The organism is Thiomonas sp. UBA7699, from assembly GCF_002482605.1.
GTDB classification, from domain to species: domain Bacteria; phylum Pseudomonadota; class Gammaproteobacteria; order Burkholderiales; family Burkholderiaceae_C; genus Thiomonas; species Thiomonas arsenitoxydans.
Genome location: NZ_DLGH01000027.1, coordinates 1 through 55,570, shown reverse-complemented (window position 1 = coordinate 55,570; position 55,570 = coordinate 1). Strand labels below are relative to the sequence as shown.

The window sequence follows — 55,570 nt, the reverse complement described above, 5'->3', positions numbered from 1 at the left end:
CCCGACACCCCAGAGGCCGACAGCCGCTTGCTCGCGCAGGACGTGGACGGAACCACAGCAGGCAAGAAGAAAGGTCTGAGCATCAAGGGCACCCCGCGCGAGGGCGGTGCGCGCCTGAGCAAGAACTTCAAGAAAGTGGCTTTCGTCGCAGGAGGCGTCATTGCTGGCGGCATGATTCTCGGCATCATGACCGCCGGGAACAAGTCGTCCGCCCCCTCTGACGGCAGCGACTCCGGGGCACAGCAGGTCGGCCAGACCAGCCCGGACATCGCAGCCATGCAGCGCGCCGCAACCCAGGCGGCGGCTGCGACGCCAGAGCACGGCGCATCGAACCCGGCCCAACCCCATGCTTCAGCCAGTGCACCAGCCAACCCCTTGCAAACCCCAGGCGCAACCCTGGCTACAACCGGCAACCCACAACAACTCACACCTGCCCAGAAATACCACCAGTGGCTGGAAGAGCAGCATTACAAAGAGCTGGAGGGGGCCGTGCTGGCAGCCCAGAGCGCACACCTCGCCAAGGTCGAGCTGGCAGCGCCTGGAGCATCAAGATTGGCCGTAAGCGACACTGCCGACGCCCTGCGCCGCCTCGCCCTCGGCGCAGTGCCCAAGCCCGGCGATCAGGAGCAAACTCTGCAGAAAGCTCTCGCCGCACTCCAAGGCGCAGCAGGGCAGGGTGGCGCAGCCCAGCCATCCCCCCAGCAGCAGAACAAGGGCTTCCTCGATGCCGCCCAGGCGAAGGGTGACAACGGTTATCTCCCTGCCGCTGTGCAACCGCCCCTCGCCCAGCACGAACTCTTCGCGGGCAGCGTGATCCCCGCCGTGATGCTGACTGGGATCGACAGCGACCTGCCGGGCGCCATCAGCGCCCAGGTGCGGCAGACCGTGTACGACAGCTTGAATCCCAGTGTCGTGCTCATCCCCCAGGGCACCCGCCTGATCGGCGAATACAGCAGCCAGATCGCCTATGGCCAAAGCCGCGTGCTGGTGGCCTGGAGCAGGCTGATTTACCCGAATGGCGCCACCATCGACCTGCGCGGCATGGAAGGCACCGATGGCAAGGGCCAGGCCGGCTTCCACGACCAGGTGGACAACCACTACTTCCGCGTCTTCGGCAGCGCCATCCTGATGAGCCTGCTTGGCGTCGGCGCGCAGCTCAGCCAGCCGCAGAACGCCGGGGCACTGAACACCCCTTCCGCGAGCCAACAGGCCGCAGCAGCCGCGGCGCAGCAGCTCAACAACGTCGGCACCAATCTGCTCAACCGTAACCTGAACATCCAGCCCACGCTCGTCATCCGACCCGGCTATGCGTTCAACGTGCTGGTGAATCGGACGATGATCCTGCCGCCGTATCCGGGCCAGTAAGGCGGAAGCCAAGGCTTGCCGCAGGGGGATATAGACGCTTCACGGCTGAAGCAAATCTACGGAAATCCCGTACAATGCGTACCATGCGCACGGTCATCGAAACTCCGACCTTCCAGAAGCAGGCGCATCGCATCTGGGCCGAAGAGGATCGGCTGCAGTTCATCACATGGATCGCCGAGCATGCTGACGCGGGCGACGTGATTCCGGAAGCGGATGGGGCTCGGAAGGTGCGCTGGAAGCGCGCAGGCGGCGGCAAGTCAGGCGGGGTGCGCATGCTCTACTTTAACCTGACCGACTAGGAGGCCGTGCTGCTGGTGGCGGTCTACGCCAAAGCTGAGCAGGACAACATGCTTCCCAAGGACATCCGAAAGGTGGTGTGAAATGGACGTGAACGAAATCGTCAGGGCTATCGAGGCCGACTCGGGCGAGCCGCTACCGGATCTGCGTCAGGCCCTGGAGGAGGCTCGGGCGCGGATGGGGCGCGTGACGACTCCCGAGCAGATTCTTGTGCGCAAGGCCCGAGAGGCGTCGGGATTGACGCAGGCAGCGTTCGCGGAACGCATCTCGACACCAGTCGCAACCTTGCGTGATTGGGAGCAGGGGCGTTTCGCCCCGCCCGGCGGCGTGCTGTGCTTGCTGCGGCTCATTGCACGTCACCCGGACTTGACGCAAGAGCTTGCCGCATGAAGGTGCAAGGGGGAGCTTGAGGAATGCCATCAGAATCTTCATTTAATGGTTCTGAACATGGTATCAACGCACTAAGTAATTGATTTTCAATTAAAATATAATCTCCCTCTTTCCGCCAAGACATAAGCCTAAGTAATTGATTCACTTAGGCTTTTTTCTTTTCTGCCTTCGTCTGTCATCAAAACCGTCATCAAAGCCGGTGTGATCCAAACGCATCAGCACGTCGCGTGCTGACCCGATGCGCGCAGACCGGGCAGCCCACGCGCCTGCACGCTACCCCAGTCCCCCTCCTGATCTGCCCCGCATGGTTCCTGGGGGCTAAGCCGCGATCTTCCCTGTGGAGTGATTGAGCGAGTGGATGCAGATGATGAATTCAATAGAAAAGAATCATGGTCGCATTCACGGCGCGATTGAGTCGGTTTACGCCGGATTTGCCTTGACTCCGAGATAAAAACTACCTCGATCAATTAAATCTGTCAACAAAACAGGCGTTTGCATGTAAACGCGAGTCATTGGACACTTCCTCAACCCTGAGGAACCCGACATGACCCACACGCCCACGCAAACCCCGCCCACGCAGACCCTTCTGACCGTCAAGACCGTCCAACAGTGGACCCAACTGTCGCGGACAACCATTTATCGCCTCACCGTCGGCGGCCACCTCCATCCGGTGCGAATCGGGCGCGCCCTGCGATTTCGACGCGACGAGGTTGCCGAGCTGATGCAAAACGGCGTGACAACAATCGCCGACAACCTGGCGCCCTGAGCCATGTCGCGCCCCCATCACGCGCACAACGCGAGCAGGGCAGGGATGAGACGCCCGGCAGCCCGTCCGTCCAAGGCAGGCCAACCCCGACCCGCTTGGACTGCCGGTGCCGTCAGACCCAGAACCCGCACCGCAGCCCAGACCCTCCCCCGGCACGCGGTGCGTGCCGACCCCTCTGGGGTTAAAACCGCCCGCGGGGGACCCCCCTCTTCAGGCCAATCCCCTTCCCCGCCTGCCGGGGTTCACCACGCCCGCAGGGCGTGGTCGGGCGCGAGCGAAGCGAACGCCGGGGTCTTTGTCCGGCTGCCCGAGGGGTCGCAACAGTCGGCAGAGGGGCGATCCAGTCCGGCCATCGTCTCTCGTTGGCGTGCTCATCGGACGGCATGCAGTCTGTCCGCGCCTTCCGTGGCACTCCACACCCCGAAAACCCGTGTAGCAAGGGCTAACCCGCGCTTCGCTTGGGTTGCCCTTGCCCCCGGCGCCGCTGCGCTTTGCCGGGGGGAACTGCACACGCTTTGTTGCGCTCACCATGCAAAACCCTAGCTCCCTCATCGCCCGGCGCCGCCGCCACGGCCCCGAACCGCTCCCACCTGGCGAGCGCCGCACGCACACCATCAGTGTGCGTCTGAACCCCACGGAACTCGCCCTGCTCGACGCCAAACGCGGCCGTCTGGCGCGTGGCGAATGGATGCGCGCGGCCCTCCTAAACCGCTGGCCACCGGCCGCTCCCAACCGCATCGCCGTGGCGCAATGGCGTGCGCTGGCGCGCGTCGGCAGCAACCTCAATCAAATCGCTGCGGCCATCAATTCGGCGCGGTTCTCGGGGGCGTCCCTGCCCAGTGTGGCCGACATCCACGAGGTACTCCTTGCGCTGCGCAGCACCCTTCTTGCTGCGAGAACGGACGAGGAGATCGACCAGGAGGCAGGCCCATGAAAGGGATGAACCGCATCAAGCGCGGCAGCGGATTCCAGGGCGTGCTGCGCTACGTCTTCGGCCGCGACCGTGACCACCAGGACAGCCCCGGGGTGCTCATCGGCGGCAACCTGTCTGGCATCGATGTGCGCCAACTCAGCCGCGAATTCGCTGCCGTGCGCGCCCTGCGACCCGACATCGGTAAGCCCGTCTGGCACAACTCGCTACGCCTGCCCGCGGGCGAAACGCTGCCCCCAGAACGCTGGAAAACCCTGTGTGACGACTATATGGCGCGGATGGGATTCACCCCCGATCATCCGCGCTGCTACGTGATGCATGACGACGCGCAAGGCCAGCATATCCACATCGTTGCCTCGCGCGTCAGTGCAACCGGTGCGGTGTATCTGGGCCGCCATGAAAACCTCATCAGCACCCGAATTATTCAACGCCTAGAGCGCGTGTACCGCCTCACCCTCACCCAAGGCGCAACGTACACAGTCGACCGCAAGATCGTCCCGCCCGAGCGCAAGCAAGCCCAGCAAGGCGAGATCGAAGCGGCCCTGCGCACGGGCATCCTGCCGCCCCGCTTGCAGTTGCAACAGATCCTGGATGCCACCCTGAAACGCGGCCCACAGACCGCAACCGAGTTCGCTCATGCCCTGCAAGCGCAGGGCGTCACCGTGGTGCCGAATATCGCCTCGACCGGCACGCTGAACGGGTTCTCGTTCGAGATTGACAGCATGGCTTTCAAGGGCAGCGCCCTCGGCGCTGCCTACAAATGGGCCTCACTCAAGAAGATTGTGAACTATGACCAAGACCGAGACCATGCAGCACTTGCCGACCTCCGAGCAAGTGCAAGCCGCAGCACAGGACTTGAAGCAACTCCCGCAGGCGATCGTCGAACACTTGACGCCGATTCTGCCCAACATCGAGCTGGCGATGGAGGCCCAACGGCGCACGATCGAACTGTTGACGGCGCAGGCGATGCAGCAGATCGTGCAGACGCAGGCCCAGGCCCTGCAAGCGATCCAGGCCCAACAACAGACGAGCGAACGCGCGCTGACCAGCGCCTTGACGCGCCTGGCCGAGCAGAGCAGCGCCCTGCAAAGCCTCCCGAAACAGACGAGACAAGCGGCAGCGCAAGCGATGCAAGCCGCCCAGGAGATGCAGGACGCCATCAGCAACCGTCCGCCTCTCACGCTCACGCAGGGCATCTTGCTGATGGTCTGCGGCGCGATTCTGGCGGCGGCGCTGACCCTCGCTGGGATGCGCGCTTTCGACGCGCCAGCGCCGCAAAACGGGCAGCAGCAGGCGCAGCAGCAAGCGCAGCAGCAGACGCCGCAGCAATCGCAACAACAGCAGCAATAAGCCCCGAACGCATCGACGAGCAAACCAGACAGGATGCGCGGCATGCCGATCCTGTGCCTTATCTGGAAGCGCACGGCTTCACCGTCAAACGCGAGGGCCGCCACGCCTCGGTGCGCAACGGCAGCGGTGATGAGGTCTACCGGCTGACCCAGACCTCAGGGCGCTGGGTGTGGTGCGACTTGTATGGACAGAATGGCGGCGACATGATTGCGCTGGTGCGCGACATTGCACCGGGAACCTCGTTTCGTGACGCCGTGTTCGAACTCACCGGCGGCGCGGCCCTGGTGCAGCGTGTGCAAACCCCCAAGCCTGCACCAGAGTCCCCACCCACCTCATCCATCCCGCTGATACTGCCCGCATTCCAACCGCATCAGCGCAGTGCAGGGCGGGCCTACCTGGCGGGCGCGGCATCAGTCCGGCCACGCTCGATGCGGCCGAGGCTGCGGGGATGCTGCGCTATGCGCTTGGGGCGGTGTTGTTCGTCGGCTACGACGAAGCCCGGCAACCCCGCAGCGCCACACAGCGCCTGATCGACGATGACGCCATCCCGAACAAACGGGATCTGCGCGGATCGGTCAAAGCGTTCTGTCCGATGCTGCCCGGTGACCCGGCAACCATATGGATCGTCGAAGGCGGCACGGACGCGCTGGCGGTGCAGGACAGGGAAGGAGGCGACGGCCAGCCGCCCACCGTGATCGTGACCGGCGGGGCCGGGGTGCGAAGCTTCCTAGACCAGCCCGCCATCCAGGCCCTGTTGCGCAAGGCGTCGCGTGTGGTCATCGCGTGCGAAAACGAAAAGGACGCCGAGACACAGGCACGCACCGATGCGCACCATGTGCAACAGCGCGACCGGGTGTGCGGCATCGCCCCCGGCGCAGATGTGCAGCTTTGGCGCCCGCCCGCGGGTTGCAAGGATGTGGCGCAACTGCACGCGCGGACGGTGGAAGTCACGGACGTCGCGGCCTCGCTCACGGACTCGCGCACGGCCACGCCAACGCAACCTGGCAGCACATCAGCACACAGCAGTCCCACCCCGCAGTCTGCTGGAAACGAGACCCGTCCCAGCTAACCCCCAAGGAGTCATCCATGTCAACACGCACGCGCAGCATCATCAAACCCAAGACGGCGCAGCCGGTCAAATTGCACTTCCTGTGTGACCCCAAGCTGGCCGACCGATTAACCGCGCTCGAAAACCTGGCGAAACACGCGGGCCTGGAAATCGACATCGACGGCGCGCTGTCGGCCGCCCTGGCCCGGCTCATTGCTCAGGCGGAGAAGCAACTGGCACCGCCGCCTGCGGAAAAGCCCCCGGTCAGCCTGCCGCAGCAGGCGGTCGATGCGCAGAATGCGATCTTCCATCCGCACGGGGTTTGAGGTGACCTGCCCCCTCGCGCCGTACCAACGTTAAGTCAGGAGTCCGGGTTGCAAGGTTAATTCACCTCGTTGGGGGTTGCGGAGTGAGCAGCATCGCCAGCGCGCTGGCGATGCTGCTCGGCGAATCGCGCCGGAGGTATCCGGCCCAGACTGCTGTGGGGCCGGACCTCGTTGAAGTCGCGGCGCCATTCAGCAATGGTCACTCTGGCTTGGTGCAGCGTCTCGAACCATTGCTCGTTGAGGCACTCGTCGCGGAACTTGCCGTTGAAGCTCTCGATGAACCCATTCTGCGTGGGCTTACCTGGTGCGATCAGGATGTGGCGCACGCCGCGACTCGTGGCCCACGCCATGAATGCCTGACTGGTGAACTCCGGTCCATTGTCGGTTCGGACGGCTGCGGGGTAGCCGCGGAATCTCGCGGCTTGGTCGAGCAGGCGCGTCACGTAGGCGCCAGAAATGCCGTAGTCGACCGCAATGTCCACGCATTCATGGCTGAAGTCGTCGGCCACGGTCAGGCATTTCAACCGTCGGCCGCTTACCAAACTGTCGCTGACAAAATCCAGGCTCCACACCTCATTGACCGTCTTGGCCAGTTGCAGCGGCACGCGCTCGGCCGCCGCGCGCCGGACCTTCTTGCGCTTGCGCACAGCCAGGTTGGCCTGGCTGTACAGCCGATACACCCGCTTATGGTTGATGCCCGGAAATGCGGGGCGCAGCAGGTCGTGGATGCGCCGATACCCGAACCGCCGCCGGACATGCGCGATCTCAACGATCTTGCCGTGCAGTTCAGTGTTGAGCGCATCCTGCTGGGGCGCATGGCGATAGCTATCTCTGCTGAGCCCCACGAGGCAGCACGCTCGGCGCTCGGACAAATGATGCTCGCTGATCATCTTGCCAATGGCCTCGCGTTTGACCCGTGGGGCTAGCGTTTTACCCCGAGAACGCTCTTGAGCGCGTGCATGTCCAGGTGCGCCTCGGCCAGCAGCTTCTTCAGCTTGGCGTTCTCCGACTCCAGTGCACGCAGCCGCGTCGCTTCGGATGCCTCCATGCCGCCGAACTTGGCGCGCCACTTGTAGAACGTCGCGTCGCTGAAGCCGCCGGTGCGGCACACTTCCTTGACCGAAACGCCAGCCTCGGCCTGCCGGAGAAACCCAATGATCTGCTCTTCGCTGAATCGACTCGTCTTCATGTCCATCATTCTCCATCGTGATGGACTCCACGAACTTCACCGTGGTACGGCTGACGGGGAGCAGGTCAAAGCCTGCATTTCATCCCCGTTTTGCGTACTACTTGCTGCACGGATATGACCTTGCAAAGCTCTTTTACCGAATGGGCGGTGGGTTGCGGCAGTCAATGAAGTTTGACGACTTGAAACGAATGTCGGTGGTGCGGCCACCCCCTCCAGACCAAGAACGCATCGCCAGCTTCCTCGACGAGAAGACGGCGCGGATTGATGCTTTGATTGCAGAGAAGGAGAGGCTTCTTGACCGCTTGAGGGAGTATCACCTGTCGACTACCTGGTCGTTGGTGACGAAGGGCTGCAATCCAGCGAACGTATTTGTACCCACGGATGTTGACTGGATAGGGGAAACGCCGTCTAACTGGGTTGTCAAGAAGCTGAAGTGGCTGACACCGGTTGCGCGCGGAGCGTCGCCCCGGCCAATAGACGACCCGAAGTTTTTTGATGAAAGCGGTACGTATGCGTGGGTTCGAATCGCCGACGTCTCCGCGTCTGACGGTCTCTTGACTAAAACTGAACAACAAATGTCTGACCTGGGTGCGTCGCTCAGCGTCAAGCTAGAGCCTGGGGCCTTGTTCCTCAGCATTGCCGGAACTGTGGGGAAGCCGTGCATCGCGGGCATCCGGTGTTGCATTCATGACGGATTTGTCTGGTTTCCCGCCATCGGGCAGGAGCCCCTGCGCGACTGGCTTTTCAGCATCTTTGAGGCGGGTTTCGCCTACGCGGGACTCGGAAAGATGGGCACACAACTGAATCTGAACACGGACACGGTGGGCGGCATCTCGATTCCAGTCCCGCCACCTGCGGAGATGCAAGCGGCGCTAAGCGCTCTCAAGGAGGCGAAGGCCGCAAACACCGAACTGCAAAGTCATGTAATTGAGCACATCTCCCTCCTTCGCGAATACCGCTCCTCGTTGATTTCAGCCGCCGTCACTGGTCAACTGAACATCAATGATTTTCAGCCTCGGCAACTGGAGGCGGCGTGATGGCTTTAGCGAGTCACGCAGCACCCAGAAGCGAGGGGGAGCTTCGTGAATTCATCGCCCATGCCGAAGAAAGTAGTGTGGTTGAGTACAAGCAAGCCTTCCACGATGGACTACATACTAATGAATCCAAACAGGAATTCGCCAAGGACTTCTGCTCGTTCCTGAACCACGGGGAGGGCGTACTGATTTTTGGCGTCGCCGACCGCGCCCCTCGCCGCCTAACACCAATTCTTGCGAACGAGGCAGCAGCCGGCTCAGGCCAAGTGGAACTCGAGTTGCTGAAGTCAAGAATTGTCGAGGCCAAAAAACTGATTGTTGACTCCAGCCTCAGTCAGTTACGACTCGTTGAAACTTCCGTGTGCAGCTACGAGCACATATTCTCGGCCGCAGACGGTGGTTATTACATCGTCTTCGGATTCCGCGGAAGACCTGCCGAACGCTGCTACGTTCTCGAGGAGACTGAGCAGGAAACGTCAGAAGGTCGGCCCTATGGGCGAAACACCAAGGGCGTACAAATTCCTGCGTCGGACGAGGTAGTTCATGCAGTTGTGACGCGACTTACCCTGAGCTTTGAATTCAAGGCCGGAGGTGTTTCCGAGCACACCCATGCGATGCTTGAGCACCTTAATGAAGCTAAGGGGTTCAGTTACCGCGTCGACAAGGCCTCCCAGCGACATCTGCTGGTGAAGGACCTCACCTTTACGCGAACCCAAAAGGGGACCACAGACGAGGAAGTCTGCGGGGCGCTAATTCAGGCTCTCGCACCCGTATCCTTCGAACTCTTTCTTATCAATGACCTCGAGAGGGGCGCTCCTGAGAAGCTGCAGGTCTTGGATGCAATTGAGTCCATTGACATCAACTGGCAGACCAAAGGGCTGTCAGCGAAGTCTCAGGCGGCCCCCCCCGTTTTGTTTCCACCAGAAGTGAAGTCTCGATATCTGACCCAACAGCAATGGCGGCACCTTCAAGGTTGCTTCGCTCAGGATGCGTTTCAAGCTGCAGGCGCCACAGTCCCACTGTTGAATTTAGGCTCCGTGCAGTGCAACAACACTCCCTTGGACTGGTGACCAACGCATAAGCACAGCGCCCACACGACTGGACCGACATCAACAAGAACAAATCCGCTATGCCCAAGCTCTCCAACGTCCACACCGAACGCATCTTCGAGAACGAGCTCTGCGACCACTTGTCCACCCACGGTTGGACCGTCTATAGACATCTTGAGATAAGTCTATGAAGTCCATGAAGTCCTGAGAAGTCCTGAGAAGTCTCAAGACAGTCCTGAGAAGGGAAAGGGAGATCGAAAAGCCGAAGGCTTGATGTCGAATAGCAAAGCGTTGCTTTGCCCCCTCGGTCAAAGACATGAGAGAGCCATGATCCATGATCCGAGAGAGCAAGGACAGTCGAGCCCAGTGGGCCAAGTCCTGGGCGGTCGAGGTCCTAGGACAGGTCGGACGGATTAGAGGCTCTAAAACGGGCTAGAAGGTGTGGTGGCTACCTAACCCTGGCCTGCCCTGTGAAAGCCCGTCCCTGGCCTTCCTGATGCGTTTTTGGGGTGGTCCTGGGTCTTGGCCTGTGACTGCTCCGGGGTGCTGGTCTGATCCTGACCACTGACGGGCCTGGTGCAGTGTGGGCAAGTGTGTAACGATACGCAACACTGTGGAATAGTTCACAGGCAACATAAAGGGCTAACCCTATGATGTTTTTCGGAAAAATCATGCTTTTGATCGTGTTGGTTGTCGCATTCCTGGCCACTATCGACCACATACGAGGGGAGTGACGATGAATAGTCAATACAGCGTCAACAATGAGATCGCCCGCGTCATGCGGCGCAGAGCGGGGAATTACATCAAGGGTCTGCGGATCGACGCGGGCCTGACCCAGGCTCAGGTGGCGCGGGCTCTCGGGTACGAGTATTACACGATGATCTCCCAGGTGGAGAATGGGCGGGGAAGGGTGCCGCCCGAGGACTATCCGATCTGGGCGCAAGTGCTGGGGGTTGACTTGGCCACGTTTGCCAAGACCCTCCTGTCCTTTGTGGACCCGTTCACCTATCACGCGATTTTCGGCGGGCCAGCGCCTTTACTGGCAGCACAACGTGAGGCAACCAAACATGCAAAAGCTGAAAGCAGACTACAGGGCCATCGCTCTCGCCGCAGCGATAGCGGCCCGGCTGGAGGAGATCGGGGAGACGGAACTGTTCGTGACCACTGAGCCCGGCCTGGAGCCGTGGGTCGGGTTTGACTGCGGGGCACTTGATCTGACGATCTCCGTGTAGGAACGGGATGTCGTGACTCGGTCGCAGAGGCTGGTCTGTAGGCGGTTCCCTTTGCTGTGACCTGTGCCAGAATGCTCTCTACTGATGCAGCTCGGGCAGGGTGCCAAAAAAACAGCGCACGCCCTTGCCGCCCACTGTTTTTTTTCGTTGCGCATCATGCGATGGAACCCTGGAGTGGCCTAACAGTCCGCTCCTTCGTATTTGATGTCTGAGTCTCCCGGCCCAGCGTCTTAGTCCAGCCCACACAGGATGTCTGATCGCATGGCGTCCAGACCGACGAGCTGCTAGGAGGATTCACCCGAGTCGCTGCCCGAGTCCTCGAACTTCGTCAAAGGACGCGGCCACTCTGGAAGCTGCCCGGAGGCGCTTTGCTGCAATTGGTCAGCCCCTTGTCCGAAAACATGACGTGGCGCGGATTGCGTGCTTTTGTGCTTTTTTAGACGGCGCGATGAAGATGTCCGCGCTTGCCCCAAAGACGCGCATAGCATTGCTACGATATGCGCTCGTTGCTGTGCTTCTGCCTGAGGAGAAGATGGCATTAAATGCATCGTTCTCCTGTCCCCCTCTCTCCGCCAAAATAAAATCCCAAGTGATTGATTCACTTGGGATTTTTCTTTTTTCTGGCGATCGAGCACAAAAAAACGCCGGTTAGGGCGGTTTTAAGGACTATTGGTGCCGGTGAAAGGAGTCGAACCCTCGACCTTCGCATTACGAATGCGCTGCTCTACCAACTGAGCTACACCGGCGAAGCCGACCATTCTATACCAGGGGCGGGATTTACTTTTCAGTTCAAACGGTCTGGGCGTGGTAGCGCTGCAGCAGTTCGACTTCTTCGCGCGAGCCGAGCATCACGCTGCAACGCTCATGCAGCGAGGTGGGGACGATGTCGAGGATGCGCTGCGAGCCAGTTGTGGCTGCGCCGCCGGCTTGCTCCACCAGCAAGCTCATGGGGTTGGCTTCGTACAGCAGGCGCAGCTTGCCGGGTTTGTTCGGCTCGCGCTTGTCCCACGGATACAGGAACACGCCGCCACGCATGAGGATGCGGTGCACATCGGCCACCATGCTGCCCACCCAGCGCATGTTGAAGTCGCGTCCGCGCGGACCGTCCTTGCCTTGCAGGCATTCGTCGATGTAGCGCGTTACTGGTAGTGCCCAGTGACGCAGATTCGACATATTGATCGAGAACTCGCTGGTGCTGGGCGGAATTTGCAAATCGCGCTCAGTGAGGACGAAACTGCCCTGTTCCCGGTCCAGGGTGAACACGGCCACTCCATGTCCTACGGTGAGCACGAGTTGGGTTTGCGGGCCATAGACGCAATAGCCGGCGGCAACTTGCTTGCTGCCGGCCTGGAGAAAATGTTGCTCGGTGACGTCTGTGGTGTTTTTGGGAATCTGCAGCACGGAAAAGATGGTGCCGATGGTGACGTCCACGTCGATATTGGACGAGCCATCGAGCGGGTCGAACAGCAGCAGGTATTCGCCGCGCGGGTAGTGCTCGGAGACCGGGAACACGGTGTCCATTTCTTCCGAGGCCATGGCGGCCAGATGTCCGCCCCACTCGTTGGCGTGGATCAGCACATCGTTGGCGATGACGTCGAGCTTCTTCTGCACTTCGCCTTGCACATTGCCGGTGCCGGCAGAGCCGAGCACATCGCCCAATGCGCCTTTGTTCACGGCGATGCTGATGCGTTTGCAGGCGCGGGCGACCACTTCGACGAGCAGGCGCAATTGGGGCGTGATAACGCCGTGCTCGCGTTCCTGCTCGACGAGATAGCGGGTGAGGTTGACGGATTGGGTCATGGGGAGTCTCTGGAAGGGAAGGGGCGCGCCGCGATCAGTCGGCCAGGGCGCGTTCGATGATTTCGCGGGTGTCGGAAGACAGCGTGGCGCTTTCGGCCACGGTGCGTAGCGCCTGTTGCGCCGCTTCGCGATAGGCGGGCGCGAGCTTGCGCCAGCGGTCGAGAGCCCGCGCCAACCGGGCGGCGACCTGTGGGTTGATGGCATCGAGCGCCTGAACCTGTTCGGCCCAGAAGGCGTAGCCCGCTCCGTCGGTGCGGTGGAAGGCGCCGGGGTTGGCCTGACAGTAGGCGAACAGCACGCTGCGTGCGCGGTTGGGGTTGTGGATGGAGAAGGCGGGATGCCGCATCAGCGCGCGCACGCGGTCGAGTTGCTGCCCGTCGTGGTCGGGCGCGCTGGCCTGCAGCGCGAACCATTTGTCCATGACCAGGGCTTCACCGGCGAACTGGGTGGCGAAGCGCTCCAGCGCTGGCTTGGCGAGATCGGCGCCGACATGTACCAACGCGGCCAGCGCGGCGAAGCGGTCGGTCATGTTGTCGGCATCCTTGACGCGCTGATAGACCCGTCCCAGCCAAGTCGCCTGTCCGAGTTCGCACAAATGTGCCTGGGCCAGATTGCGCAGGGCGCGGCGACCGGCACTGGCAAAATCGGGGCTGTAGCCGCCTTCGGGCGTGAGGGTGTCCCAGAGGGTTTGCCAGTCCTGCGCGAGTTCTCGCGCCAGCACGGTGCGTAGCGCCTGACGGGCGCGGTGGATGCGAGGAGGATCGACCTCTTCAAGCTGCTCGGCGATGTAGGCCTCGCCGGGCGGGGTGAGCAGCAGTTCCTTGAACGCCGGATCGAGCTTCGGGTCGCGGAGCACGGCGCGCAGCGCGTCGAGATAGGGCGCATCGAGGTTCAGCGCCTCGCCGCGAACGGCCGCCAGCACGCGCGACAGCGACAGTCGCTGCGCCGCTTCCCAACGGTTGAAGGGGTCGGCATCGTGCGCGAGCAGATGCAGCAACTCGGCATCGGTGTAGGCGTAGTCGAGGATGACTGGGGCGGAGAAGCCGCGCAGCAATGAGGGCGTGACTGCATCGGCATCGATCTGCTCGAAGACGAAAGTCTGCTGGTCTTCAGTGAGGACCAGCACGGTCGAGGTGCCCTTGTCCTGGCCTTGCAGCCACAGCGGCAGGGAATTACCCCGGGCGTCGAGCAAGCCCGTGGCGACCGGAATGACCTGCGGCTGTTTACCCGTTTGACCGGGCGTGTCGGGCAAGGTTTGGCGCAGGGTGAGGGTGTAGGTGCGGGCAGCGGTATCGAGCGCGCCGCTGGCGTGCAGGCGCGGGGTGCCAGCCTGGCTGTACCAGCGCTTGAAGGCGGCAAGATGTTGCGCCAGCGCGGAGTCCGGGTTGGCGTCGGCCATGGACTGAGCGAAGTCGTCGCAGGTCACGGCCTGGCCGTCGAAGCGCTGGAAGTACAAATCCATGCCTTTGCGGAAACCGGCTCTTCCCACCAGAGTCTGCATCATGCGCACCACCTCGGCGCCCTTTTCGTAGACGGTGGCGGTGTAGAAATTGTCGATGGCCTGGTATTGCTCGGGGCGCACCGGGTGCGCCATCGGACCGGCGTCTTCGGAAAACTGCGCGGTACGCAGCACCCGCACATCTTCGATACGCTTGACCGCGCGCGCGGATTCACCGCCCGAAGCGGCGGCCAGATCCTGGCTGAATTCCTGATCGCGGAAGACGGTGAGGCCTTCCTTGAGGCTGAGCTGAAACCAGTCGCGGCAGGTGATGCGGTCACCCGTCCAGTTGTGGAAGTACTCGTGGCCGACCACGCTCTCAATACCGTCATAGTCGGCATCGGTGGCGGTGGCCGGATTGGCCAGCACATACTTGGTGTTGAAAATGTTGAGGCCCTTGTTTTCCATGGCCCCCATGTTGAAGTCGCTCACCGCCACGATCATGAAACGCTCCAGATCGAGGCTCAGGCCGAAGCGCTGTTCGTCCCAGGCGATAGCCTTGATCAGCGACTCCATCGCGTGCTCGGTCTTGTCGAGATCGCCCGCGCGCACATAGACCTGCAGCAGATGCGTCTTGCCCGAGGCGGCACGCACGGTCTGTTCGCGGCACACCAGATTGCCGCCAACCAGGGCGAACAGGTAGCAGGGCTTGGGAAACGGATCGTCCCACACCGCTTCATGGCGGCCGCCGTCCAGGTCGATCTGCGACACCAGATTGCCGTTGGACAGCAGCACCGGGTACTTCGATTTGTCGGCCCGCAGGGTGATGTGAAAGCGGCTCATCACATCCGGGCGGTCGGGCCAGTAGGTGATGCGGCGAAAACCCTCGGCCTCGCACTGGGTGAAGAACGCGCCGCCCGACATGTAGAGCCCTGCCAACTGGGTGTTGGCCTGGGGGACATTGAGGGTTTCGATTTCCAGTGTGAAGGTCTCGGGCAGTTTGTCGAGCACCAGGGTGTTGCCATCCTGGCGGAAGGCGACGAATTCGCCGTTCACCTTCAGGGTCAACAAGGTGATGTCTTCGCCGTCGAGCACCAGCGGGGCGGACTCGGCTGCGCCTTCAAGGCGACGCACCGCCATGCGGCTGTGCACGCGGGTCTTGGCGGGGTCGAGATCGAAGCGCAAATGCACGCTGTCGATGGCGTAGGACGGCGGGGTGTACTCCGCCAGGCGGGTGATGCGGGCAGGCGTGTCGGGTTTGGCGGTCATGGCAGTGCGGAGTTCAGCGGGGCAATGGGGATCAGTGGGGCTCAGTGGAGCTCAGGTTGAGGTTCAAAGGCCGGACTTCAGGCTGGCGGTGATGAATTCGTCGAGATCGCCGTCGAGCACTTTCTGGGTGTTGGAAATTTCGACGTTGGTGCGCAGATCCTTGATGCGGCTCTGATCGAGCACATAGCTGCGGATCTGGTGGCCCCAGCCCACGTCGCTCTTGGTCGATTCCAGCGTCTGCTGTTCGGCCATGCGCTTGCGCATCTCGTGCTCGTACAGCCGCGAGCGCAGCATCTGCCACGCTTCGGCGCGGTTTTTATGTTGCGAGCGATCGTTCTGGCACTGCACCACGATGCCGGTGGGCATGTGCGTCAGGCGCACCGCCGAGTCGGTCTTGTTGATGTGCTGACCGCCGGCGCCGCTGGCGCGAAAGGTGTCGGTGCGCACGTCCGCAGGGTTGATATCGATCTCGATCGAGTCGTCCACCTCGGGGTAGACGAACACGCTGGCGAAGCTGGTGTGGCGGCCGCCGGACGAGTCAAACGGGCTCTTGCGCACCAGGCGATGCACCCCGGTTTCGGTGCGCAACTGGCCGTAGGCGTAGTCGCCTTCGACCTTGATCGTGGCGCTGCGGATGCCCGCGACGTCGCCCTCGGTCTCTTCCATCACCTCGGTCTTGAAGCCCTTGCGTTCGCAGTAGCGCAGGTACTGCCGCAGCAGCATGCTGGCCCAGTCGCAGGCCTCGGTGCCACCGGCGCCGGCCTGAATGTCGATGAAGCAGTTGCTCGGGTCGAGCGGGTTGGAGAACATGCGGCGGAATTCCAGCGCCTCGACCTCGGCGGCGGACTTCTCGACATCGGCCTCGATGGCTTCGCAGGTGGCGTCATCGCCTTCCTCGCGCGACATCTCGAACAGCTCGCTGTGATCGGCCAGCGCCGTGGTGAGGCTCTCCAGCCCGAGCACCACGGTTTCGAGCGACTTGCGTTCGCGGCCCAACTCTTGCGCGCGTTTGGGGTCGTTCCAGACCTGCGGGTCTTCGAGCGCCCCTGCAACTTCCATTAGCCGCGACGCCTTGGCATCGAAGTCAAAGATACCCCCTTAGCGCTTGAACGCGCTGCTGGAGGTCGGTAATTCGATTGGAGATGGCGTTGAGGCGTTCTGCGTCCATGATGCTCTTGAGATGACAAAGGGCGCTATTTTCGCACCCCTTGCCCCTGCCTTGCACTTTGGTCGTTGGCTCAAACCGGTTTGAAGAATTCCTTGGCCTTGTCGAACCACGACTTGGCTTGCGGAGAGTGGCGATCGCCGCCCCTTTTCAGCGACTCGTCGAGCTCGCGCAGCAGACGCTTCTGCTCCTCGTTGAGCTTGATCGGCGTTTCCACCGTGATGTGGCAATACAGGTCACCGGGATAGCTCGAGCGCAGGCCTTTGATGCCTTTGCCGCGCAGGCGGAAGGTCTTGCCCGCCTGCGTGCCTTCGGGGAGGTCGATTTCTGCCTTGCCGCCCAGCGTGGGCACATCGATGCCGCCGCCCAGAGCCGCCTTCGCCATGCTCACCGGAACGTGACAGTGCAGGTCGTCGCCATCGCGCTCGAACACCGGGTGTTGCTTGATGTGGATTTCCACATACAGGTCTCCGGGCGGCCCGCCGTTGACGCCGGGTTCGCCGTTGCCCGTGGAGCGGATGCGCATGCCCGAGTCGATGCCCGCGGGAATCTGCACTTCCAGGGTCTTCTGCTTCTGGACGCGGCCACGGCCATGACAGGCCGGGCAGGGCTCGGGAATAAGCTTGCCCGTGCCGTGGCAGGTCGGACAGGTCTGCTGCATGGCGAACGGTCCCATGCGCTGCGCCACCTGACCGCTGCCATGGCAGGTCGTGCAGGTGATGGGTTTGGTGCCGGGTTTGGCGCCGCTGCCGTGGCAAGTGCTGCATTCTTCCCAGCCGGGGATGCGCAGGCTTTTGTTCACGCCGTTTGCGGCATCTTCGAGGCTGATTTCCAGTGAATAGCTCAGATCGTTGCCGCGGTAAACCTGCGGCCCGCCGCCACCGCGCCGCCCGCCGCCGAAAATCTCGTCGAAAATGTTGCCGAAGTCGCCAAATCCTCCCGCACCGCCTCCGAATCCGCCAAAGCCTCCCGCCGAGGGATCAACCCCGGCGTGGCCATATTGGTCATAGGCGGCGCGCTTCTGGGTGTCGCACAGGCACTCGTAGGCTTCCTTGACGATTTTGAACTGCTCTTCAGAGTCTTTGTTGCCCTGATTACGGTCGGGGTGGTGCTTCATGGCCAGCTTGCGGTAGGCCTTCTTGATCTCGTCTTCCGAGGCGTTTTTGCTCACGCCCAAGACTTCGTAGTAGTCACGTTTTGCCACGGGTTCTGCCTTGCGAATCGGTTCAATAACAATGGACAAACGGGAGGGCCGCACGATTAGCGGCCCTCCCGTCGGGAGACTTCAAGTCTGAAGACGATCAGGCCTTGCCGTCCTTCACTTCCTTGAACTCGGCATCGACCACGGTGTCGTCGCCCGCAGCCTGGCCTCCACCGCTACCAGACGAGGCGCCACCGGCCGCGCCGGGTTCAGCGGCTTGGCTGGCGTACATCTTTTCGCCCAGTTTCTGGCTGGCGGCGAGCAGGGCGCTAGTCTTGGCCTCGATCTCGGCCTTGTCCTCCGACTTGATCGCCTCTTCCGCTTCCTTCAAGGAAGTTTCGATGGCCGATTTTTCGCCTGCGTCCAGTTTGTCGCCATACTCCGAGAGCGATTTGCGCACACTGTGCACCGCAGCGTCTGCCTGGTTACGGGCATCGACCAGTTCGCGCTTCTTGTGGTCTTCGGCCGCGTTCACCTCGGCATCGCGCACCATGCGCTGCACTTCCTCTTCACTCAAGCCGGAATTGGCCTTGATGGTGATCTTGTTTTCTTTGCCGGTGCCCTTGTCCTTGGCGCTGACGTGCAGAATGCCGTTGGCGTCGATGTCGAAGGTCACTTCGATCTGCGGCACGCCGCGAGGTGCGGGCGGAATGCCTTCGAGGTTGAATTCGCCCAGCAGTTTGTTGCCCGCCGCCATCTCACGCTCGCCTTGGAATACCTTGATGGTCACCGCAGGCTGGTTGTCATCCGCGGTGGAATAGACCTGCGCATGCTTGGTCGGCACCGTGGTGTTTTTGGTGATCATCTTGGTCATCACGCCGCCCATGGTCTCGATGCCCAGAGACAGCGGGGTGACGTCGAGCAGCAGCACGTCCTTGCGGTCGCCTGCCAGCACCGAACCCTGAATGGCCGCGCCTACGGCCACGGCCTCGTCGGGGTTCACGTCCTTGCGGGGTTCCTTGCCGAAGAACTCTTTCACCTTGTCCTGCACCTTGGGCATGCGGGTCATGCCGCCGACCAGGATGACGTCGTCGATGTCGCCCACCTTCACACCGGCATCGGTGATGGCCGTGCGGCAGGGTGCGATGGTGCGCTCGATCAGCTCTTCAACCAGCGACTCCAGCTTGGCGCGGGTGAGTTTGAGGTTCAGGTGCTTCGGACCGGAGGCATCGGCCGTGACGTAGGGCAGGTTGATCTCGGTCTGGGTGGAGCTGGAGAGTTCGATCTTGGCCTTCTCGGCCGCGTCTTTCAGGCGCTGCAGCGCGAGCACGTCCCTGCTCAGATCGACGCCTTGCTCCTTCTTGAACTCGGCGATGATGTAGTCGATGATGCGTTGGTCGAAGTCTTCACCGCCCAGGAAAGTGTCACCGTTGGTGGAGAGCACCTCGAACTGCTTTTCGCCCTCGACGTCGGCAATCTCGATGATGGACACGTCAAAGGTGCCGCCACCCAGGTCATAGACCGCGATCTTGCGGTCGCCCTTGCCGTGCTTGTCCAGACCGAAGGCCAGGGCTGCGGCGGTGGGCTCGTTGATGATGCGCTTGACTTCCAGACCGGCGATGCGGCCGGCGTCCTTGGTGGCCTGGCGCTGGCTGTCGTTGAAGTAGGCCGGCACGGTGATCACCGCCTCGGTGACTTCTTCACCCAGATAGTCTTCCGCCGTCTTTTTCATCTTGCGCAGCACTTCGGCGCTGATCTGCGGCGGCGCGAGCTTTTTGCCGCGCACTTCCACCCAGGCGTCGCCGTTGTCGGCCTTGACGATGCTGTAGGGCATCAGGTCGATGTCTTTCTGCACTTCCTTTTCGCCGAACTTGCGGCCGATCAGGCGCTTGACGGCGTAAAGCGTGTTTTTGGGATTGGTGACCGACTGGCGCTTGGCCGAGGCACCCACCAGAATTTCGCCGTCTTCCATATAGGCGACGATGGATGGCGTGGTGCGTGCGCCTTCGCTGTTCTCAATGACCTTGGGCGTATTGCCCTCCATGACCGCCACGCAGGAATTGGTGGTGCCCAGGTCGATGCCGATGATTTTTGCCATGGAAATTCTCCGAATGTGCCGCGCCGCGGGGCGCTGATTTTTGACTGCTAGTTAAATGAGGAAGCTTGTTGTGAATTCAAGTCTTGCGAATCTGGCCGTACCGAATCTGGCCATACCCATACAGGGACTTATTGCGCCACTGTGACCAGTGCCGGACGCAGGGTGCGTTCAGCGATCCGATAGCCTTTTTGCAGCACCGAAACCACCGTGCCGGAAGGCTGCTCGGCCGGTTGCACCGAAATGGCCTGGTGCAACGTCGGGTCGAATTTGTCTCCAGCCGCAGGAGCGATTTCCAGCAGGCGGTTGCGCTCGAAGGCCGATTTGAGCTGGCTCAGGGTGAGTTCCACGCCTTGTTTGAGCACATCGGGCTTGCCGCTGGTGTCGGCCAGCGCCGCCTCCAGGCTGTCCTTGACCGGGAGCAGTGATTCGGCGAAGCCTTCCACCGCAAACTTGCGTGCCTTGGCGGCTTCATCTTCCGCGCGGCGGCGGATGTTTTCCACCTCGGCGCGGGCGCGCAGCAATTGGTCGTTGAGCTTGGTGATTTCTTCCTGTGCCTGCGCCAGCTCGTCGCTCAGCACGGGCTCGGGAATCAACTCCTGATGCGCACCGCCAGCGGTTTGCGGATCGTCGGAAGGGGGGTTCTGGGGATCAGTCTGCATGGTCGCGAGCGCGGCGTGAGCGCGCGGTTATAAAAAATGACCTTTCCAGCTTGGGGGTGTCTTGCCGAATTTCAAGAGCCTGTCGGCTCGTCAGGAAGGCCGGTTTTACCGATGCGGAATGAAAAAATCCCCCGCGGGTGCTGCTGCGGGGGATTTCGACGGGCAAGTACGGCAGGTGCTGCCGTCATGCCGGAGCGCCTAGCGTGTAGGCGAACGTCTCGAAGGCCTTACTGAGCCTTCTTTTCTTCTTTTTTCATTTCCTTGTGCACGGCCTTTTTGTGCTCAACCTTCTTGTGTTCGACCTTTTTGTGCTCTTTTTTCATTTCCTTGTGGGCTTCGGGCTTGGCGGCTTCAGGGGCAGCCGGGGCCGGAGTTTGCGCCATGGCAACGGTGGCGAACAGGGAAGCAAACAGCGTGGCAGCAATTTTTTTCATGATGGGATGCACTTTCAATGTTTGGGATGGAAACGATCCAAGCTGGATCAGAGGCTTAATGCGTGTCCCGGTCTTTGGGTTGACACAACTTTGCAAAACTTGCGATTTCGATGGCTGGCAGCCCGGATAATGTCTATTGCGTCTACCGAATTTCTGCATTCCTGTGAGTTCAACCATGTCTGAGTTTTCCGTGCTGTTTGTCTGTATGGGCAATATCTGCCGCTCGCCAACCGCCGAGGGCGTATTTCGCGCCAGAGTGCATGAAGCCGGGTTGGAAAAGCGGGTTCGCATCGATTCGGCCGGCACCCACGCCTTCCACGTGGGCTCGGCGCCCGATCGCCGCAGTCAGCGTCATGCGCTGGAGCGGGGCTACGACCTCTCCGGCCTGCGCGCCCGCGCGGTGGAAGACGCAGATTTTTCGCGTTTCGACCTGCTCTTGGCGATGGACTGGGACAACCTCGCCTTGCTGGAACAGCGATGCCCGCCGCAGTTTGCCTCGCGCTGCCGACTGTTTCTGAGTTTTGCGCCGCAGGCGCCGGTGGCCGCCGTGCCCGATCCGTATTACGGCACTGAACGCGATTTCGAGCGGGTACTCGATCTGGTGGAACAGGCCAGCACGGGGCTGCTCGCCTTCATCGAAAAGCGGCTGGCGCAGCGGGCCTGAAGCGCCGCGGGTTCACTGCACTTCCTTGAACGGCAGGCGCTCTTGCAGGCTGTTCTGATGCTCGGCGAGCGCGGCTGATTCACGCTCCAAATAATCTTCCACCGCCCGCGAAAACTGCGGTTGCGCCAGCCAATGCGCCGAGCGGGTGGCGACGGGTTGCAGTCCGCGCGCCATTTTGTGCTCGCCCTGTGCGCCGCCTTCGAAGGTGGTGTAGCCATGGGCCAGACACCAGGCGATGGGCTGGTAATAGCACGCGTCGAAGTGCAGGGCCGGAATGTGGGCGACGGCGCCCCAGTAGCGACCGTAGGCGATGCGGCTTTGCGGGTCGAGCAGGACGAGCGAACTGGCCACGGGCTGGCCGTCTCGTTCTGCGATAAACAGCAGGCAGTGCTCGGGCATTTGGGCGCCGATGGTCTGAAAAAATGCGCGGTTCAGGTAGGGATCGGAGCCGTGCAGGGCGTAGGTCGTTTGATAGCAGCGAGTGAAAAAATCCCAGTGCGATTCGGTGATTTCTGTCCCGACAAGGGCGCGGAAACAAACTCCGGCATCGCGCACCTGGCGTTGCTCTTGTTTGATCTTTTTGCGTTTATCGTGCCTCAAACTGCCGATAAAAGCCTCGAAGTCGGGCCAGACCGCCCCACCTTCTGCGGGAGGGTTGCGCCAGTGAAACTGCAGGGTAGTGCGCTCCAACAGACCGAGCGCGCTACACCACTGAGCCTCCTGCGGGTCGAGAAAAAGGGCGTGCAGCGAATTGAACCCGCTGCGCCGGGCGATGGCCAGAATTTCGCCGAGCAGCGCTTTGCGCGCGGTGGCGTCGCGCCCCAGCAACTTGGCGCCGCCCACGGGAGTGAAGGGCACGGCGAGCAGGAGTTTGGGGTAGTAGGGCAGGCCATGCTCGGCATAGGCGCGGGCCCAGGCCCAGTCGAAAACGTATTCGCCGTAGGAGTGCGATTTCACATACAGCGCGCAGGCGGCGGCCAACGCGCCGCTGGCATCGCGCAGCGACACGACCACGGGCTGCCAGCCGGTCTCTGCGCCCACGCAGCCGCTTTGCTCCAGCGCGCTCAGCCAGACATGGCGCTGAAACGGCGTGGCGCCGGGGGTTGCCGCGACCAGGCTCTCCCAATCGGCGGCGGGCAGTGCGTTCACCGCGTCCGACAACTCGGTGCGAAAATCCTCAGCCATGACTCTCCAACTCGCTGTTATTCAATGCAACCCGACCGTGGGTGATCTTGCGGGCAATGCGGCGCAGATCGCCCGCCTGACGCGGCAGGCCTATGCACAGGGCGCGCGCGTGGTCGTCACCCCGGAGCTGGCGCTGACCGGCTATCCCCCGGAAGACTTGTTGCTGCGCCCGGCCTTCCTGCAAGCCAGTGCTGCCGCATTGAAGCAGCTTGCGCATGACCTGTCGGACCTGCCGGAATTGGCGCTGGTCGTCGGGCATCCCTTGGGGCTGGCCGCCGCCGAAGCGCCGCGGATCGCCTCGACCCAGCAGGCGGTGGCCTGCAACGCGGCGTCGCTGCTGCGGGGCGGCGTGGTCGAAGCGACCTATTGCAAGCATGAGTTGCCCAACTATCAGGTGTTTGATGAACGCCGTTATTTCGCGCCGGGCGATCAGCCGGTGGTGTTCGAGGCCGGGGGGACGCATTTCGGCATCAATATTTGCGAAGACGCCTGGCTGCCGCATGCGCCACGCATGGCCCGCGCGGCCGGCGCTCAGGTGCTGCTGGTGCTCAATGCCTCGCCCTATCACCGCGGCAAGACGGCGGAGCGCGAGCGGGTGATGCGCGAGCGCTGTCTGGAAAACAGCATGGCGCTGGTCGCCTCGCAAATGGTGGGCGGGCAGGATGAGATCGTGTTCGACGGCGCGTCTTTTGTGCTCGACCGCGCAGGCGAGCTCGTGGCACGCTCGCCGCAATTCGTCGAAGACATCCTGCGTGTCGATGTGACCGGCGGCGAGGTGCTCAAGCAGACTCCGGCGCATGTGGCGCCGTTGAAGTCCGACCATGCCGAGGTGTACGCGGCGCTGGTGCTCGGGGTGCGCGACTATCTGGGCAAGAACGGATTTCCGGGGGCGCTCATCGGGCTGTCGGGCGGGGCGGATTCGGCGCTGGTGCTGGCCATCGCGGTGGATGCGCTCGGCGCCGAAAAGGTGCGCGCGGTGATGATGCCGTCGCAATACACCGCGCAGATCTCGCTCGACGACGCCGCAGAAATGGCGCAGCGCCTAGGCGTGCAGTACGACGTGCTGCCCATCACGCCGCTGTTCGAAACCTTTCGCACCACGCTGGCCCCGCTGTTGCACGAGCACCCCGGTGACACCACGCTGGAGAACATTCAGGCGCGCATTCGCGGCACCTTGCTCATGGGCCTGTCGAACAACAGCGGACGCATCGTGCTGACCACCGGCAACAAGAGCGAGATGGCCATGGGTTACGCCACGCTCTATGGCGATATGGCCGGGGGTTTCGCCGTCATCAAGGACGTGACCAAGACCTTGGTCTGGGAGCTGGCGCGCTGGCGCAACGCGCACGCGGCCGCAATGGGCGAGGCCGAGGTCATTCCGCAGCGCATCATCACCCGAGCGCCCAGCGCCGAGCTGCGCGCCGATCAGACCGATCAGGACAGTCTGCCTCCGTACGACGTGCTCGACGGCATTCTGCAGCGCTATATGGAGCAGGACGAACGGGTGGAAACCGTGCTGGCCGCAGGCTATGCCCGGGCCGATGTCGAGCGGGTGATACACCTGCTCAAACTGTCGGAGTACAAGCGGCGGCAGGCCCCTCCGGGCATCCGCGTCACCCACCGCGCATTCGGCCGCGATTGGCGCTATCCGATCACCTCAAAATTCCGGGAATCGTTCTGAATCCTGCCGATTCGCGCATCCCCAGTTAAATTCCGTCTTCAATCACACCGAGGAGCCCTGACATGAAACTCATCACCGCCATCATCAAGCCGTTCAAACTCGACGAGGTACGCGAGGCCTTGGCGGAGATTGGCGTCACCGGCCTGACAGTGACCGAAGTCAAGGGTTTTGGCCGTCAGAAGGGGCATACCGAGTTGTATCGCGGCGCCGAATATGTGGTGGATTTCCTGCCCAAGGTCAAGGTCGAAGCCGTCATCAAGGAAGACCAGGTCGAGCGGGCGATCGAGTCCATCGTCAAGGCGGCGCGTACCGGAAAGATTGGCGACGGCAAGATTTTTGTCACCAGCGTCGAGCAGGTGGTGCGCATTCGCACCGGCGAGACCGGCGAAGTCGCGGTTTAAGCCCACCCCGAAACCTTCGCTTCGCCCAGTTTTCCCCTCAAGGGGCAAGAAACTCTTGGGGCGGCCTGGCGAGTTTCTTGAAAGCATTCACTCCATGCCCCGCGTTCACATCCTCCCGGCAGAAACCGATCTTCTTGCCGACCCCGACGAGAACCTGCTGAAGCTGCTCAGGCGGCATCAGGTGCCGATTCGTTATTCCTGCAAGTCGGGGGAATGCGGTTCGTGCAAGTGCGTGCTCGAGTCGGGTCAGGTCAAGCTGAAAAAATATGACCCCAAGGCGCTGCCGGATGCGCAGCGGGACAGCGGCATCATTCTGGCCTGCCGTGCCACTCTGAGCGAAGACATCACCATCCGGCTGACCGATAGCGACGATCTGATCGCGCACCCCGAGCGCAAATTGCTGTGCCGCGTGGTGGCGCTGGAGCCGTTGACGCAGGATATTTTCGCGCTGCGGCTGCATATCGAGTTCGCCGATATGGAGGGCATTCCCTTCACCTTTTCGGCCGGCCAGTATGCCCAGATCGTGGTCGAGGTAGACGGGCAGGAAATCGCGCGCGATTTCTCCATGGCCAGCACGCCTGTCGATGCGGAATATGACGATCTGCTGGAGTTTCACATCCGCCGCACCCCGACCGGGGCGCTGAGCAGCCTGCTGGGGAGCGTGATTCGTCCCGGCGCGCAGCTGCTGGTGCGTGGGCCCATGGGAACGAGCTATTTCCGCCCGCGCCACCAAGGGCCGCTCTATGCCGTGGGCGGCGGCACGGGCTTGGCACCCATGCTCAGTGTGGCGCACACCGCGCTCGACAACGGCAAGCTCGAACCCGTGGTGCTGTTTGCCGGATTTCGCAATCAGGCCGATGTGTACGGACTGGAGCAGATGGAGCAGATGCGCCGCAGCTATCGCAACTTCAGCTATCACCTTGCGCTGGACGAGGCGCAACCGGGAGATCCGCCGCAGGCCGTGCATCGCCCGCTGGCCGCGCATCTGCTGGAACAGGTGGCCGAGTTTGCCGGTTCCAAGGTCTATCTGGCCGGGCCGCCGGGCATGGTCGAGGCCATCAGCGCGTCACTGCTGGAACGGGGCCTGCCGGAGAACGATCTGCACGCCGACGCGTTCTACCCGCCCGTAAAAGCAGAGCTTGCCCCTGCCGCCTGAAGCGTGAGCGGCAAGCGCGCTACGCAGACGTATTAAAATCGGCAATAACTCTCAGGCAAACGCGGGGCCGTCCCCAGTTTTCTTGACCCCCAAGGGGGCGAGTCGGGTGCAGCCTGACTCCGGGGGGCGCTGACTTGAGCGCCACGCATCGACACATTGCGCCCGCCTTCGGGCACCTGCGGCACAGCGGACGACTTCCGGCTGATACCGCCCTTTACCGGGTATCTATGAACACGCAAGAGGCCAAGCGGGTCCTCGAGACCGCGCTGATCTGTGCTTCCCAAGCCCTTTCCGTCGCTGAACTGCGGCGCCTGTTCGACGACACGATCGCCGCCGACACCGTGCGCGCGCTGCTCGATGAACTGCGCAGCGATTGGCAGGAGCGCGGCGTCGAGCTCGTGCGGCTGGCGCAGGGCTGGCGCTTTCAAAGCCGGGCGGAGATGCAGCCTTTTCTCGACCGGCTCTATCCCGAGAAGCCGCAAAAGTATTCGCGCGCCGTGCTGGAAACCCTGGCCATCATCGCCTACCGTCAGCCCGTGACCCGGGGCGACATCGAAGAGATTCGTGGGGTGGTGGTCAATGCCCAGATCATCCGTCAGCTTGAAGACCGGGGCTGGGTCGAGGTGATCGGCCACCGCGAAGCGCCGGGCCGACCGGCCCTTCTGGCCACCACGGCGCAATTTCTCGACGATCTCGGACTGAAAACCCTCGACGCCCTGCCCCCGTTGGGCGAGCGCGGCGACATGCTGCCGAATTTCGACGGCCTGCAGCAGCGCCTGCCTGAAATCGAGAGTCTGGAAGCCCCGCAAGCAACCCCACGGCAAGAAGCGCCAGACCCTGCTGCGGCCGACGCTGAACCCGGTGAACACCATCCTCCGTCTGAAACGACCGAAGTCGTGCAGCCGACCTCTATGCCCCGCAGTGCGCCCGAAGTTGCGCTGCCGAACGACTGACCCTGAACGGACAGCACCATGAGCTCTACCGACTCGCCTGATTCCCCCGAACTCAACCCCGCGCCCGAGGCTGTAGAGGCCGTGGCCGATACGCCGTCAGCGCGCAAGACCCGTGCCGCCCCTCGCCGCACGCCGCGCAAGACTGCGGCTGCAAGCACCGAAGAGGGCGCAGCGCTGGAGTCTGGCGAAGCTGTTGCGCCGCCCATTGCCGAAGCAGTGGCGGCTTTGCCAGTCGAGCCCGAGGCGCATAGCGCTGTGAGTGCAGACGCCGGCGTGGCAGAGGCCGCCGAGGCGAGCCCGCAGACTGAGCCGCTGCAGTCGCTTGAGCCCAAGCGCACGGCGCGTCCGCCACGTTCACCGAAAAGCCCGCGTCACCAGACCGAGCCGCAGGCGCCGCAGCTTGAGGCGACGACACCCGCCGCCGCGGCGCCCGCGCCGCTGGTGGGCGTGCAGATTCAGGATGTGATTTCGGGCACTTACGACCGGGCGGCGGAAACCGCCGAGATTGTGCGCCGTGTGCTGGCCCCGGCCGAAGATGCGCCCAAGCTGCATAAGGTGCTGGCGCAAAGCGGCGTGGGTTCACGTCGCGAGATGGAAGACCTCATCCTGGCCGGGCGGGTTTCGGTCAACGGCGAACCGGCGCATCTGGGACAGCGCATCCTGCCGACCGACCAGATTCGCGTCAACGGCAAGATCATCAAGCGCCGCCTGCGGCCGGCCCAGGCCCGCGTGCTGGCCTATCACAAGCCGACGGGTGAAGTGGTGTCGTTCAAAGACCCGGAAGGACGTCCCACGGTGTTTCAGCATCTGCCCAAGCTGCAAGGGGCCAAGTGGACTGCAGTCGGGCGGCTGGATATCAACACCGAAGGCCTGTTGCTGTTTACCACCTCGGGCGACCTGGCCAACCGGCTGATGCACCCCAGCTACGGTGCCGAGCGCGAATACGCCGTGCGGGTGCTGGGCGAGCTTGACGCTGCGGCCCGCGACGAATTGCTCGAGGGCGTGCAGTTGGGCGATGGCCCGGCGCGTTTTCTCAGCCTCGAAGAGGCGGGCGGCGAGGGCGCCAATCGCTGGTGGCGCGTGGTCATCTCCGAGGGGCGCAACCGCGAAGTGCGTCGCATGTTCGAGGCGGTTGGTCTGACGGTGAGCCGTCTCATCCGGGTGCGCTACGCCAGTGTGGTGCTGCCTGCGGGGCTGCGCCGCGGCGATTTTGTCGAGCTCGACAAATCGCTCGTGCAGGCGCTGCAAGGTCGCAGCGGCGAGGCGCCTTCCGGTGCAGGAGACCGCCCCGCGCGCCGCCCGAACGGGCAGAACCAGGGCGGACGGCGCAACGACAGCCGTGGCCGCGGCGGACGCGGCAAGGGGCAGGGCGGCGACCAGCAGCAGCCCGGGCCGGACAGCTATGCCCGCACCACGGTCGAGGCGCTGTTCGGCAAGAGCCCGGTGGTGCGTAGCGGCGGTGGTTCTTGGGGCGGCGCAGGCAATTTCTCGACCGGAAACAAGCCCGGCGGACAATCGCGCCGCAAATCGGGCGGCAAGCAGGGCAGTTCGCAGCCCGATCCGATGAAAACCAGTTTCGGTTACATCCACAAAGATGCCGGGCCGCATCGCACGGGCGGTGGCGGCGGCCCCTCGGGGGGGCGCCGACGCAGCGGTGGTGGAGGTAGTGGCGGGGGTGGCGGTGGCAATCGCGGCGGGCGCTGAGCCCAGTGTGTGACCCGCAGCACAAGTTCGGTGCTGTCTACAATGATGAATTAACCCTTTGATTTCAGGAGCAAAGTATGACCATTGAGCGCACGCTCTCCATCATCAAACCCGACGCCGTTGCCAAAAACGTGATCGGCCAGATCTACGCCCGTTTCGAGTCGGCCGGTCTGAAAATTGTCGCTGCGCGCATGGCGCATTTGTCGCGCGCCGAGGCTGAAGCGTTTTATGCGGTGCACAAGGCCCGTCCGTTTTTCAAGGATCTGGTGGATTTCATGATCTCGGGCCCTGTGATGATCCAGGTGCTTGAAGGCGAGGGCGCCATTCTCAAGAACCGCGACCTGATGGGCGCAACCGACCCGAAAAAAGCCGCCCCCGGCACCATCCGCGCCGACTTCGCCGACAGCATCGATGCCAATGCCGTGCATGGCTCCGACGCGGCGGAAACCGCGGCGCAGGAGATCGCTTTCTTCTTCCCGGCGATGGCGATCTATTCCCGTTGATCGTTTGCTGATCGTTTGCTGATTAGTCTGCTGATCCCCCCGCCGACTCCCCGTTGATGCTGTGCCCATGTCTGGCGAACTGACCTCCACCAATCTTCTCCAGTTCGATCGCGACGGATTGGTGGAGTGGTTCGGGCGTCACGGCCATGCGGCGTTTCGCGCTCGGCAGGTTTTTCGCTGGATGCACCAGAAAGGCGTGGCCGATTTCGAGGCCATGAGCGATCTGGCCAAGCCCTTGCGCCAATTCTTGCGGGAGCATGCGCACATCGCCGCGCTGCCTGTGCTCAGCGAACAGCGCTCGGCCGATGGCACGGTGAAATGGCTGTTCGATGTGGGGCAGGGCAACGCCGTCGAGGCGGTGTTCATTCCAGAGGCGCAGCGCAACACCCTGTGCGTATCGTCTCAGGCCGGCTGTGCGGTGAATTGCAAGTTCTGCTCCACCGGGCATCAGGGTTTCAGTCGCAATCTGCAAACCTGGGAAATTCTTGCCCAGCTCTGGCACGCCGAGTTCACCATGCGGCGCGAGTTGGGTCTGCCGGGCGGCGAGCGTGCGATTTCGAACGTGGTGATGATGGGCATGGGCGAGCCGCTGCAAAACTACAGCGCGTTGGTTCCCGCGCTGCGCACCATGCTCGACGACGATGGTTACGGTCTGTCGCGTCGCCGTGTCACGGTGTCCACCTCGGGTGTGGTGCCCATGATCGACCGGCTGTCGCAGGATTGTCCGGTGGCGCTGGCGGTCTCGCTGCATGCGCCCGTTGATGCGCTACGCGACGAACTGGTGCCGCTCAATCGCAAGTACCCGCTGCACGAACTGCTGGCGGCGTGCAAGCGCTATCTCGACTTTGCCCCGCGCGACTTCATCACCTTCGAATATTGCATGCTCGACGGTGTGAACGACACCCCGGCGCTAGCTCAAGATTTGGTGCGGCTGGTGGGCGCTGCGCAGGTCAACTGCAAGTTCAATCTGATTCCGTTCAACCCGTTTCCCCAGTCCGGGCTCAAGCGATCTTCCGCGGCGCGGGTCGCGGCGTTTGCCCAGGTGCTGCTCGATGCGGGCCTGGTCACCACGGTGCGCAAAACCCGCGGCGACGATATCGACGCCGCTTGTGGTCAACTGGCGGGCGAGGTGCAGGATCGCACCCGCCGCGTCATCCGCATGCAGCAGGCTGCTGCCGTGCCGAATGCGGCCCGCCTGGGTCATTGAGGGAGACTTTGCCCATGTTCCTGAATCTTTGTGCGCGGTCCCACGTTTCGGCTTGGCGGGTAGCCGTACTCGGTTTGCTGATGGCAGGCGCCGCGTTGCTCGGCGGCTGCGCCACGCAGACGCAGCGTGCGGCAGAGATGGGCTCGGGCGCGACTTTGAGCACCCAGCAGACCGATGTTCTCAAGCGTGTTCAGTTGCGTCTGGAACTCGCCGAGGGCTACTACCAGCGCGGGCAGTTCACCGTGGCGCTCGAAGAGGTGAACAAGGCGCTGGCAGAGAAATCTGATTTCGTGCCCGCCTACACCATGCGCGCGCTCATCTATACCGCGTTGAACGACACCGCCAAGGCCGAGGCCAATTACCGCGAGGCGCTGCGGCTCTCGCCGGACAATCCCGATGCGCTGCACAACTATGGCTGGTTCCTTTGTCAGCAGCGTCGCTATCCGGACTCGTTCGTTCAGTTCAACAAGGCCCTGGCCATCCAGAATTACCGTTATCCGGTGCGCACTTATCTGGCGCTGGGGGTGTGCCAATACCGCGCAGGAGATCTGGCTGCATCGGAAGGCACGCTCAAAAAGGGCTTCGCGCTTGATCCGGGCAATCCTGCGTTGTCCACCAATCTGGCTGTCGTGCTCGACCGCATGGGCAAGCCCAAGGAAGCGCTGTTCTACATTGCCCGCGTCAACAGTGGTCAATACGCCAGCGCCCAGTCGCTTTGGGTCGGCATTCTGATTGCCCGCAAGGCGGGTAATGCGATGGACGCTGCGCTGTGGACCAATCAACTCGTCCAGCGCTTTCCAGACTCGCGTGAAGCCATCGCCGCGCAGCAGGGGAAGTTTGACGATTCCGCCCTGCTGAACTACTGATTCCGTATGACTGAACCCACTCCGGAACTGATTGCCAGCCGTGCCAAGGCGGGGGCTGCCCTGCGCGAGGCGCGCATGGGAGCCGGGCGCAATGTCGAAGAGCTTGCCGCACAGCTCAAGGTGGCCCCTGCAAAAATCGCTGCGCTGGAGGCAGGTGATTGGTCGGCGCTGCCCGACGACACTTTCGGCCGTGCGCTGCTGCGGAGTTGCTGCAAGGCACTGAAAATCGATGCGAAACCCCTGCTCGACCTGCTTCCGGGCGCCCCGGTGCTGCACAGTCCGGTGCCGGAAGAGGAGGGCGCGGAGTTGGCCGCACGCGTGCCAGAGCGTCCTTTGCCGCGCTCGGCGAGTGCTACTCGTAAATCGTACGGTCTGCTTTGGCTGGCGGTGCTGATCGTTGCGCTGGCCGCCGTGGTGTTTTTCTGGCCCGCCTTGCGGGGTTTGACCGAGGGGCTGATGCCAAGCGCGGCGAAGCCCCAACAACCCGCGCCGGGCTCGGTGGAAAGCGTGCTGCCCGCCGCTTCACAGCCGTCCTCGCAAGCTGCATCGCACCCCGCATCTCATCCCGCATCTCATCCCGCATCTCATCCCGCAAATGCCGGTTCGTCACCGTTGCCCTTGCAGAGTACGCCCGCCATCGCAGGCTCGGCGCCGGTGCCAGTTGCGCCGGTAGCCTCTGCTGCAACCAGCGCTGCTTCGGGCAATGTGCTGCAACTGGCGGCGAGCGCGCCGAGCTGGGTGCAAGTCACCGCCAGCAACGGCAAGGTGATTTTTTCTCAGCTCATGCAACCCGGTGCGCCGCAAAGCATTCAGGTGCCTGCGGGAAGCACGCCGCTGGCCATCGTGGTGGGCAACGCGCCGCACACCACGGTGAGCTATGCAGGCAAGCCCGTCGATCTCACCCCGGATACGCGAGCGAATGTCGCGCGCTTCACCCTGAAATAAATCGCTCATTCATGGAATTGCTCGACCCCCCCATTTCCGAAGCCGTGCCCGCCCGCCACCGCACACGCCAGGCCCGCGTGGTCTGGGGCGATCATGTGGTGACCGTGGGCGGTGACGCGCCGGTGCGCGTGCAGTCCATGACCAATACCGATACGGCCGACGCGATCGGCACAGCCATTCAGGTCAAGGAGCTTGCGGTGGCGGGCTCGGAACTGGTGCGCATCACGGTGAATACGCCCGAGGCCGCAGCGGCAGTGCCTGCCATCCGCGAGCAGATCGACCGCATGGGCGTTTCGGTGCCGCTCATCGGCGACTTTCATTACAACGGCCATCGGCTGTTGAACGACTTTCCCGATTGCGCCCGCGCGCTGTCCAAGTACCGCATCAACCCGGGCAATGTGGGCAAGGGTGACAAGAAAGACAAGCAGTTCGGTCAGATGATCGACATCGCCCAGCGCTATGACAAACCCGTGCGCATCGGGGTGAATTGGGGCAGTCTCGATCAGGAACTGCTCGCCAGCCTGATGGACGCCAATGCCCGCCGCGCCCAGCCTTATGAGGCGCGCCAGATCATGGCGCAGGCGCTGGTGCTCTCGGCGCTGGAATCGGCTCAGCGCGCTCGTGAATTGGGGATGGATCCGGCGCAGATCCTGCTGTCGTGCAAGGTTTCCAATGTGCAGGATCTCATCACGGTGTACCGCGCCCTGGCGGCGCGTTGCGACTATCCCCTGCATCTCGGCTTGACCGAGGCCGGCATGGGCACCAAAGGCGCCGTGGCCTCGACTGCGGCGTTGGCCGTGCTGCTGCAAGAGGGCATCGGCGACACCATCCGCGTGTCGCTCACGCCCGAGCCGAATGCGCCGCGTAGTCAGGAAGTGGTCGTGGCGCTGGAAATCTTGCAGGCTCTGGGCCTGCGCGCCTTCACGCCCAGCGTCACCGCCTGCCCCGGCTGTGGTCGTACCACCAGCACCTTTTTCCAGGAACTGACCCAAAGCATCGACACGTTTTTGCGCGCGCAGATGCCCGTCTGGCGTAACCGCTACCCCGGCGTGGAGCAACTGCGCGTGGCCGTCATGGGCTGTATCGTCAATGGTCCGGGTGAAAGCAAGCACGCCGACATTGGCATCAGTCTTCCCGGTACCGGCGAGGCGCCGGCGGCGCCGGTGTTTATCGATGGTGAGAAGCGCATGACCCTGCGCGGCGACAACATTGCCGCCGAGTTCCAGGCCATCGTCGAGCAATACGTTCAACAGCGCTACGGCGCGCCCCATCGCCATCCTGAACAGGTGGCTTGAATTTCATGGCAGACAAACTCAGTGCCGTCAAAGGCATGAATGACATCGTGCCGCCCAAATCGGCGGCGTGGGAGTGGTTTGAAGAGCAGGTGCGCGCGCTCATGGGCAGCTACGGCTACCAGAATCTACGCACGCCCATACTCGAATACACCCCGCTGTTCGTGCGCGGCATCGGCGAAGTGACCGACATTGTTGAGAAAGAGATGTACAGCTTCACCGACGCGCTCAACGGCGAACCGCTCACGCTGCGGCCCGAAGGCACGGCGGCCGTGGTGCGCGCGTGCATCGAACATTCGCTGCTGTATGACGGCGGCAAGCGGCTCTGGTACACCGGGCCGATGTTCCGCCACGAGCGGCCACAGCGCGGGCGCTATCGCCAGTTCCATCAGGTCGGTGCCGAGGCGCTGGGTTTTGCCGGGCCGGATGTGGACGTGGAGCTCATTCTGATGGCCCGTCAGCTCTGGGCGCGTCTGGGCCTGAGTGAACTGGTCACGCTCGAAATCAACTGTCTCGGTCAGGCCGACGAGCGGGCGCGGCATCGCGTGGCGCTCATCGCCTACCTCGAACAACACATCGATCAACTCGATGAAGATGCGCGCCGCCGCCTGCACAGCAATCCGCTGCGCGTGCTCGATAGCAAGAATCCGGCCATGCAAGCGTTGGTGGAGGGGGCTCCCAAGCTCATCGACTACCTCGGCGAAGCGTCGCTGGCGCATTTCGAGGGGGTGCAGGCGCTGTTGCGCGCGGCGGGGCAGCCTTTCACCCTCAACCCGCGACTGGTGCGTGGGCTGGACTATTACAACCTCACGGTGTTCGAGTGGGTGACCGACCGGCTGGGCGCGCAGGCCACGGTCTGCGCGGGCGGGCGCTACGACGGGCTGATCGAGCAGATCGGCGGCAAGCCCACGCCAGCCTGCGGTTGGGCGCTGGGCATGGAGCGGGTGCTCGAACTGCTGATCGAAGCGGGTCAGAATGCGCCCGTGAGCGCCCCTCATGCCTACGCCGTGATGACCAGCCCTGAGTTGATGTCGCGTGTCATGCCCCTGTGCGAGTCTTTGCGTGCTGCCGGAGTGCGGGTGCAACTGCACATGGGCGGCGGCAGCATGAAGTCGCAAATGAAAAAGGCCGACGCCTCCGGCGCGCGCTGGGCGCTGGTGTTCGGTGAACAGGAATTGCAGTCCGGGCAGGTCGGTATCAAGGATCTGCGCGGCGCGCAGGATGCGCAGCAGCAGCGCATGCTCCCGCTGGAACCCTTGCAGACGCTGGTTTGCGCTCTGCTCTGAATGGCCAACCTAAAATAGCCGCTTTTCGTCCCCCATCGACCCATGAGCTACAACTTCGAAGAACAAGAGCAGATCGCCCAGATGCGCCATTTCTGGGAGCGTTGGGGCACCCAGATTTCCGCGGGCGTGTTGGCCGTCGCTGTGGGTTTCGCCGGCTATTACGGCTGGCAATGGTGGCAACGCAACCAAGGGGCGAAGGCGGCAGTGGTGTTCGAGCAGGTGCAGGCCGCCATCCAGAGCAACAACCCTGACAAGATCGAGCAGGCCTGGGCCGTCATGCAGAGCAAGGCTCCCGGCAGTGCCTATGCCGGCATGGCTGCGCTGGCCGTCGCCAAGTCCTTGCACGACGCGGGTAAAAACGAGCAGGCCATCGCCGCGCTCAAGTGGGCTTCCGAGCACGCGGCCGGACCGAGCGTGCGCTCAGTGGCCCGGCTGAATCTTTCGGCCTTGCAGATCGATGCCAAGCAATATTCAGAGGCGATCAAAACCCTGGCTGACGTGCCCGAGCCGACATTCGCGGCCCTGTTTGACATCCGCCGCGGCGATCTGGCCATGCTGCAAGGCCAGCGCGACGCGGCTCGCACTGCTTACGACGCCGCACTCAAGGCATTGCCTGCCGATTCATCACAGCGCGCTGCGGTGGAGCAAAAACTGCAGTCGGTCGGCGGAGGTGCGGCATGAGTGCGACCCGTCAGAGTTCCCGCTTTGTGGCGCCACGCTTCGTGCGGCTGGCGCGTCTGGCTCTGCCTCTCTTGCTCGTCGCGGGTTTGGGCGCTTGCGCTTCGGGCTCCAAACCGCCTGAGCCGATGCCGCTGACCCCGGTAGTCAACATTCTGACTGTCAAGCAAGCCTGGACGCAGAATATTGGCGCGGTGCCCGCGTGGTTCCAGACCGCAACACTGCCGGACGCCGTCGTCGTGGCTTCGTCCGACGGGCAGGTCATGCGCCTGAACAGCGCGACCGGGCAGGTGGTCTGGTCGGCCAAGGTGACTGCGGGCATCAGCGCGGGGACGGGGAGCGACGGCACCTTTACCGCCGTGGTCGACAAGAACAACGGCCTCGTGTCGATCGGCCCCAAGGGCCAGCTGCTGTGGCGCTATCAGTTACCGGCCACGGTGCTCACGCCGCCTTCCGTGTTCGACGGTCGCATCATCGTCCAGGCAGCCGATCAGCGCGTGTTTGCCTTTGACGCGGCGACCGGCAAGCGTTTGTGGCAAGCCGACAGTCGCGCCGCCTCCCTGCTGGTGCAACAGGCCGGTGGTATCGTGGAGCGTACCGGCGTGGTGATGATCGGCACCGGCCTCGGGCGCATCGATGCTTACGACCTGGACAACGGTTTGCCGCGCTGGCAGGCCACTCTCGCACGCCCCCGTGGCGTGACCGAGGTCGAGCGCGTGGTGGGCATTACCGGCCAACCGGCACTGCTGGGCTCGGTACTGTGCGCGCGTGCCTACCAATCCGCCGTCGGCTGCGTGGACGCCGATACCGGCCGCATGCTCTGGACGCGCACCGCCAACGGCTACACCGCGCTGAGCATGAACGATCAGGAAGTCGTCGGAACGCAGGCGAACGGCGACGTGCAGGCGTATTCGGCCACCGATGGCGTACCGAGTTGGACCAATGCCCAGATGAAATGGCGCAAGCTGAGCGCGCCGCTATTGGTCGGTCGCACGGTGGCGGTGGGTGACTATCAGGGCTATATCAGCTTTCTTTCCGCCAAGGACGGCAGCATCGTCGGCCGCGTGGCGACCGACGGCAGCGCCATCCAGTCGGCGCCCGTGGTCGTGGGCAAGACCCTGGTGGCGGTCACGGCCAAGGGCGCGGTCTACGCCTTCGTGCCGGACTGAGAGGGTGTGAACAAATCCGCCATGTCCGCTCATCGCGCCCAAACACCCCCGCTCGGCGTTACAAATGCGCACCGTGCCGACGGGCACGGCTGTGCTTTGCGCCTTGATCCGGGGCGTTTGGACGCGCTGCTCGGCCACGCCGAATCCATTCACACCCTCTGACATGACCCCTATCGTTTCGCTGGTTGGCCGACCGAACGTCGGCAAGTCCACCCTGTTCAATCGCATGACGCGTTCACGCGATGCCATCGTGGCCGACATGCCGGGCCTTACCCGCGATCGTCATTACGGCATGCTGCGCATGGCGGATCGGCCGGTCATCGTGGTCGATACCGGCGGCTTCGAGCCCGTGGTCGATACCGGCATCGTGCACCAGATGGCGCGGCAGACGCGCCAGGCCATTGCTGAGTCCGATCTGGTGGTGTTTCTGGTCGATTTGCGCACTGGGCTCAGTCCGCAAGACCTGCATATCGCCGCCGAATTGCGCAAGACCGGCAAGCCCATTCTTCTGGCCGTGAACAAGGCCGAAGGTCGGCATGGCCATCCGGCGCTGGCCGAATTCCACGAACTCGGCTTGGGCGAGCCCTTTTCCATCAGCGCCGCCCACGGTGACTCGGTGCCCGATCTGCTGGATCGCATTCTGCAAGCGCTGCCTTCCGAGCCTTCCGAGGGGATACCCGAGACCGAGGCGGCAAGCGATGTCGCCGCCGAGACCGCGCCCGGCCCCGGCGCCGAGACCACGAAGCCGCGCGAGCACAGCCTGCGTCTGGCCATTGCCGGGCGGCCCAATGTGGGCAAGTCCACACTGGTCAATGCGCTGGTCGGTGAAGAACGGGTGATTGCCTTCGACATGCCCGGCACGACCCGCGACGCGATCGAAGTGCCGTTCGAGCGCGACGGTCGCAAGTTCATCCTGATCGACACCGCCGGACTGCGGCGCAAAGGCAAGGTGTTCGAGGCGGTAGAAAAATTTTCGGTCATCAAGACGCTGCAAGCCATCGAGCAGGCCAACGTCGTCGTGCTGCTGCTCGACGCGACCGAAGGCGTTTCAGACCAGGATGCGCATATCGCCAGTTTTGCCGTTGAGGCGGGCAGGGCGCTCGTGCTGGCGGCCAACAAGTGGGATGCGGTGGACACCTACGGGCGCGAACGTCTGATGGTCGCCATCCGTCAGCGTCTGCCTTTTGTCAGCTTTGCGAAATTTCACAGCATTTCCGCCCGCACGGGCTCAGGACTGAACGGGCTGATGAAGTCGGTCATCGCCGCTCACGCCGCGGCCTATCGCAAATTGCCTACCCCCAAACTTACGCGCGCCATTATCGAAGCGGTGGCGCAGCAACAGCCGCCGCGTTCCGGCCCGGTGCGGCCCAAGTTGCGATACGCGCACCAGGGCGGCACCAACCCGCCGATCATCATCATTCATGGCAGCGCGCTCGACCGGGTGCCCGCTACCTACACGCGCTATCTGGAAGGCCAATTGCGTGAAAAATTCGACTTGACGGGCACCCCTTTGCGGGTGGAATACCGCAGCAGCACCAACCCCTACGCGCGCGACGACTGATGGCCCCGGTGCGGCGGCCTGCGCTGGCACTATGGTATTTTCCAGCCTCTTGCATTCCAGACCATGAATGCCATTTAAGCTTTCCTCACCCCAATGGAGAATAAGATGAGTAACAAAGGGCAGTTGCTACAAGACCCCTTTCTGAACCTGCTGCGCAAAGAGCATGTCCAGGTGTCGATTTATCTGGTCAATGGCATCAAGTTGCAAGGTCACATCGAATCTTTCGATCAATACGTGGTGTTGCTGCGCAATACCGTCACCCAGATGGTTTACAAGCACGCCATTTCCACGGTCGTTCCGGCACGTCCCGTCTCCTTCCAAATCGGTGAGCAAGAAGCACCCGCAGCCTGAAGGGCAGCCTCAGGGGCCTGAGCGCGCTGCATTGGTCAGCGTCCAGCAGCGACGTCCCTCATCGGACGACGCGCTGGCTGAGTTGGAGCAACTCAGCACGTCCGCCGGTTATGCCCTGGCGGGCGAGTTGTCCTGTGTGCGAGCACGGCCCGACGCGGCGACCTACATCGGCTCGGGCAAGCTCGATGAATTGAGCGAACTGGTCAGCACCACTTCGGCGGACACCATCATTTTCGACAATGCACTGAGCCCCATCCAGCAGCGCAATCTGGAGAAGGCGCTGGGCAAACCCGTCATCGACCGTACGGGCCTCATTCTCGAAATCTTCGCCCGCCGTGCGCAGAGCGCCGAAGGCAAGATGCAGGTCGAGCTCGCTCGTCTCGAACACCTGGCCACCCGCCTGGTGCGCGGCTGGACTCACCTGGAGCGCCAGACCGGCGGTATCGGCGTGCGTGGCGGCCCGGGCGAAAAGCAGATCGAGCTTGACCGCCGGATGCTCGACGACAAGATCAAGATGCTTCGCACACGTCTGGGCAAACTGGGGCGCCAGCGCATGACGCAACGCCGTGCGCGCAGGCGCACCGGCGCGTTTCGCGTGGCCTTGGTGGGCTACACCAATGCGGGCAAAAGCACGCTGTTCAACGCGCTCACCAAGTCGAAAATTTACGCGGCCGACCAGCTTTTCGCGACCCTCGACACCACCACGCGCAAGTTCTACCTGGGCCCGCAGGTCAACGTCACCCTGTCCGACACGGTGGGTTTCATCCGCGATCTGCCCCACACCTTGATCGAGGCCTTCAAGGCTACGCTCGAAGACACGCTTCAGGCCGATTTGCTGCTGCACGTTGTGGATGCCAGTTCGCCCATGTTGCGCGAGCAGATGGATGAAGTTCACGCCGTTCTGCGCGAGATCGGCGCGGACGATATTCCGCAATTCTTGATCTTCAACAAATCTGATCTGTTGCCAGTGAACCTTCAGGTTACAAATGGTCACACTCAATCTGAGGGTATCGAAGCGCGTGCTAGCATACCTCGGCTCGTCGTAAGTGCCTTGACCGGCGCTGGTGTTGCTTCCCTCAAAAGTGCGCTGCTGGAAGCGGTATTGGCTGATCCCCGCTTCCAATCTTCTGCTTCAGCTTTGTCGGACACTACTCAAATTTCCGCATGACTCCCTTACGTTTTTGGCCTCGTGTGTGGCCTTTTTCGCGCATGTTCAACCTCAATGACCCGCGTTGGGGCAAGGACGACGGCACGAACGGTCAGCAAAGCAATAACAACCAAGATCCGAACCGGCGTCCTGGCAGCGGCGGCCCGCCCGATCTCGATGAACTCTGGCGTGATTTCAACCGCAAGCTCAACGGCCTGTTCGGCAAGAAGCGCGGCTCAGGCAACGGTGGCGGCACGCCGCCGCAACGCCCCGACCTCTATCCCTCAGCCAAGGGCATGGGCGTGGGGGTCATCATTCTGGTGGTCATCGGGGTGCTGGGCTGGCTGTCTTCCGGCTTTTTCATCGTGCAGGAAGGTCAGCAGGCTGCGGTGACGCGTTTTGGCAAACTGGCCTACATCACCGACGCCGGTTTTCACTGGCGCCTGCCGTATCCGTTCGAGGCCGATGAAATTGTCAACGTCTCGCAGGTTCGGTCGGTCGAGGTCGGGCGCGGCGGCGAGGTGAAGGCAACGGGCTTGCCCGAGTCGGCCATGCTGACGGAAGACGAGAATATCGTCGACGTTCGCTTCGCCGTGCAGTACCGCATCGACAACGTGGTGGACTACCTCTACAACAACCGCAGTCCGGACGACGCGGTATCGCAGGCGGCTGAAACCGCGGTGCGCGAGGTCGTAGGCAACAAGACGCTCGACTATGTGCTCTACGAGGGCCGCGAGCAAGTCGCCAGCGATGTGCAGGTTTTGACGCAAAAAATTCTTGATCGCTACAAGACTGGCATCGTCATCACCACCGTCACGCTGCAGAACGTGCAGCCCCCGGAACAGGTGCAAGCCGCTTTCGATGACGCCATCAAGGCGGGACAAGACCGTGAACGGCTGAAGAACGAAGCCCAGGCCTACGCCAACAACGTCATTCCCCGTGCGCAGGGCACCGCGTCGCGCTTGATCCAGGACGCCGAGGCTTACAAGGCGCAGGTTGTGGCGCAGGCGCAGGGCGATACCTCTCGCTTCGATCAGATCCTGCAGCAATACGAAAAGGCGCCGCAAGTCACCCGCGAGCGTATGTATCTCCAAACCATGCAAGACATTCTTTCCAGCGTTTCCAAGGTCATGGTGGATTCGCGCAACAACAATAACCTCCTCTACATGCCACTGGATAAATTGCTACAGCAATCCGCAGGCAAGGCCCCCACGAGTGTCACGGCCGCGCCCGCTGCTCCCACCGCCGTGCCGACCTTGCCGGCGGCCTCCGTGGGCGCCGCCCCTGCGACGGCCGACAGTTCAGCGTCCGCGCCGGACGGAACCGCTCCTTCCAGTTCAAGAACCTCGCGCGATACCCTGCGTGAGCGCAACTTCCAGTGAGGGCTGAGCAATGAACAAGATCATTCTGGCTCTCGTGGCGCTGGTCGTGGCCATTCTGTTGCTGTCTTCCAGCCTGTTCGTGGTCGATCAACGGCAGTTCGCCGCCGTGTTCGGCTTGGGGCAGATCAAACGGGTCATCAGCACCCCTGGCCTGTATTTCAAGATTCCGGCGCCTTTCGAGAATGTGGTGTTTCTCGACAAGCGCATCCTGACCCTGCAAAGCCCTGATACCGATCGTTTCATCACGGCCGAGAAGAAAAACGTGGTGGTGGACTGGTATCTGAAATGGCGTATCACCAATCCGACCGAGTTCATTCGCAGTTACGGCGGCGATCAGCGACGCGCGGGCGACCGGCTTTCGCAGATCGTCAAAGCGGCGCTGAACGAGCAGATCACGCGTCGCACCGTGCGCGAGGTACTGTCTTCGCAGCGCGACCAGGTCATGAAGGACGTGCAGACCGGCATTGCGAAAGACATCAAGGGCACGGGCATTCAGATCGTCGACATGCGACTGACCCGCGTGGACTTCGTTTCCTCCATCACCCAGTCGGTTTATCGCCGCATGGAGGCCGAGCGCCAGCGCGTCGCCAACGAATTGCGTTCGACCGGCTACGCCGAGGCGGAAAAGATTCGCGCCGAGGCCGACAAGCAGCGTGAAATCGTGATTTCACAGGCGTACAGCAAGGCGCAGACCATCAAGGGCCAGGGCGATGCCGAAGCCTCGTCGATCTATGCCAAGTCGTTCGGGCAGAACCCGCAATTCGCCGAGTTCTATCGCAGCCTCGAGGCCTATCGCGCCAGCTTCAACAGCAAGTCCGATGTCCTGGTGCTCGACCCGAACAGCCAGTTCTTCCAGTTCTTCCGCGGGCCGGGTGGAGCGGCCTTGAAGCCGGGCAAATAAATCCGCGGGAAAAGACCGTCTTAACCGGCGGTCTCTGGCGGTCAGAATGCGGTGCTGCGATGCAGAACGTCTTGCTCCTTGCCATTGGCATGGTTCTGGTCATCGAAGGCCTGATGCCGCTGTTTTTCCCCCGGCAGTGGCGAGACATGTTCCGGCAGATCATGGCACTGACCGACGGTCAACTACGCTTCGTCGGTCTGATCGCCGTTGCGATCGGCCTTCTCCTGGTGTTCCTCCTCAAGTAAGCTTGGATGTTGCACGGATGACCGTGCCCCATTTTTCTGCGCGTCTTATGAGCAACTGGCGTCTTCCCGAATATTTTTCCGATGTGTTGCCGCGTGAGGCGGCGGTGATCGAGCACCTGCGCCGCGCCTGTCTCGATACGGCGCGGGGCTATGGCTATGCCCTGGTCATGCCGCCGTTGCTGGAGTTCGTCGATTCGCTGCTGTCGGGCACCGGGCAAGACCTCGATCTGCAAACTTTCAAGCTGATTGACCAGATCTCCGGGCGGGCGCTGGGCTTGCGTGCCGACATGACGCCGCAGGCCGCGCGTATCGACGCTCACTTGCTGAATCAGGATGGCGTAACGCGCGTTTGCTATTGCGGCAGCGCGGTGCGCACGCATCCCGAGGGCGTGCACGCCAGCCGGGAAATTCTGCAATTCGGCGCCGAACTGTACGGGCATGCTGGACTGGAAGCCGATCTCGAAGTGCAGCAGCTGGCGCTGGACTGCCTGCGACTGGCCGGGGTGGAGCGGGCTGCGCTCGATCTGGCCGACAATCGCATCGTGCGTGGCGTGCTGTCAGGTTTGCTGCTCGGGTCGCAAGACATGGAAGCGATTCTCGATGCACTGGCCAGCAAGGATGCCGGAGAACTGCGGTTGCTGACTCGCGACTGCACGCCAACCCAGCGCGCAGCCATTCTCGCCCTGCCCGAGCTGTACGGCGATGCGGACGTGCTCCTTGAGGCGCGGCGCGTGTTGCCGCAGCATGCACTCATTTCCCAGGCGCTCGACGATCTGTCGGCTCTGGCCCGCCACCACCAGCAGCAGGGCGCGCAGGTGCAGATCGATCTGGCCGATATGCGCGGCTATCGCTATCACAGCGGGGTGATCTTCAGCGTGTACGCACAAGGCTATGCAAATGCCGTGGCGCGTGGTGGGCGTTACGACGAAGTCGGCGCCAGCTTTGGTCGACCGCGCGCTGCCACCGGATTCTCCATGGACTTGCGCGAAGTGGCGGGCTTCGCCGCCGCGCCGCAGGCCAGCGCCGCCATTGCGGCAGAGTGGTCAACAGCCTCTGGTTTGCCGGAGGCGGTCGCCGATTTGCGACGCCGGGGTGAAACCGTGGTGCAATTACCCCCTGGCCAGGCGCACGAAGCAAGCGCCTTTAGCCGCCAACTTGTGCAGCGAGGCGGTGTCTGGCTGGTTGAAGATCGCGGCTGATCTTCCCTAACGCTATCGTTGGATAGACTGATTTACTTGAGAGAACACACGCGTGAATACTGGTCGTCATGTGGTCGTAGTGGGCACCCAATGGGGGGATGAGGGCAAAGGCAAGGTCGTCGATTGGCTGACCGATCATGCTCAGGGCGTGGTGCGCTTTCAGGGCGGTCACAACGCGGGGCATACGCTGGTGATCAACGGGCAGAAAACCGCGCTGCAGCTCATTCCTTCAGGCGTGATGCGCGTGGGCGTGGCCTGCTATGTCGGCAATGGCGTGGTGGTCGATCCGCAACACCTGTTGCTTGAAATTGGTCGCCTCGAAGCGGCTGGAGTGGATGTGCGCTCACGGCTGCACATCAGCGAGTCCTGCCCAGTCGTACTCCCTACGCATGTGGCGCTCGACAAAGCGCGCGAGGTGCGCCGCGAAAACGACGGCAGCGGCAAGATCGGCACCACCGGCAAGGGCATCGGGCCGGCTTATGAAGACAAGGTGGCCCGCCGCGCCATCCGTCTGCAAGACCTCAAGCATCCGCAGCGCCTGCAGGCCAAGCTTGCTGAAGTGCTCGATCTGCACAATTTTGTGTTGAAGAATTATTTGCACACCGATCCGCTCGATGCCGGGATGGTGATGGATCAATTGCTCAAATCCGCCGAGCAGGTGCGGCCTCTGTTGGCCGACGTGGGCTACCTGATTCATCAGGCCCATCTTCGCGGTGATCGCCTGCTGTTCGAAGGGGCGCAAGGCTCGCTGCTCGACATCGACCACGGTACTTATCCCTTCGTGACTTCGAGCAATTGCGTGGCCGGTACGGCCGCGGCGGGATCGGGCGTCGGCCCCGGCATGCTGCACTATGTGCTGGGCATCACCAAGGCGTACACCACCCGGGTGGGCAGCGGCCCCTTCCCGACGGAGTTGCCCACCACGGAGGCGGGCAGCGTGGGGCATCACCTCTCCAGCGTGGGTCAGGAATTCGGCACGGTGACGGGGCGTGCGCGCCGCTGTGGCTGGCTGGACGTCGCGGCGCTCAAGCGGGCGGTCATCATCAACGGCGTGTCGGGGCTGTGCATCACCAAGCTCGACGTGCTCGACGGCCTGCCGACCATCCGCGCCTGTGTGGGTTATATGCTCGACGGCGAACGGCGCGACGTGCTCCCGCTCGATGCCGACGAGATCGAGCGCTGCGAACCGATCTACGAAGATTTTCCGGGCTGGACGCAAAGCACCAAGGGCCTCACGACCTGGGATCAACTACCTGCTGCGGCGCGCAGCTATTTGCAGCGGGTGGGCGAGTTGATCGGCGCGCCGATCGACATGGTGTCGACCGGCCCCGACCGCGATCACACCATCGTGCTGCGGCATCCGTTTCAGGCTTGAGCGTTCGGTGCGCTCCGGCAGATTTCATTTTCCACACGTTCACAAAGGTTCGGCCATGCTCAGCGAGGACGGCAAGCATCTCTATGTTTCCTGGGACGAATACCACGCCCTGATCGAAAAACTCGCCCTCAAGGTGCATGCCTCGGGCTGGGAGTTCGATCAGATCCTCTGCCTGGCGCGAGGCGGGGTGCGGCCTGGAGACATTCTTTCTCGCATTTTCGACAAACCCCTGGCCATCATGTCCACCAGCTCCTACCGCGAAAGCGCCGGAACGGTGCAGGGCCGCCTAGACATCGCCCGCTACATCACGCTGCCGCGCGGGGAGCTTGAAGGGCGCGTGCTGCTCGTTGATGATCTGGCCGATTCGGGCGAGACCTTGAAAGCCGTTGAAAACCATTTGCGCAGCGCCGGAAAAATTACCGATCTGCGCAGCGCCGTCATCTGGGTCAAGGGCATTTCGACCTATCTGCCCGAGTACTACGTGGACATGCTGCCCACGAGCCCCTGGATACACCAGCCCTTTGAAGAGTACGACGTGCTACGTCCGACTCGTCTGGCCGAGCGCTGGAAAATCTGAGTCGGAGGTCGCTGCCAGCTCATGGGCAGCAGCTCATGGGCAATTCAGCGGCAATACTGCGAAATGAGAGCGGCGATCTTGGCGCGTTCTGCGGCGCGTTGCGCATCGTCCATGATGACCCGCTGGCCTTGGGCGTCGATTTGCACCATGCGTTGACCGCTATCGAGCACCTGGAGTTGCTTTTGCGCTTGCAGGCAGTTCTGCTGGTTCACAAGCGCCTGGGCCTGTTGCTGCTGTAGTTTGGCCTGTTCCTGCGCGGCTTGCTCGGCCTTTTTCTGTTCCGCGATTTTCTTTTCCAACTCGTTGCTGGCCTGGGGCTGCGATGCCGAGTGACTTGCGACGGCTGGAACGGCGGCGTTCGCGGCAGGGCGCTGCAGAATGTTGCTGGCGGGAATGTTGGCCGGGGGTGGCTGGTCGCTGTAATGCACCACGCCGCTGGCATCGCGCCATTTCCACTGCGCGGCGTGGGCAGACGTCATCCCCATCAGGGCCATGGCCAGAAACAGTGCGCTGCTGAAAACGCGAAATAGCGGAGCAGGTGCGAGAGTGCGCATAAGGATTCCCAAAGTCGCCGTGGTCAAAACAGGCTGCTAGCTTAGCGCGGTTGTGCGGCCTATCGGTCGGTTCGCAGCGCGCTGAGCGCCGCGGTGACGCGCACCCCTATAATTTCCTTTTGCACGGAGGCATCTATGCGTCTTGTAGGAAAAGCGCTGACTTTCGACGATGTGTTGTTGGTCCCCGCATATTCCCAGGTGTTACCCAGAGACACCAGCCTTGCGACTCGCCTGACTCGCAATATTTCCCTCAACATTCCTCTAGTGTCCGCCGCGATGGACACGGTGACGGAGTCGCGCTTGGCGATCGCCATGGCGCAGGAGGGCGGCATCGGCATCATTCACAAAAATTTCACCGCCAAGGCCCAAGCCACCGAAGTGGCGCGGGTGAAGCGTTTTGAGTCGGGCGTGCTGCGCGATCCGATCACCATCTCGCCCATCGTCAAAGTGCGCGACGTGATGCAGCTGTCGCGCCAGCATGGCATTTCCGGGTTTCCGGTGATCGAAAACGGCAAGGTAGTGGGCATCGTGACCAACCGCGACCTGCGGTTCGAGACCCGTCTCGATACCCCGGTGCGCGATGTCATGACGCCGCGCGAGCGCTTGGTGACCGTTCCTGAAGGCGCGCCGCTGGAGCAGGCCAAGGCGCTGATGCACCAGCACCGGCTGGAGCGGGTATTGGTAGTCAACGCCGAATTCGAATTGCGCGGGCTGATGACCGTCAAGGACATTCAAAAGGCCACCGAACGTCCGAATGCCGCCCGTGACCCGCAAGGCAAGCTGCGCGTGGGCGCTGCGGTGGGTGTGGGCGAGGGCACCGAAGAGCGCGTGGAGGCGCTGGCCAACGCTGGGGTCGATGTGATCGTGGTCGATACCGCGCACGGACACAGCCAGGGCGTTCTCGACCGGGTGCGCTGGGTGAAACGTAATTTCCCGCAGATCGAGGTCATAGGCGGCAATATCGCCACGGGCGCTGCGGCGCTGGCCTTGGTCGAGGCTGGGGCGGATGGGGTGAAGGTCGGCATCGGGCCGGGCTCGATCTGCACCACACGCATCATCGCCGGAGTGGGCGTGCCGCAGATCACCGCCATCTCCAATGTCGCCAAGGCGCTCGAGGGCAGCGGTGTGCCCTTGATTGCAGATGGCGGCATCCGCTACTCGGGTGATATCGCCAAGGCGATCGCCGCGGGCGCGTCCACCGTCATGATGGGCAGCATGTTCGCAGGCACCGAAGAGGCGCCGGGCGAGGCCATTCTTTATCAGGGTCGCGCGTACAAGGCTTACCGGGGCATGGGCTCCATCGGGGCGATGAAGGCGGGCTCGGCGGATCGTTATTTTCAGGATGGCGCTGAGACGACTTCGGCTTCGGGCAACGAAAAATTCGTGCCCGAGGGCATCGAAGGGCGCGTGCCGCACAAAGGGCCGCTGATCGCCATCATCTACCAACTGGTCGGCGGCGTGCGTTCGTCCATGGGCTATTGCGGCTGCGACACGATCGAGGCGATGCGCGGGCAGGCCGAGTTTGTGCAGATCACCGCAGCGGGCATGCGTGAAAGCCATGTCCACGACGTGCAGATCACGCAGGAAGCGCCCAACTATCACGTCGACTGAACTCTCATCCCCATCGTCGGCTTCGCGCCGACGCTTGCTTTCATGCACGACAAAATTCTCATCCTCGACTTCGGCTCCCAGGTCACCCAGCTCATCGCCCGCCGCGTGCGCGAGGCGCGGGTGTACTGCGAAATTCACCCTTGCGATGTGAGCGATGCTTTCGTGCGCGAGTTCGCGCCCAAGGGCATCATTCTTTCGGGCAGCCACGGCAGCACTTACGAAGACCACGAACTGCGCGCGCCGCAAGCCGTGTGGGATTTGGGCGTGCCCGTGCTGGGCATTTGCTATGGCATGCAAACCATGGCAGCGCAACTGGGCGGCAAGGTGGAATGGAGCGACCACCGCGAGTTTGGTTATGCCGAAGTGCGCGCCCGCGGTCACACCCGGCTGTTCGACGGCATTGAAGATTTCAGCACGGCCGAAGGCCACGGCATGCTCAAAGTGTGGATGAGCCACGGCGACAAGGTGACCGATATGCCGCCGGGGTTCAAGCTCATGGCGTCCACGCCGAGTTGCGCCATCGCGGGCATGGCCGACGAGGCACGCGGTTACTACGCCGTGCAGTTTCACCCCGAAGTCACCCACACCGTGCAGGGCAAGGCCATGCTCACACGTTTCGTGCGAGAGATCTGCGGCTGCCGTGGCGACTGGGTCATGGGCGATTACATCGCTGAAGCAGTGCAGAGCATTCGCGCGCAGGTCGGTGATGAGGAGGTCATCCTCGGTCTGTCGGGCGGTGTCGATTCTTCGGTGGCGGCAGCGCTGATTCACCGCGCCATCGGCGACCAGCTCACCTGCGTGTTCGTCGATCACGGCCTGCTGCGCCTGAACGAGGGCGACCTGGTGATGGACATGTTCGCGGGCAAGCTGCACGCCAAGGTGATTCGTGTGGACGCCAGCGAACTGTTCCTGGGCCAGTTGGCGGGTGTGACCGATCCCGAGAAAAAACGAAAGATCATCGGCGGGCTGTTCGTCGATGTGTTCAAGGCTGAGGCGGCCAAGCTCAAAGGCGACGGCGCCAAGGGCGCGAAGTGGCTGGCGCAGGGCACCATCTACCCCGACGTGATCGAGTCGGGCGGCGCCAAAAGCAAGAAGGCCGTCACCATCAAGAGCCATCACAACGTGGGTGGCCTGCCCGAGCAACTCGGCCTGAAACTGCTGGAGCCCCTGCGCGAACTGTTCAAGGACGAAGTGCGCGAGTTGGGCGTGGCGCTGGGCCTGCCGCCCGACATGGTCTACCGCCATCCCTTCCCCGGCCCGGGGCTGGGCGTGCGCATTCTGGGCGAGGTGAAGAAGGAGTACGCCGACCTGCTGCGCCGGGCCGACGCCATCTTCATCGAAGAGTTGCGTTCGACCCTCGACCCGGATTCCGGCAAGAGCTGGTACGAGCTGACCAGCCAGGCCTTCACCGTGTTCCTGCCGGTCAAGAGCGTGGGCGTGATGGGCGACGGCCGCACCTACGACTTTGTGGTCGCGTTGCGCGCGGTGCAGACCAGCGATTTCATGACCGCCGACTGGGCCGAGCTGCCCTATGCGCTGCTCAAAAAAGTGTCCAGCCGCATCATCAACGAGGTGCGCGGCATCAACCGCGTGACCTACGACGTGAGTTCCAAGCCGCCCGCGACCATCGAGTGGGAGTGAAATCAGGTCCTTCGGGGACTATCGTGACCTATCGAAAAACTGTCATAACGTGTTGATTTAGAAAGAAATACGTGACGGCAGCTATCGGTGGCTATCGCCGACCAGCAAAACGGATTGGCGGTAGAGGTGACGGTAGAAACCGGAGGCCGGATTAAGACCCTCCCGTTTACTATCCAGACCAAACCGGTCTTTGACGGTAAATCACTCCTCAGGAAAGCTTGTTTCATGCGGCTTTCCGAGCATCAGCAGGTCTCCTGACCCCTGACGGTAAAAGCCGTCATGAACAGGAGGAAAAACCTCGATGCTTACCGACACCGCACTACGCAATCTCAAGCCTAAGTCCAAGATTTACAAGGCTTCCGACCGCGACGGCATGTACGTAACGGTATCAACCACCGGTACCGTCACCTTCCGCTACGATTACCGTCTCAACGGCCGGCGCGAGACGCTGACCATTGGACGGTATGGGCCGTCCGGCATTTCGCTCGCGATGGCCCGCGAAAAGCTGCTGGACGCCAAGAAGGCCGTCGCCCAGGGCAAGTCCCCGGCGCATGAGAAGCAGCGCGAGAAGCGCCGCCTGACCGCCGCCAAGAACTTCGGCGACATGACCGCCCAGTGGATGGCCGGTGCCCGGATGGCCGACAGCACGCGAGCGATGCGCAAGAGCATCGTCGATCGGGACATCTTGCCGGCCTTCCAGAACCGCCTGCTCAACGAAATCACAGCCGACGACTTGCGCTCCTTGTGCGGCAAGGTGAAAGGGCGGGGCGCCCCGGCCACCGCGGTGCACATTCGCGACATCGTGAAGCAGGTCTATGCCTTCGCCATCCTGCATGGGGAGAAGGTGGACAACCCGGCGGCCGACGTGGGCGCGGCGTCGATCGCGACCTTCGTGCCCAAGGACCGTGCCTTGTCGCCCTTGGAGATCCGTCTGATGTCGCGGCAGATGGAGTCGGTGGCCACCTATCCGACCATTCGGCTGGCGTTGCGAATGATCCTGCTGACGCTGGTACGCAAGAGCGAGCTGATCGAGGCCACCTGGGACGAGGTCGATTTCGAGAACGCGACCTGGACCATCCCGAAGCAGCGGATGAAGGGGCGCAACCCACATGTGGTCTACCTGTCGCGCCAGGCGCTGGACATTCTGGTGGCACTGCACACTTGCGCGGCCGGCTCGAAGTTTGTGCTGCCATCGCGCTACGACTCAGACCATTGCATGTCTCACGCGACTCTCAATCGGGTCACGCAGATCGTGGCGCAGCGGGCCAAGGCCGCAGGCCTGCCGCTGGAGCCGTTCACCGTCCACGATCTGCGCCGCACAGGTTCGACGTTGCTCAACGAGATCGGGTTCAACCGAGACTGGATCGAGAAGTGCCTTGCGCACGAAGAAGGGCGTTCCTCGCGCTCAATCTACAACAAGGCCGAGTACGCCGAGCAGCGGCGCCACATGCTGCAGGAGTGGGCCAACATGGTCGATGCCTGGATCGACGGGCAGACCTATGTGCCGAAGCTGATGCCGGACAACGTGGTCGTGCCGGTGTTGAGTGCGATGGCCTGAAGCAGGACCAAGGTTGTCACTTGACAACCTTGGTAATTATTCCCATACTGGAGACTGTTGATGGCCCGGTCCTCTCATCCGAAGAAAGAAGTCGAGGAAGCACTCAGGCACGCCGAAGGGCAGGGCTGGCGTGTGGAAGTCGGTGGCAGCCACGCCTGGGGGCGGATTTATTGTCCGTACAACGATGCGGAGTGTCGCTGCGGCGAATTCTGTATCACCAGCGTGTGGAGTACGCCGAAGAACCCTAGCAACCATGCGCGTGCCTTGCGGCGAGTCGTGGACAACTGCACGACGCACCGCAAGCAGCAGGAGGCAGCCGACGATGCCGAGGAGTAGCACGATGGAATACACCTTCACCCTGAAATACCAACTCGCCGACGATGACCGTGACCCGGATGCACTGGTCGAGCGTCTGGGCGAGGCCGGGTGCGACGATGCCCTGGTCGGCATCGGGCAGCCGGGGCGGCTCGCGCTGGAGTTCACCCGAGAGGCGGACAGTGCGGACGCGGCTGTGCGCAGCGCGTTGGCCGACGTGCGGAGCGTCGTGCCATCGGCCAGGCTGATCGAGGTCGCGCCTGATCTAGTTGGGCTGACCGACGTGGCCGACATCGTGGGCGTGTCGCGGCAGAACATGCGCAAGCTGATGCTGGCCCATCCGGGCAGCTTCCCAGCGCCGGTGCATGAGGGCAGCGCGTCGATCTGGCACTTGGCGGATGTGCTGGCCTGGCTGCAGGCAAAGGGTAGCTACTCGCTGGCCATGGACGTTCTGGAGGTGGCGTGCGTTGCCTTGCAGGTCAACGTGGCCAAGGAGGGGCGGCGGTTATCGCGCTCAGCTTCCGACGAGCTGGAAGCTCTCGTTGGATGAGGCCGTCGCCAGCCTCATTCCTGACCGGAACCCGCCCGAACAGGGCGGGTTTTTCGCAGGTGGACATCCGGCTTGGCGGCGCTGATGCGAGGGGCTTGCTTGCGCTCCTCGATCCAGGCCTCCACCTCGGCCAGGTCCCACACCACGCAGCGCGGCGTCAAATTGAAACGCTGAGGGAACTCGCCGCGACGCTCCATTTCGTAGATCGTCGTTTCGGCCAAGGGGACGATCTGACGCAACTCATGACGGCGGATGGTGCGCCGAAATGGCAGCAGGCCGTGCTTCGGGAACTGGGGGAGATCGCCGTAGGCGATCGAGCCGGGCAGGGGGAGGGCGGACGGCGAGCGCATCTCGGTACCGTTGACTCGGCCTATGTTTCCTGTCGGGTTATTCTCCATGTCGAACTCCGTGGTTGTCCGGCGATATGAGTTGCCACCGCATGACGACATGGTGGCTTTCAATTGCTATCGCGGGAACTCACTGGAGCGTAGAGAGGCGTACTGAAGACAAATAGCCAAGGAAAAGGGGGAGAGTATGGCGACGACAACGGTTTCTCCGATTCATTTCGAGGACTACAGCGGCATCCAGTTTGAGCGCCTTGTCTTTGCATACCACGTGCGCGCTGGCTGGCGTGACCTGATCTGGCATGGCCAATCGGGAGGCGACAAAGGGCGGGACATCGCGGGTATCGAGCCATTCGACGACCAGCCGGCACGCAAGACCATCATCCAATGCGCGAACCGGGACACGCTGACCCTAGCGAAGGCCAAGGGCGATATGTCCAAGGCGGTCAAAGCCGCTGGCGGGACGCCGAATGCTTTCAAGTTCGTCTCTCGTGGCCCTGTTTCGGACGCCAGCCGAACTCGAATCGAGCAAGCCGCGGCATCCCTCGGTGTTGCGCATGTGACGATATGGTCAGGTGTGGAATTCGAGGAGAACCTGCGGCTTCGCGCCGAGTACCTGCTGCATCGTTTCGTCCATGGCATCGAGTTTCCCGACGCTGAGATGGAGATCCGAAAGTTCGTGGACGACTTCCCCGATCTCTCGGATGCCGATGCACTGCAGTTGATGGCGGCCGTGTTCGATCGCCCGGTCTTTCGGACACCGTTTCAGCAGGAAAGCTCCCTGCCTGCCTTTCAGCAGGCGATCGAAGACACCATTGGCGCACTCAACACCGGCGTTTGGCGGACGCGCGAGGGAGACGAGATCAGGCGTATCCCCTCGATCCATCATCTTCGAGATCAACGCATCCAGGCAGTGCTTGCAAAGGTGGTTCGCCAGGTCGATGGGCTTCGTCGCATCTTTGTGACCCGTCTCAAGGAAGGGGAGATCAGGCACTGTGGGTGCGGTCAGCCGAATTGCCCCACGTACATGCTCACGCATCGCGTTGCCGACGAACTGGACGAAGCCAGACGGAAAATTCTGACGATGTTTCGATCGGTGTATGCGCCCTTTGACGTGAGTCTTCAGTAGGCGAGCATGGAAATGGCATTGTCCGAAGAACAAATTCGGTACCTCAATCACCATCCGCCAGGCGAGGCCGTGGCTCGCGCGTTGTCCGAACTACTGGTCAATGACCGTGACTTGCTCGGTATCGACACCAACGAACGATCCATCACCTTTCGCTTCGCGATGTATCTCCAACGGCATTTTCCTGATTGGACCGTAGATTGCGAATACAACCGGGATGGCGCTGAGCCGAAGAGGCTCGGACATCTGGAGCTGTATCCGGACAGCGAGGATGATGAGGCGAAGACCGTATTTCCAGATGTGATCGTTCATCGACGAGGCACGAGAAACAACTATCTGGTCTTCGAGTTAAAGAAGTCAACGAGCCGTGTTGACCGGCAAATCGACCTTCGGAAACTTCGGGGCTATAAGCAGCAGCTTGGCTACGAGCATGCCCTGTTTGTGGAGGTTGGAACCGAGGGGCGGGCGATCATCACCATGCTTGAATGGGCTTGAGAGGTAACAGGGAAAACTCATGACACGCATTCCACCGTTCAGCTCACAGCACCTTGAAGCTGCGTGCCGCGTGCTCGCCGATACCGAGCGTGGCCTGAGCGGCACGCAGATCGAACGCCTGCTGCAAGAAATCGAGATTGCCGACACGTCGCCCGGCATGACCAAGTGGAAGCGGTTGTTCAATGCGCTGGCCGGCGCGCAGAACCACCACCAAATCGGCAACCATCTCATCATGTTCATCAATCGCGCGATGAACCCGGTGAGCTATGCCCGCGATCCTGCGACGTTCGCCTGGCGGCGCGACGAACTCAATGTCGTCCTTGCCTTCTCCGGTTTCTACGTGCGCGACGACGGCAAGGTCGGGTACGCCGACAAGGCCACGACGCTTGATGCCGCTCGCGCCCGCGCGGGACGACTCAAGGCCGCGCTGGAAAGCCGCGTCGTCCATGCGGAAGTGCTGAACTACTGCCGCGCGGAGTTGGTGGACGAAAACTACTTCCATGCCGTGTTCGAGGCAACGAAAGGTGTTGCGGAGCGGATTCGCCTGTTGTCGGGCCTGAACGGCGATGGCGCGGACTTGGTGAACAAGGCATTCGCAGGCCAGCAACCCGTTCTCGCCTTGGGACCGCTCACCACCGAGTCCGAAAAGAGCGAGCAGAAAGGCTTTACCAACTTGCTGATTGGCCTATTTGGTGCCGTGCGCAATCCGCTGGCCCATGCGCCCAAGACGAATTGGCCCATGTCCGAACAGGACGCACTGGACATCCTGACGCTGGTATCGCTGATTCACCGCAAGCTGGATGGCACCACGAAATTAGCGGCCGTATCGCCGTAAGGGAGAGACAGGAATGGACGAGGCGATCGTTGTCTTCTCTCGAAAAGGGATTTTCCAGACCACGATCGCCGCGCGCGACGTTCGCAGTCGGGAACATGCGCGCAAGCTGTGGCCCCTGGTATCTCCCGGCGCATCACGGCAGATGGTGACGTGGGTCAGCCCTTCCTTCGAGAGTGGGAAGTTGCGTCGGCGCTCCCATTTCCGGGTGCTTCCTGCCCAGCACACCTTCAACCCCAAAGCGCACTTCGACGATGAAGAGGCCAGCCGGTGACGCGCCGTGCAGGAAAGCCCTGAACACCGGCGGGCGAAAGAACTTGTCGCGGCTGAACTCTCACGACGCCTGCATGCCGGGCTTGCGATGCCGTGGGCGTTCAAGGATGCGGATGCGTCGGACTATCCGCTGGAAGGCAACTTGTTGCTCGGCGCCGACCAGGTGGCAACCGAGCATCCCCTGGAGACGCCATTCGGCAGCACATTCCGGCTTGACGTGGCTGTGCTCGGGCCGCCGGTCCAGGCCGAGCCGATGGTGCTGGGCGGCGTTGAAATTGAACTCGGCCACGCCTTTGACGGGCGGAAGGCGCTGATCGGAAAGTCGCTAGGATTCCCGCTGATCTCCATCGACATCACCGAGATGACGCTGGACGAACTCACGCCCGAGTGGGCACAGCGGGTACTGACCGCAACCACGCGGAGCCACGAGCAAGGACGCCGGCAGAGCTACATCTATCTCCACGACCTGCTGTACCCCCTCTACGCGCAATTGCCGGCGTTTCTGGATGACGAGCAACGCCATCAGTTCCTTGTGTTTGCCGACGATGAGACCTTGAACAAGTTGGTGCGCTGGATGAACCTGCTCGCCGAAAAGCTGGAGTACCCGAAGGGTACGGTCGCCGTTGCCCTGGTCAACGGCAAGAACGAGCAGTCCCGCAAGATGCTGGAACGCGCGGGGCAAGTCGTTGGCCCCGACTGGAGTGAGTTCAACGCCCAGCGATGCCTACGGCTGACCCTACCGCGTCCCAGAGGCCCGGCGGACCTCCAGGCCCATCGCTTCCACATGACGATGGCGCGCATCCTGCTGTCGCACACCGATGCGCTCGTTGGCTACAAGTATTGTTCGTGCCGATGGAATTTT

The 55,570-nt window shown here is 62.6% G+C and carries 57 protein-coding genes, 1 tRNA gene and 1 pseudogene (1 of these 59 cut by a window edge); 46 read left to right on the top strand and 13 right to left on the bottom strand.

Features of this window, described 5'->3' with window-relative positions:
- The 6 genes and pseudogenes from B3H47_RS12235 to B3H47_RS15340 all read left to right on the top strand — a co-directional run.
- A protein-coding gene (locus B3H47_RS12235) for a TrbI/VirB10 family protein (protein ID WP_286987219.1) crosses the window boundary here: on the top strand, window positions 1-1,365 show its 3' portion. The gene continues 18 nt to the left of window position 1, outside the view; the window shows 1,365 of its 1,383 coding nt (coding positions 19-1,383); its start codon lies off the left edge, out of view; the stop codon is at window positions 1,363-1,365.
- An 83-nt stretch (window positions 1,366-1,448) separates the two neighbouring features.
- On the top strand, window positions 1,449-1,664 hold the full coding sequence (locus B3H47_RS12230) for a DNA-binding protein (protein WP_414718244.1): 216 nt from the start codon (window positions 1,449-1,451) through the stop codon (window positions 1,662-1,664).
- An 82-nt stretch (window positions 1,665-1,746) separates the two neighbouring features.
- Window positions 1,747-2,052 (top strand): helix-turn-helix domain-containing protein, encoded by a 306-nt coding sequence (locus B3H47_RS12225; RefSeq protein ID WP_286987218.1) that lies wholly within the window; start codon window positions 1,747-1,749, stop codon window positions 2,050-2,052.
- 544 nt (window positions 2,053-2,596) lie between these two features.
- Window positions 2,597-2,818: a helix-turn-helix domain-containing protein gene (locus B3H47_RS12220; RefSeq protein WP_286731644.1), complete on the top strand. Its 222-nt coding sequence runs from the start codon at window positions 2,597-2,599 to the stop codon at window positions 2,816-2,818.
- Between the two features lie 529 nt (window positions 2,819-3,347).
- Window positions 3,348-3,752 (top strand): plasmid mobilization protein, encoded by a 405-nt coding sequence (locus tag B3H47_RS12215; protein WP_286987216.1) that lies wholly within the window; start codon window positions 3,348-3,350, stop codon window positions 3,750-3,752.
- A pseudogene (locus B3H47_RS15340) lies at window positions 3,749-4,141 on the top strand (relaxase/mobilization nuclease domain-containing protein); the annotation flags it as partial. The gene B3H47_RS12215 and the pseudogene B3H47_RS15340, both read left to right, overlap by 4 nt.
- A 39-nt stretch (window positions 4,142-4,180) precedes the next feature.
- Here the strand turns inward: B3H47_RS15340 and B3H47_RS12210 are convergent.
- Complete coding sequence (locus B3H47_RS12210; RefSeq protein ID WP_286987214.1) at window positions 4,181-4,387, bottom strand: hypothetical protein; 207 nt, start codon at window positions 4,385-4,387, stop codon at window positions 4,181-4,183.
- Between the two features lie 151 nt (window positions 4,388-4,538).
- On the opposite strand from B3H47_RS12210, the gene B3H47_RS12205 reads away from it, so the two are divergent.
- The 3 genes from B3H47_RS12205 to B3H47_RS12195 all read left to right on the top strand — a co-directional run bounded on the left by B3H47_RS12205 (window position 4,539) and on the right by B3H47_RS12195 (window position 6,473).
- On the top strand, window positions 4,539-5,099 hold the full coding sequence (locus B3H47_RS12205; RefSeq protein ID WP_286987213.1) for a hypothetical protein: 561 nt from the start codon (window positions 4,539-4,541) through the stop codon (window positions 5,097-5,099).
- A 448-nt stretch (window positions 5,100-5,547) separates the two neighbouring features.
- On the top strand, window positions 5,548-6,168 hold the full coding sequence (locus B3H47_RS12200; RefSeq protein ID WP_286987211.1) for a hypothetical protein: 621 nt from the start codon (window positions 5,548-5,550) through the stop codon (window positions 6,166-6,168).
- 17 nt (window positions 6,169-6,185) lie between these two features.
- Window positions 6,186-6,473 (top strand): hypothetical protein, encoded by a 288-nt coding sequence (locus tag B3H47_RS12195; RefSeq protein ID WP_286987210.1) that lies wholly within the window; start codon window positions 6,186-6,188, stop codon window positions 6,471-6,473.
- 56 nt (window positions 6,474-6,529) lie between these two features.
- Here B3H47_RS12195 and B3H47_RS12190 read toward each other — a convergent pair.
- Window positions 6,530-7,662, bottom strand: a protein-coding gene (locus tag B3H47_RS12190; RefSeq protein WP_286987242.1) for an IS3 family transposase whose coding sequence is annotated in 2 segments (ribosomal slippage) — window positions 6,530-7,407 and window positions 7,407-7,662 — 1,134 coding nt in all. Because the reading frame shifts where the segments join, the coding sequence is not laid out codon by codon here.
- Between the two features lie 20 nt (window positions 7,663-7,682).
- On the opposite strand from B3H47_RS12190, the gene B3H47_RS12185 reads away from it, so the two are divergent.
- The 3 genes from B3H47_RS12185 (at window position 7,683) to B3H47_RS12175 (ending at window position 10,913) form a co-directional block, all read left to right on the top strand.
- On the top strand, window positions 7,683-8,699 hold the full coding sequence (locus B3H47_RS12185) for a restriction endonuclease subunit S (protein WP_286987209.1): 1,017 nt from the start codon (window positions 7,683-7,685) through the stop codon (window positions 8,697-8,699).
- Complete coding sequence (locus B3H47_RS12180; protein WP_286987207.1) at window positions 8,699-9,766, top strand: ATP-binding protein; 1,068 nt, start codon at window positions 8,699-8,701, stop codon at window positions 9,764-9,766. The genes B3H47_RS12185 and B3H47_RS12180 overlap by 1 nt, the downstream gene beginning before the upstream one ends.
- Window positions 9,767-10,481: 715 nt before the next feature.
- The gene (locus B3H47_RS12175) at window positions 10,482-10,913 is read left to right on the top strand and encodes a helix-turn-helix domain-containing protein (protein ID WP_286987205.1); all 432 of its coding nucleotides are present in this window, start codon (window positions 10,482-10,484) and stop codon (window positions 10,911-10,913) included.
- A gap of 734 nt (window positions 10,914-11,647) precedes the next feature.
- On the opposite strand, the gene B3H47_RS12170 is transcribed toward B3H47_RS12175, so the two are convergent.
- The 8 genes from B3H47_RS12170 to B3H47_RS12135 form a co-directional block, all read right to left on the bottom strand.
- Window positions 11,648-11,723 (bottom strand) — tRNA-Thr (locus B3H47_RS12170).
- A 43-nt stretch (window positions 11,724-11,766) separates the two neighbouring features.
- Window positions 11,767-12,777, bottom strand: coding sequence for a class 1 fructose-bisphosphatase (locus B3H47_RS12165; protein WP_286987203.1), 1,011 nt, complete (start codon window positions 12,775-12,777; stop codon window positions 11,767-11,769).
- A gap of 34 nt (window positions 12,778-12,811) precedes the next feature.
- On the bottom strand, window positions 12,812-15,484 hold the full coding sequence (gene pepN, locus B3H47_RS12160) for an aminopeptidase N (RefSeq protein WP_286987201.1): 2,673 nt from the start codon (window positions 15,482-15,484) through the stop codon (window positions 12,812-12,814).
- 63 nt (window positions 15,485-15,547) lie between these two features.
- Window positions 15,548-16,652, bottom strand: a protein-coding gene (gene prfB / locus B3H47_RS12155) for a peptide chain release factor 2 (RefSeq protein ID WP_013123395.1) whose coding sequence is annotated in 2 segments (ribosomal slippage) — window positions 15,548-16,570 and window positions 16,572-16,652 — 1,104 coding nt in all. Because the reading frame shifts where the segments join, the coding sequence is not laid out codon by codon here.
- Between the two features lie 70 nt (window positions 16,653-16,722).
- Complete coding sequence (dnaJ, locus tag B3H47_RS12150; RefSeq protein WP_286987200.1) at window positions 16,723-17,853, bottom strand: molecular chaperone DnaJ; 1,131 nt, start codon at window positions 17,851-17,853, stop codon at window positions 16,723-16,725.
- A 97-nt stretch (window positions 17,854-17,950) separates the two neighbouring features.
- On the bottom strand, window positions 17,951-19,903 hold the full coding sequence (gene dnaK, locus B3H47_RS12145; protein ID WP_286987240.1) for a molecular chaperone DnaK: 1,953 nt from the start codon (window positions 19,901-19,903) through the stop codon (window positions 17,951-17,953).
- A gap of 113 nt (window positions 19,904-20,016) precedes the next feature.
- Window positions 20,017-20,547 carry a nucleotide exchange factor GrpE gene (grpE, locus tag B3H47_RS12140; RefSeq protein WP_276709716.1) on the bottom strand — a complete coding sequence of 177 codons (531 nt, stop codon included), beginning with the start codon at window positions 20,545-20,547 and terminating at the stop codon, window positions 20,017-20,019.
- Between the two features lie 227 nt (window positions 20,548-20,774).
- A complete protein-coding gene (locus tag B3H47_RS12135) occupies window positions 20,775-21,158 on the bottom strand; it encodes a hypothetical protein (protein ID WP_276709718.1) in 384 nt (127 codons plus the stop codon).
- Here B3H47_RS12135 and B3H47_RS12130 point away from each other — a divergent pair.
- Entirely contained in the window at window positions 21,157-21,645 is a 489-nt protein-coding gene (locus tag B3H47_RS12130; protein WP_276709720.1) for a low molecular weight protein-tyrosine-phosphatase, read from the top strand. The two genes, B3H47_RS12135 and B3H47_RS12130, sit on opposite strands and share 2 nt — an antisense overlap.
- A 12-nt stretch (window positions 21,646-21,657) precedes the next feature.
- Here B3H47_RS12130 and B3H47_RS12125 read toward each other — a convergent pair whose 3' ends face one another.
- On the bottom strand, window positions 21,658-22,830 hold the full coding sequence (locus B3H47_RS12125; RefSeq protein ID WP_276709721.1) for a GNAT family N-acetyltransferase: 1,173 nt from the start codon (window positions 22,828-22,830) through the stop codon (window positions 21,658-21,660).
- Here B3H47_RS12125 and B3H47_RS12120 point away from each other — a divergent pair.
- The 23 genes from B3H47_RS12120 (at window position 22,829) to B3H47_RS12010 (ending at window position 45,409) form a co-directional block, all read left to right on the top strand.
- A complete protein-coding gene (locus tag B3H47_RS12120; RefSeq protein WP_276709723.1) occupies window positions 22,829-24,511 on the top strand; it encodes an NAD+ synthase in 1,683 nt (560 codons plus the stop codon). The genes B3H47_RS12125 and B3H47_RS12120 overlap by 2 nt on opposite strands.
- A gap of 62 nt (window positions 24,512-24,573) precedes the next feature.
- Complete coding sequence (locus B3H47_RS12115) at window positions 24,574-24,912, top strand: P-II family nitrogen regulator (protein ID WP_013106163.1); 339 nt, start codon at window positions 24,574-24,576, stop codon at window positions 24,910-24,912.
- A gap of 94 nt (window positions 24,913-25,006) precedes the next feature.
- Window positions 25,007-26,068 (top strand): 2Fe-2S iron-sulfur cluster-binding protein, encoded by a 1,062-nt coding sequence (locus tag B3H47_RS12110; RefSeq protein ID WP_276709726.1) that lies wholly within the window; start codon window positions 25,007-25,009, stop codon window positions 26,066-26,068.
- Window positions 26,069-26,295: 227 nt separating this feature from the next.
- A complete protein-coding gene (gene scpB, locus B3H47_RS12105) occupies window positions 26,296-27,021 on the top strand; it encodes an SMC-Scp complex subunit ScpB (protein WP_276709728.1) in 726 nt (241 codons plus the stop codon).
- Between the two features lie 18 nt (window positions 27,022-27,039).
- Entirely contained in the window at window positions 27,040-28,725 is a 1,686-nt protein-coding gene (gene rluB / locus B3H47_RS12100) for a 23S rRNA pseudouridine(2605) synthase RluB (protein WP_286987195.1), read from the top strand.
- A 77-nt stretch (window positions 28,726-28,802) separates the two neighbouring features.
- Window positions 28,803-29,228, top strand: a complete 426-nt coding sequence (gene ndk / locus B3H47_RS12095) for a nucleoside-diphosphate kinase (RefSeq protein ID WP_013106159.1) — start codon at window positions 28,803-28,805, stop codon at window positions 29,226-29,228.
- Between the two features lie 67 nt (window positions 29,229-29,295).
- Window positions 29,296-30,435, top strand: coding sequence for a 23S rRNA (adenine(2503)-C(2))-methyltransferase RlmN (gene rlmN / locus B3H47_RS12090; protein WP_286987194.1), 1,140 nt, complete (start codon window positions 29,296-29,298; stop codon window positions 30,433-30,435).
- A 14-nt stretch (window positions 30,436-30,449) separates the two neighbouring features.
- Window positions 30,450-31,301, top strand: coding sequence for a type IV pilus biogenesis/stability protein PilW (gene pilW, locus B3H47_RS12085; RefSeq protein WP_013106157.1), 852 nt, complete (start codon window positions 30,450-30,452; stop codon window positions 31,299-31,301).
- Window positions 31,302-31,307: 6 nt separating this feature from the next.
- Window positions 31,308-32,246, top strand: coding sequence for a RodZ domain-containing protein (locus tag B3H47_RS12080; RefSeq protein WP_286987192.1), 939 nt, complete (start codon window positions 31,308-31,310; stop codon window positions 32,244-32,246).
- Between the two features lie 11 nt (window positions 32,247-32,257).
- On the top strand, window positions 32,258-33,541 hold the full coding sequence (ispG, locus tag B3H47_RS12075) for a flavodoxin-dependent (E)-4-hydroxy-3-methylbut-2-enyl-diphosphate synthase (RefSeq protein WP_286987191.1): 1,284 nt from the start codon (window positions 32,258-32,260) through the stop codon (window positions 33,539-33,541).
- Between the two features lie 5 nt (window positions 33,542-33,546).
- Window positions 33,547-34,824, top strand: coding sequence for a histidine--tRNA ligase (gene hisS / locus B3H47_RS12070; RefSeq protein ID WP_276709166.1), 1,278 nt, complete (start codon window positions 33,547-33,549; stop codon window positions 34,822-34,824).
- Between the two features lie 42 nt (window positions 34,825-34,866).
- On the top strand, window positions 34,867-35,505 hold the full coding sequence (locus B3H47_RS12065; RefSeq protein WP_276709165.1) for a YfgM family protein: 639 nt from the start codon (window positions 34,867-34,869) through the stop codon (window positions 35,503-35,505).
- On the top strand, window positions 35,502-36,671 hold the full coding sequence (gene bamB / locus B3H47_RS12060; RefSeq protein ID WP_286987189.1) for an outer membrane protein assembly factor BamB: 1,170 nt from the start codon (window positions 35,502-35,504) through the stop codon (window positions 36,669-36,671). The genes B3H47_RS12065 and bamB overlap by 4 nt, the downstream gene beginning before the upstream one ends.
- A 21-nt stretch (window positions 36,672-36,692) precedes the next feature.
- Complete coding sequence (locus B3H47_RS12055) at window positions 36,693-36,833, top strand: hypothetical protein (protein ID WP_286987187.1); 141 nt, start codon at window positions 36,693-36,695, stop codon at window positions 36,831-36,833.
- Between the two features lies 1 nt (window position 36,834).
- A complete protein-coding gene (gene der, locus B3H47_RS12050) occupies window positions 36,835-38,232 on the top strand; it encodes a ribosome biogenesis GTPase Der (RefSeq protein WP_286987185.1) in 1,398 nt (465 codons plus the stop codon).
- Between the two features lie 105 nt (window positions 38,233-38,337).
- Window positions 38,338-38,583: an RNA chaperone Hfq gene (hfq, locus tag B3H47_RS12045; protein WP_013123378.1), complete on the top strand. Its 246-nt coding sequence runs from the start codon at window positions 38,338-38,340 to the stop codon at window positions 38,581-38,583.
- Window positions 38,558-39,751: a GTPase HflX gene (gene hflX / locus B3H47_RS12040; protein WP_286987183.1), complete on the top strand. Its 1,194-nt coding sequence runs from the start codon at window positions 38,558-38,560 to the stop codon at window positions 39,749-39,751. Before hfq ends, hflX begins: the two co-directional genes overlap by 26 nt.
- Before the next feature lie 41 nt (window positions 39,752-39,792).
- A complete protein-coding gene (gene hflK / locus B3H47_RS12035) occupies window positions 39,793-41,112 on the top strand; it encodes an FtsH protease activity modulator HflK (protein ID WP_286987239.1) in 1,320 nt (439 codons plus the stop codon).
- A 10-nt stretch (window positions 41,113-41,122) separates the two neighbouring features.
- Window positions 41,123-42,013 carry a protease modulator HflC gene (gene hflC, locus B3H47_RS12030; protein ID WP_013106147.1) on the top strand — a complete coding sequence of 297 codons (891 nt, stop codon included), beginning with the start codon at window positions 41,123-41,125 and terminating at the stop codon, window positions 42,011-42,013.
- A 59-nt stretch (window positions 42,014-42,072) separates the two neighbouring features.
- Complete coding sequence (locus tag B3H47_RS12025) at window positions 42,073-42,258, top strand: DUF2065 domain-containing protein (protein ID WP_013123375.1); 186 nt, start codon at window positions 42,073-42,075, stop codon at window positions 42,256-42,258.
- A 47-nt stretch (window positions 42,259-42,305) separates the two neighbouring features.
- Window positions 42,306-43,457: an ATP phosphoribosyltransferase regulatory subunit gene (locus B3H47_RS12020; RefSeq protein ID WP_276709153.1), complete on the top strand. Its 1,152-nt coding sequence runs from the start codon at window positions 42,306-42,308 to the stop codon at window positions 43,455-43,457.
- A gap of 52 nt (window positions 43,458-43,509) precedes the next feature.
- The gene (locus tag B3H47_RS12015) at window positions 43,510-44,832 is read left to right on the top strand and encodes an adenylosuccinate synthase (RefSeq protein WP_286987181.1); all 1,323 of its coding nucleotides are present in this window, start codon (window positions 43,510-43,512) and stop codon (window positions 44,830-44,832) included.
- 55 nt (window positions 44,833-44,887) lie between these two features.
- On the top strand, window positions 44,888-45,409 hold the full coding sequence (locus tag B3H47_RS12010; RefSeq protein ID WP_013123372.1) for a phosphoribosyltransferase: 522 nt from the start codon (window positions 44,888-44,890) through the stop codon (window positions 45,407-45,409).
- A 44-nt stretch (window positions 45,410-45,453) separates the two neighbouring features.
- Here the strand turns inward: B3H47_RS12010 and B3H47_RS12005 are convergent, their stop codons facing one another.
- The gene (locus B3H47_RS12005) at window positions 45,454-45,963 is read right to left on the bottom strand and encodes a DUF4124 domain-containing protein (RefSeq protein WP_286987179.1); all 510 of its coding nucleotides are present in this window, start codon (window positions 45,961-45,963) and stop codon (window positions 45,454-45,456) included.
- A gap of 135 nt (window positions 45,964-46,098) precedes the next feature.
- Here B3H47_RS12005 and guaB point away from each other — a divergent pair, with 135 nt between their 5' ends.
- The 5 genes from guaB to B3H47_RS11980 all read left to right on the top strand — a co-directional run bounded on the left by guaB (window position 46,099) and on the right by B3H47_RS11980 (window position 51,638).
- Window positions 46,099-47,574 carry an IMP dehydrogenase gene (guaB, locus tag B3H47_RS12000; protein WP_286987177.1) on the top strand — a complete coding sequence of 492 codons (1,476 nt, stop codon included), beginning with the start codon at window positions 46,099-46,101 and terminating at the stop codon, window positions 47,572-47,574.
- 42 nt (window positions 47,575-47,616) lie between these two features.
- On the top strand, window positions 47,617-49,215 hold the full coding sequence (guaA, locus tag B3H47_RS11995; protein ID WP_286987174.1) for a glutamine-hydrolyzing GMP synthase: 1,599 nt from the start codon (window positions 47,617-47,619) through the stop codon (window positions 49,213-49,215).
- A 301-nt stretch (window positions 49,216-49,516) separates the two neighbouring features.
- On the top strand, window positions 49,517-50,773 hold the full coding sequence (locus tag B3H47_RS11990; RefSeq protein WP_286987160.1) for a tyrosine-type recombinase/integrase: 1,257 nt from the start codon (window positions 49,517-49,519) through the stop codon (window positions 50,771-50,773).
- Between the two features lie 60 nt (window positions 50,774-50,833).
- Window positions 50,834-51,109 carry a hypothetical protein gene (locus B3H47_RS11985; RefSeq protein ID WP_286987152.1) on the top strand — a complete coding sequence of 92 codons (276 nt, stop codon included), beginning with the start codon at window positions 50,834-50,836 and terminating at the stop codon, window positions 51,107-51,109.
- 4 nt (window positions 51,110-51,113) lie between these two features.
- Window positions 51,114-51,638, top strand: coding sequence for a helix-turn-helix transcriptional regulator (locus B3H47_RS11980; RefSeq protein ID WP_286987150.1), 525 nt, complete (start codon window positions 51,114-51,116; stop codon window positions 51,636-51,638).
- A gap of 14 nt (window positions 51,639-51,652) precedes the next feature.
- Here the strand turns inward: B3H47_RS11980 and B3H47_RS11975 are convergent, their stop codons facing one another.
- Complete coding sequence (locus B3H47_RS11975) at window positions 51,653-52,036, bottom strand: helix-turn-helix transcriptional regulator (protein ID WP_286987148.1); 384 nt, start codon at window positions 52,034-52,036, stop codon at window positions 51,653-51,655.
- Window positions 52,037-52,172: 136 nt separating this feature from the next.
- Here B3H47_RS11975 and B3H47_RS11970 point away from each other — a divergent pair, with 136 nt between their 5' ends.
- The 5 genes from B3H47_RS11970 to B3H47_RS11950 all read left to right on the top strand — a co-directional run.
- Window positions 52,173-53,111, top strand: a complete 939-nt coding sequence (locus B3H47_RS11970; RefSeq protein WP_286987147.1) for a hypothetical protein — start codon at window positions 52,173-52,175, stop codon at window positions 53,109-53,111.
- Window positions 53,112-53,123: 12 nt separating this feature from the next.
- A complete protein-coding gene (locus B3H47_RS11965; RefSeq protein ID WP_286987144.1) occupies window positions 53,124-53,603 on the top strand; it encodes a hypothetical protein in 480 nt (159 codons plus the stop codon).
- Between the two features lie 19 nt (window positions 53,604-53,622).
- Entirely contained in the window at window positions 53,623-54,438 is an 816-nt protein-coding gene (locus B3H47_RS11960; protein ID WP_286987143.1) for a TIGR02391 family protein, read from the top strand.
- 13 nt (window positions 54,439-54,451) lie between these two features.
- Complete coding sequence (locus B3H47_RS11955) at window positions 54,452-54,709, top strand: hypothetical protein (RefSeq protein WP_286987142.1); 258 nt, start codon at window positions 54,452-54,454, stop codon at window positions 54,707-54,709.
- 6 nt (window positions 54,710-54,715) lie between these two features.
- Window positions 54,716-55,570: hypothetical protein (locus B3H47_RS11950; protein WP_286987140.1), on the top strand; the 855-nt coding region annotated here is incomplete at its 3' end.

Excerpts from the sequence above, each read along its gene's own strand:
- B3H47_RS12175 (WP_286987205.1), top strand. The coding sequence starts at position 10,482 with ATGAATAGTCAATACAGCGTCAACAATGAGATCGCCCGCGTCATGCGG.
- B3H47_RS12080 (WP_286987192.1), top strand. The coding sequence starts at position 31,308 with ATGACTGAACCCACTCCGGAACTGATTGCCAGCCGTGCCAAGGCGGGG.
- rlmN (WP_286987194.1), top strand. The coding sequence starts at position 29,296 with ATGTCTGGCGAACTGACCTCCACCAATCTTCTCCAGTTCGATCGCGAC.
- B3H47_RS11985 (WP_286987152.1), top strand. The coding sequence starts at position 50,834 with ATGGCCCGGTCCTCTCATCCGAAGAAAGAAGTCGAGGAAGCACTCAGG.
- hisS (WP_276709166.1), top strand. The coding sequence starts at position 33,547 with ATGGCAGACAAACTCAGTGCCGTCAAAGGCATGAATGACATCGTGCCG.
- ndk (WP_013106159.1), top strand. The coding sequence starts at position 28,803 with ATGACCATTGAGCGCACGCTCTCCATCATCAAACCCGACGCCGTTGCC.
- B3H47_RS12195 (WP_286987210.1), top strand. The coding sequence starts at position 6,186 with ATGTCAACACGCACGCGCAGCATCATCAAACCCAAGACGGCGCAGCCG.
- B3H47_RS11990 (WP_286987160.1), top strand. The coding sequence starts at position 49,517 with ATGCTTACCGACACCGCACTACGCAATCTCAAGCCTAAGTCCAAGATT.
- pilW (WP_013106157.1), top strand. The coding sequence starts at position 30,450 with ATGTTCCTGAATCTTTGTGCGCGGTCCCACGTTTCGGCTTGGCGGGTA.
- B3H47_RS12120 (WP_276709723.1), top strand. The coding sequence starts at position 22,829 with ATGACTCTCCAACTCGCTGTTATTCAATGCAACCCGACCGTGGGTGAT.
- B3H47_RS12025 (WP_013123375.1), top strand. The coding sequence starts at position 42,073 with ATGCAGAACGTCTTGCTCCTTGCCATTGGCATGGTTCTGGTCATCGAA.
- hflC (WP_013106147.1), top strand. The coding sequence starts at position 41,123 with ATGAACAAGATCATTCTGGCTCTCGTGGCGCTGGTCGTGGCCATTCTG.
- B3H47_RS12115 (WP_013106163.1), top strand. The coding sequence starts at position 24,574 with ATGAAACTCATCACCGCCATCATCAAGCCGTTCAAACTCGACGAGGTA.
- B3H47_RS12010 (WP_013123372.1), top strand. The coding sequence starts at position 44,888 with ATGCTCAGCGAGGACGGCAAGCATCTCTATGTTTCCTGGGACGAATAC.
- B3H47_RS11960 (WP_286987143.1), top strand. The coding sequence starts at position 53,623 with ATGACACGCATTCCACCGTTCAGCTCACAGCACCTTGAAGCTGCGTGC.
- B3H47_RS11955 (WP_286987142.1), top strand. The coding sequence starts at position 54,452 with ATGGACGAGGCGATCGTTGTCTTCTCTCGAAAAGGGATTTTCCAGACC.
- B3H47_RS12110 (WP_276709726.1), top strand. The coding sequence starts at position 25,007 with ATGCCCCGCGTTCACATCCTCCCGGCAGAAACCGATCTTCTTGCCGAC.
- bamB (WP_286987189.1), top strand. The coding sequence starts at position 35,502 with ATGAGTGCGACCCGTCAGAGTTCCCGCTTTGTGGCGCCACGCTTCGTG.
- B3H47_RS12185 (WP_286987209.1), top strand. The coding sequence starts at position 7,683 with ATGGACTCCACGAACTTCACCGTGGTACGGCTGACGGGGAGCAGGTCA.
- B3H47_RS12210 (WP_286987214.1), bottom strand. The coding sequence starts at position 4,387 with ATGAGCGAACTCGGTTGCGGTCTGTGGGCCGCGTTTCAGGGTGGCATC.
- B3H47_RS12230 (WP_414718244.1), top strand. The coding sequence starts at position 1,449 with ATGCGCACGGTCATCGAAACTCCGACCTTCCAGAAGCAGGCGCATCGC.
- scpB (WP_276709728.1), top strand. The coding sequence starts at position 26,296 with ATGAACACGCAAGAGGCCAAGCGGGTCCTCGAGACCGCGCTGATCTGT.
- guaB (WP_286987177.1), top strand. The coding sequence starts at position 46,099 with ATGCGTCTTGTAGGAAAAGCGCTGACTTTCGACGATGTGTTGTTGGTC.
- pepN (WP_286987201.1), bottom strand. The coding sequence starts at position 15,484 with ATGACCGCCAAACCCGACACGCCTGCCCGCATCACCCGCCTGGCGGAG.
- rluB (WP_286987195.1), top strand. The coding sequence starts at position 27,040 with ATGAGCTCTACCGACTCGCCTGATTCCCCCGAACTCAACCCCGCGCCC.
- B3H47_RS12005 (WP_286987179.1), bottom strand. The coding sequence starts at position 45,963 with ATGCGCACTCTCGCACCTGCTCCGCTATTTCGCGTTTTCAGCAGCGCA.
- der (WP_286987185.1), top strand. The coding sequence starts at position 36,835 with ATGACCCCTATCGTTTCGCTGGTTGGCCGACCGAACGTCGGCAAGTCC.
- B3H47_RS11970 (WP_286987147.1), top strand. The coding sequence starts at position 52,173 with ATGGCGACGACAACGGTTTCTCCGATTCATTTCGAGGACTACAGCGGC.
- B3H47_RS11975 (WP_286987148.1), bottom strand. The coding sequence starts at position 52,036 with ATGGAGAATAACCCGACAGGAAACATAGGCCGAGTCAACGGTACCGAG.
- B3H47_RS12135 (WP_276709718.1), bottom strand. The coding sequence starts at position 21,158 with ATGGTTGAACTCACAGGAATGCAGAAATTCGGTAGACGCAATAGACAT.
- B3H47_RS12200 (WP_286987211.1), top strand. The coding sequence starts at position 5,548 with ATGCTGCGCTATGCGCTTGGGGCGGTGTTGTTCGTCGGCTACGACGAA.
- ispG (WP_286987191.1), top strand. The coding sequence starts at position 32,258 with ATGGAATTGCTCGACCCCCCCATTTCCGAAGCCGTGCCCGCCCGCCAC.
- B3H47_RS12125 (WP_276709721.1), bottom strand. The coding sequence starts at position 22,830 with ATGGCTGAGGATTTTCGCACCGAGTTGTCGGACGCGGTGAACGCACTG.
- B3H47_RS12225 (WP_286987218.1), top strand. The coding sequence starts at position 1,747 with ATGGACGTGAACGAAATCGTCAGGGCTATCGAGGCCGACTCGGGCGAG.
- hfq (WP_013123378.1), top strand. The coding sequence starts at position 38,338 with ATGAGTAACAAAGGGCAGTTGCTACAAGACCCCTTTCTGAACCTGCTG.
- B3H47_RS12205 (WP_286987213.1), top strand. The coding sequence starts at position 4,539 with ATGACCAAGACCGAGACCATGCAGCACTTGCCGACCTCCGAGCAAGTG.
- B3H47_RS12130 (WP_276709720.1), top strand. The coding sequence starts at position 21,157 with ATGTCTGAGTTTTCCGTGCTGTTTGTCTGTATGGGCAATATCTGCCGC.
- guaA (WP_286987174.1), top strand. The coding sequence starts at position 47,617 with ATGCACGACAAAATTCTCATCCTCGACTTCGGCTCCCAGGTCACCCAG.
- B3H47_RS12065 (WP_276709165.1), top strand. The coding sequence starts at position 34,867 with ATGAGCTACAACTTCGAAGAACAAGAGCAGATCGCCCAGATGCGCCAT.
- B3H47_RS12055 (WP_286987187.1), top strand. The coding sequence starts at position 36,693 with ATGTCCGCTCATCGCGCCCAAACACCCCCGCTCGGCGTTACAAATGCG.
- B3H47_RS11965 (WP_286987144.1), top strand. The coding sequence starts at position 53,124 with ATGGCATTGTCCGAAGAACAAATTCGGTACCTCAATCACCATCCGCCA.
- B3H47_RS12180 (WP_286987207.1), top strand. The coding sequence starts at position 8,699 with ATGGCTTTAGCGAGTCACGCAGCACCCAGAAGCGAGGGGGAGCTTCGT.
- B3H47_RS11980 (WP_286987150.1), top strand. The coding sequence starts at position 51,114 with ATGGAATACACCTTCACCCTGAAATACCAACTCGCCGACGATGACCGT.
- B3H47_RS12215 (WP_286987216.1), top strand. The coding sequence starts at position 3,348 with ATGCAAAACCCTAGCTCCCTCATCGCCCGGCGCCGCCGCCACGGCCCC.
- grpE (WP_276709716.1), bottom strand. The coding sequence starts at position 20,547 with ATGCAGACTGATCCCCAGAACCCCCCTTCCGACGATCCGCAAACCGCT.
- B3H47_RS12165 (WP_286987203.1), bottom strand. The coding sequence starts at position 12,777 with ATGACCCAATCCGTCAACCTCACCCGCTATCTCGTCGAGCAGGAACGC.
- B3H47_RS12220 (WP_286731644.1), top strand. The coding sequence starts at position 2,597 with ATGACCCACACGCCCACGCAAACCCCGCCCACGCAGACCCTTCTGACC.
- hflK (WP_286987239.1), top strand. The coding sequence starts at position 39,793 with ATGTTCAACCTCAATGACCCGCGTTGGGGCAAGGACGACGGCACGAAC.
- B3H47_RS12020 (WP_276709153.1), top strand. The coding sequence starts at position 42,306 with ATGAGCAACTGGCGTCTTCCCGAATATTTTTCCGATGTGTTGCCGCGT.